Here is a 56,925-nt window from a genome sequence, read left to right as displayed (position 1 = left end):
GCTTCGGCGATCTCGCGGGCCGAACCCGCGGTGTCGGCGCCGATGACCGGCGTCAGGCCGAGCTCCCGGAGCTTGCCCCGGCACTGGCCGAGCGCCTGCACATGGCTCTGGACCGCCGTCAGCCCGTCCAGCGTGGCGCCCTTCACCGCCATGAGCTGGTGATGGATCGGCATGAAATACTCGCCGATGATGTGAAGGCCCGCCGAGGGCATCAGGTGGTGGATGTCCGCCACCCGGCCGTTGGCCGAATTCTCGATCGGGATCATGCCGAGATCGCAGGCGCCGGAGGACACCGCCGCCAGCGCGTCCTCGAAGCTCGCGTAAGGGGCGGGCTCCATCTCCGGGAACACCCGGTCGCAGGCGAGATGGGAGTTCGCCCCCGGCTCGCCCTGATACGCGATCCTGCCGCTCTGGCCCATCGCGCTCACAGCCCTTCCGCCGCGTGGATCAGCATGACGCGGGCGCGCTCGAGGTCGGAGGCGGTGTCGACGCCGAGCGGCACCACGTCCACCTTCACCGCGTCGATGCGCATGCCGGCCTCGATCGCCCGGAGCTGCTCCAGCTTCTCCCGCAGCTCCAGCGGCGACGGGGGCAGCCGCACGAAGCGCTCCAGCGCGGAGCGGCGATAGGCGTAAAGCCCGATGTGATGGTAGAGCGGCCCCGGCCCCGCGGGCGCGGTGGCGCGGGTGAAGTAGAGGCAGCGGAACCGGCCGGGCGACACCTCCGCGCCGACCATCTTCACCACGCTCGGCTCGGTCTTCTCCTCCTCGCGGACGATCTCCGCCACCAGCGTGGTGATGTCCACCTCCGGATCGTCCAGCGGCGCGAGGCTCGCCCGGATCGCCGCCGGATCGAGCGTGGGCAGGTCGCCCTGCACGTTCACGATCACGTTGAAATCGCAGTCGGGATCGAGCGCCTCCACCGCCTCGTGGATGCGGTCCGAGCCGGACGCGTGGTCGGGACGCGTGAGCACGGCCTGACCGCCCGCGTTCACGATCGCCTCCGCCACGTCGGGCGAATCCGTCGCCACCACCACCGGCCCGACGCCCGCCTCCTTCGCCCGCCGCCAGACGTGGACGATCATCGGATCGCCGTGGATGTCGGCCAAGGGCTTGTTGGGGAGCCGCGTCGCGGCGAGGCGGGCGGGCACCAGCACCAGCGGGCGCAGCGGATTTCGGAGACTGGGCATGACGGCGGATCCGCTTGGGTCTTGAAGCGATTGAGGTCTGGCGCGGGCGCGGTGGTCCGGCGCGCCGGTGATAGCCGGTTTGCGCGCGTGTCGCAAAAGCGCGAAAGCCGCGGCCGAAGATCGCCGAAAGTATGAGCGCAAAGGCTGTGGAGACATGGATTTTTAGAATTGGGACAATTATTGTCCGCGCGCCGCTGCGGCGGGGCCTACCAGATGGAGACGATATGGACGCCTTCCAGTTGAACAAGATCGCCGGCGCGGTGCTCGGCTCTCTGACCGTCGTCCTGGGCGTCAACGCCATCGCGAGCGCCGTGTTCAAGGACAAGGAGCCCGAGAAGCCGGGCTACGAAGTCGCCGCGAAGGCTCCGGAAGGCGCGGCCCCGAAGGCCGCCGGCGGCGCGGAGGGCGCGGGCGTGCTCGCCCTGCTCGCCAAGGCCGACGTCGCCAAGGGCGAAAGCGCCGCCAAGAAGTGCGGCGCATGCCACTCCTTCGACAAGGGCGGCGCCGCCAAGGCCGGCCCGAACCTCTATGGCGTCATCGGCCTGAAGCACGCCCATCAGGACGGCTTCGGCTATTCGGCCGCCATGAAGGCCACCGCCGACAAGACCTGGGACTTCGCGGCCATGGACAAGTGGCTCGAAAGCCCGAAGGGCTACATCTCCGGCACCTCCATGGCCTTCGCCGGCATCAAGAACCCGGAGGAGCGCGCCAACCTGATCGCGTACCTCAACAAGAACTCCGACAAGCCGGTCGAGATTCCTGCGGCGGGCGCGGCCGCTCCGGCCGCCGCCGCCGGCGCGGCTCCCGCGGCCCCCGCGGGCGGCGGCGACGACATCAAGGCGCTGGTGGCCTCCGCCGACCTCAAGAAGGGCGAGTCCGCGTCCAAGAAGTGCGGCGCCTGCCACTCCTTCGACAAGGGCGGCGCCGCCAAGGCCGGTCCGAACCTCTACGGCATCCTGGGCCTGAAGCACGCCCACCAGGACGGCTTCGGCTACTCCGCCGCCATGAAGGCGACCGCGGACAAGACCTGGGACGTGGAGACCATGAACAAGTGGCTGGAGAGCCCGAAGGGCTACGTGCCGGGCACCTCCATGGCCTTCGCCGGCATCAAGAACCCGCAGGAGCGGGCGGCCCTCATCGCCTGGCTGAACCAGAACTCCGACAAGCCGCTCGATCTCGGCGGCGGCGCGGCCCCGGCCGCCGCCCCGGCTGAAGAGAAGAAGACCGAAGCCGCTCCTGCGCCGGCCGCCCCGGCTCCGGCCGCGCCGGCTGAAGAAAAGAAGACCGAGGCCGCTCCGGCCGCGCCTGCTCCCGCCGCTCCCGCCGAGGAGAAGAAGGCCGAGGCTCCGGCCGAACAGCCGGCGGCGCCCGCCGCGGCCTCCGGCGCCCCGATCGCCGAGCGCCTCGCCTCCGCCGACCTCGCCGCCGGCGAGAAGGCCGTGGGCGAGAAGTGCGCGGTCTGCCACACGCTGAAGAAGGGCGAGGCGGCGAGCGCCGGCCCGAATCTCTACGGCGTGGTCGGGCTCAAGCACGGCCATCAGGAAGGCTTCGAATACTCCGACGCCCTCAAGGCCAAGCCGGGCGACTGGACCTTCGACCAGCTCGACCTGTGGCTGACCAACGCCGACGCCTACGCTCCCGGCACCATGATGTTCATGGAGATCGAGGACGCGCAGGAGCGGGCCAACATCATCGCCTTCCTGAACAAGAACTCGGACACTCCGCTGCCCCTGCCGGGCAAGTGATCCCGAGACGAACGACGATGCTTCGAAGGCCGGGCCCCAGCGCCCGGCCTTTCTTTTTGGGCCGGGCGGGAGGGCCGCGAGGGACTCACGTTCGCGTCAGGCCGGGCCCGCGTCTGGAACCCGCCGCGTTTCGGGGCATAATGCGCGCCGACCGCTTCGCCGACGCATGGGAATCCGCTCGCAGATGACGCTTCGCCTCGCCGCCGCCTTCGCCGCCGCGCTCGCCTTCGCTCCGCAGGCCTTCGCCCAGGAGCCCCAGCCCGCGCCGCAGGAGGCCGCGGCTCTGGCGGCGCCCGCCGCGGACGCGTGGAAGCACGGCCTGTCGCTGTTCGGCGACGTGAAGTACCCGGCCGACTTCAAGCGCTTCGACTATGTGAACCCGGACGCGCCCAAGGGCGGCGCGGCGCGCCTGGCGACGCTCGGCACCTTCGACAGCCTCAACGGCTTCATCCGCAAGGGCAACCCGGCCGCGGGCACGGGCCTGCTCTACGACACGCTGATGACGAGCTCCTACGACGAGCCCGCCACCGAATACGGCCTGATCGCCGAGGCGGTGAAGCACCCGGCCGACTGGTCCTCGGTGACGTTCCGGCTGCGTCCGGAGGCGAGGTTCAACGACGGCTCGCCGATCACGGTCGAGGACGTGATCTGGTCCTTCGACACGCTGAAGCGCGTCAACCCGATGATGGGCTTCTACTACAAGGACGTGGTCAAGGCCGAGAAGACCGGCGAGCGCGAGGTCACCTTCACCTTCGCCGGTCCGGGCAACCGCGAGCTGCCGCAGATCATGGGCCAGCTTCAGGTGCTGCCGAAGGCGTGGTGGGAGGGAACCGACGCCACCGGCAAAAAGCGCAACATCGAGGAAGGCGCGCTCGAGAAGCCGCTCGGCTCCGGGCCCTACCGGGTGAAGGACTTCGCCCCCGGCCGCTGGATCGCCTACGAGCGCGTGGCGGACTACTGGGGCAAGGATCTGCCGGTGCGGGTGGGGACGCACAACTTCGGCGAGATCCGCTTCGACTACTTCCGCGACACCACCGTGATCGTCGAGGCGTTCAAGGGCGACCAGTACGACTGGCGCGAGGAGAACAGCGCCAAGAACTGGGCGACGGCCTACGACTTCCCGCCGGCGAAGGACGGCCGGGTCGTGCTGGAGACCTTCAAGGACTCGGAATCCGGCCGGATGCAGGGCTACGCCTTCAACACCCGCCGCGACAAATTCACGGATCCGCGCGTGCGCCGCGCGTTCAACCTCGCCTTCGACTTCGAGGAAATCAACAAGACCATCATGTTCGGACAGTATGTCCGCATCGACAGCTACTTCTACGGCACGGAGCTGGCGTCGAAGGGGCTGCCCGAGGGCCGCGAGCTCGAAATCCTTGAGAGCGTGCGCGACAAGGTTCCGGCCGAGGTCTTCACCGCGCCTTACGCCAACCCCACCGGCGGCTCGCCCGAGAAGACCCGCGAGAACCTGCGCGAGGCGGTGCGGCTGCTGAAGGAGGCCGGCTGGACCGTGCGGCAGGAGGCGCGCGAGGACGGCGAGGTCTCGTTCATCGACAAGGCGCTCCGGGCGGTCGGCCTGTCCTCGGCGCCGACCCGGCCGGTGCTGCGCAACGGCAAGGGCGAGCCCTTCACGCTGGAGTTCATCTACAACGACCCAAGCGCCGAGCGGTCGCTGAGCTTCTACCGTCCGGCGCTGGAGCGTCTCGGCGTGCAGGTGAGCCAGCGGCTGCTGGACGACAGCCAGTACATCAACCGCATCCGCTCGTCGGACTTCGACGTCATCACCATGGGCTGGGGGCAGTCGCTCTCGCCCGGCAACGAACAGCGCGACATGTGGGGCTCGGAGGCCGCGGACCGGCAGGGCTCCCAGAACGTGGTCGGCATCAAGGACGCCGGGATCGACGCTCTGATCGAGAAGGTGATCTACGCCCGGGATCGCGACGAGCTGGTGGCCGCCACCCGCGCGCTCGACCGGGTGCTGCTGGCCCACAACTACGTGGTGCCGCAGTTCACCAGCGTCGAGGACCGCACAGCGCGCTGGAACCGCTTCGCCCGGCCCGACAACCTGCCGCCCCGGGGCGCCATGTTCCCGACGCTGTGGTGGTTCGACGCGGAGAAGGCCAAGGCCACCGGAGGCCGCTCGTGAGCCGGGCGCCGTCCCGCCGCGACGTCCTCGCCTATGCGGGCGTGGCGGCCGCGCTGCCCTGGGCCGCGCCCCGGCTCGCCCATGCGGAGAGCGAAGGCGCGCCGGCCGCAGCCTCCGCCGTGGAGGGCGATCCCAGGGCCTTCGGGCCGGAGCGGCACGGCCTCTCGGCCTTCGGCGACCTGAAATACGCGCCCGACTTCAAGGCCCTCGCCTATGTGCGCGCCGACGCGCCCAAGGGCGGGACCTTCAGCCACACCGCGCACAACACCTCGCTGAACCAGAGCCTGACCACCTTCAACACCTTCAACGCTTACATCCTGAAGGGCGAAGGCGCGCAGGGCATGGCGCTGAACTTCGACAGCCTGATGGCGCGCGCCGCCGACGAGCCGGACGCGCTCTACGGTCTGGTCGCGGCCTCGGTCGCGGTCTCCGGCGACGGCCTCGCCTATCGGTTCCGGCTTCGGCCCGAAGCCCGGTTCCATGACGGTTCGCCTCTGACCTCGGCGGACGTGAAATGGTCGCTGGAGACGCTGAAGGCCAAGGGCCACCCGCTCGTCGCCCAGTCGATCCGCGACCTCGACACGGTCGAGGCCCCCTCGGACGACGTGGTGATCCTGCGGCTGAAGCCGAACCGCACCCGCGACCTGCCGCTGACGCTGGCCGCGCTGCCGATCTTCTCCAGGGCCTGGTACGCGACCCGCGCCTTCGAGGAGGCGACCATGGAGCCGCCGCTCGGCTCCGGCCCGTACAAGGTCAGCCGGTTCGAGCAGGGCCGCTACGTGGCCTATGAGCGGGTCAAGGACTGGTGGGCGAAGGATCTGCCCGTGGCCGTCGGCCAGTGGAACTTCGACCAGATCCGCTACGAGTTCTTCCGGGACCGGGACGTGGCGTTCGAGGCCTTCAAGGGCCGGGCCTATCTGTTCCGGGAGGAGTTCACCTCCCGCGTCTGGGCCACCGGCTATGAGTTCCCGGCGGTGCGCGAGGGCAAGGTGAAGCGCGAGACGCTGCCGGACCTCACCCCCTCCGGGGGACAGGGCTGGTTCTTCAACCTGCGGCGGGGGAAGTTCCAGGACCCCAGGGTCCGGCAGGCGCTGAACCTCGTGTTCGACTTCGAGTGGATGAACCGCAACCTGATGTTCGGGGCCTACAAGCGCACGGTCTCCGTGTTTCAGGGCGCGCCCGAGATGATGGCGACCGGGCCGGCCGAAGGCGCGGAGCTCAAGCTGCTGGAGCCGTTCCGCGGCAAGATTTCCGACGACGTCTTCGGCGCGCCGTGGACGCCGCCGGTCAGCGACGGCTCGGGCCAAGACCGCCGGCTGATGCGCGAGGCGGTGCGGCTGATGCGCGAGGCCGGCTGGACCATCACGAACGGCCGGGCCACGAACGCCGCGGGCGAGCCGTTCGCGATCGAGTTCCTCGAATACGAGCCGGGGCTCCAGCCCCATGTGAGCGCCTACATCAAGAACCTCAAGCAGTTCCTCGGCATCGACGCCGCCATCCGCCAGGTGGACGCGGCGCAGTACCAGAACCGGCTGAAGAGCTTCGACTTCGACGTCATCAGCCTGCGCATGAGCATGTCGCCCACCCCGGGCGAGGGCCTGCGGCAGGTCTACTCCTCGGAATCCGCCAAGCTCGAAGGCTCGCAGAACCTGTCCGGCGTGGCCGATCCGGCGGTGGACGCGCTGGTGGAGGCCATCGCCGCGGCGAAGACGCGGGACGAGCTCAACGTGGCCTGCCGCGCGCTCGACCGGGTGCTGCGCTCGCTGCGCAACTGGGTTCCGGCCTGGTACAAGGACACCCACACGCTGGCCTATTGGGACGCCTTCGGCCACCCGGCGGAGAAACCCCGCTACGAGCGCGGCGCGCCCGACGTCTGGTGGTGGGACGAGGACAAGGCCGCCAGGGCGGGAGTGCGGCCGTGATCCGGCTCATGGCGCCCCGCGCCGCGTCCTCCGCGCGCACGGGTTTCGCGGGCTCTCCGCCCGCCTCGATGAAGGTCTGATCCCGCATGCTCGCTTACGTCGCGCGGCGCCTGCTGCTGATCGCGCCCACCATCCTCGGCATCATGCTGATCTCCTTCGTCATCATCCAGTTCGCGCCCGGCGGGCCGGTGGAGCGGGTGATCGCGCAGGTGAGCGGACAGGACACCTCCGCCACCGCCCGTTTCTCCGGCGGCTCGGGCTCGGACCTGTCCGCCGCGCAGACCCAGCGCGGCGCCTCCAACGACCCGATCACCTCCAAATACCGCGGCGCTCAGGGGCTCGACCCCGAGTTCATCAAGCAGCTGGAGAAGCAGTTCGGCTTCGACCGCCCGGCCCATGAACGCTTCGTCAAGATGGTGTGGGACTACGCCCGGTTCGATTTCGGCCGCAGCTACTTCCGCGACATCGACGTGGTGGACCTGATCCTGGAGAAGATGCCGGTCTCGATCTCGCTCGGGCTGTGGATGACGCTGATCTCCTACGCGATCTCGGTCCCGCTCGGCATCGCCAAGGCGGTGCGCGACGGCTCCCGCTTCGACGTCTGGACCTCCACCGTCATCGTGGTGGGCTACGCCATCCCGAGCTTCCTGTTCGCGATCCTGCTGATCATCCTGTTCGCCGGCGGCAGCTTCCTCGACTGGTTCCCCTTGCGCGGCCTCACCTCCGACAACTGGAACGAGCTCTCGCTGTGGGGCAAGATCGTCGACTACTTCTGGCACCTGACGCTGCCGCTGATCGCGCTCGGCATCTCGGCCTTCGCCACCACCACGCTGCTCACCAAGAACTCGTTCCTGGACGAGATCCGCAAGCAGTACGTCCAGACCGCACGCATGAAGGGCCTGACCGAGAATCAGGTGCTCTACGGCCATGTGTTCCGCAACGCCATGCTGCTGCTGATCGCGGGCTTCCCCGGCGCCTTCATCGGCGCCTTCTTCACCGGCTCGCTGCTGATCGAGACCATCTTCTCGCTGGACGGACTCGGGTTGCTGGGCTTCGAGTCCGTCGTCAACCGCGACTACGCCGTGGTGTTCGCCAGCCTCTTCATCTTCTCTCTGCTCGGCCTCGTCGTCTCGCTGATCTCGGACCTGAGCTACATGTGGGTCGACCCCCGCATCGACTTCGAGGCGCGGGAGGTGTGACATGACCGACGCCGCCCTCGCCGTTCCGCCGCCCTCGCCCGGCGCCCCGCCCATGCCGGCCGCGCCCAAGCGCGGCCCGTCTCCGATCAACCGCCGCCGGCTCGCCAACTTCAAGGCCAACCGGCGCGGGTTCTGGTCGCTGATCCTGTTCCTGATCCTGTTCGTGCTGAGCCTCGGCGCGGAGCTGATCGCCAACGACAAGCCGTTCCTCGTGAAGCACGACGGCGCGTTCTATGTCCCGGCGCTGAAGTTCTACCCCGAGACCGCCTTCGGCGGCGACTTCGAGACCGAGGCCGGCTACCGCGACCCCTATCTCCAGGACCTGATCAAGCAGTCCGGCGGCTACATGATCTGGCCGCCGGTGCGCTACTCCTACGACACCATCAACCTCAACCTGCCGACGCCGGCCCCCTCGCCGCCCACCTGGCTGCTGACCGACGCCCAATGCGCAAAGGCCATGGCCGACCGCACGCCCGACGGCGATCCGGTGGCGCAGCAGGGCGGGGCCGCGCCCCGCGCCAAGGGCTGCGGCGACCTTGAATGGAACTGGCTCGGCACCGACGACCAGGGCCGCGACGTGCTGGCCCGGCTGATTTACGGCTTCCGGCTCTCGGTGCTGTTCGGTCTGGCGCTGACGCTGCTGTCCTCGGTCATCGGCGTCACGGCCGGCGCGGTGCAGGGCTATTTCGGCGGCTGGATCGACCTGCTGTTCCAGCGGGTGATCGAGATCTGGACCTCAGTGCCCACCCTCTACCTGCTGATCATCATCTCGGCGGTGCTGACGCCGAGCGTGTGGGTGCTGCTCGGCATCCTGCTGCTGTTCTCCTGGACGGCGCTGGTGGGCGTGGTGCGGGCGGAGTTCCTGCGCGGCCGCAACTTCGAATATGTGCGCGCCGCCCGCGCGCTCGGCGTGTCCGATCGGGCGATCATGTTCCGGCATCTGCTGCCCAACGCCATGGTGGCCACGCTGACCTTCATGCCCTTCATCCTGTCGGGCTCGATCTCGACGCTGACCGCGCTCGACTTCCTCGGCTTCGGCCTGCCGCCGGGCTCGCCGTCGCTCGGGGAGCTGCTGGCCCAGGGCAAGGCCAACCAGCAGGCGCCCTGGCTCGGCATCTGCGGCTTCGTGGTGATCGGCCTGATGCTGTCGCTGCTGATCTTCGTAGGCGAAGCCGTGCGCGACGCCTTCGACCCGAGGAAGACGTTCCGGTGAGGCGGGTGTAGGATGGCGGCCATGGAGCGCGAGAAGATCATCCGCGACAATTACCCCGTCGAACGCCTGCCCGAGGACCTTCGGGCGGGCCTCGACGCCGGCGCGCGGGTGAAGGTGACGGTGGAGGGGCCGGCCAGCGGGCTCGACTCCTTTCGCGCGCGGGTCAGAGAGCTGCAAAACGCCGGCCTTCTGAAGGTCGAGACGCTTGAGGAAACCACCCGGCGGACGCGCGCGCTCCGCGACGAGTGGGACCGCTGACCCGAGCATGAGGATCTATCTGGACGCGAACGCCGTCATCCGGATGGTCGAAGGGCGCGACGACAGCGCGGAGAGGCTTGCGGACCTCGCGCGCCGGCTTCCCCGGGAAAGTCTGAGGACAAGCGAACTCTCCTTGTCCGAGGTTCTTGTGGGCGTCCTGCGCGCCGGCGCTTCAGAAGGCGAAGCGGCGCGCGAAGAACTGGCGGCGGGTTATGTGGCGCTGATCGCGCCCGGCGCGACGGTCGCGCCCTATCCGGTCGACCGCACGCTCCTGATCGCCGCCGCACGGCTGCGGGCGAGCGATCTTGCGCTGAAGCTGCCGGACGCGATCCACGTGTCGAGCGCCGTCGCCGATGGTTGCGCCACGATCGTTTCGCACGATCGGAAAGTGCGGAGCGTCGCCCGAAGCCTCGGCTTGCTCGCCGTCTCCCTCGACCTCGCCGACCTTGACGCCCTTTTCGCGGAGATTGACGCCGCCTCATGACCACGTCCGCGCCCATGACCGACGCTCCCCTGCTCTCCGTCCGCGACCTTTCCGTGGACTTCGCCCGCGAGGGCGGCCGCTCGCTTGCGGTGGACCGCGTGTCGTTCGATCTCGCGAAAGGCGAGACGCTGGCGCTGGTGGGCGAAAGCGGCTCGGGCAAGTCCGTCACCGCGCTCTCCGTGGTGCGGCTGCTGCCCTACCCGTCCGCCGGGCACCCCTCCGGCGAGATCCTGTTCAACGGCCGCGATCTGCTGAAGGCCCCGGAGAAGGAGCTGCGCAAGGTGCGCGGCGCCGACATCTCCATGGTGTTTCAGGAGCCCATGACCTCGCTCAATCCGCTGCACACCATCGAGCGGCAGGTGGGCGAGATCCTCACCGTGCATCGCGGCTGGTCGGGCGCGAAGGCCCGCGCGCGGGTGCTGGAGCTTCTGGAGCAGGTGGGCATTCCGAACGCGGAGGAGCGGCTCGACGCCTTTCCGCACCAGCTTTCCGGCGGCCAGCGCCAGCGGGTGATGATCGCCATGGCGCTCGCCAACGAGCCGGACATCCTGATCGCCGACGAGCCCACCACCGCGCTCGACGTAACGGTGCAGGCGCAGATCCTCGCGCTGCTGAAGCAGCTTCAGGGCCGGCTCGGCATGGCCATGCTGTTCATTACCCACGACCTCGGCATCGTGCGCAGGATCGCCGACCGGGTCTGCGTCATGACCGGCGGGCGCATCGTGGAGCAGGGCCCGACGGCGGAGGTGTTCGCGAACCCGGCCCACGCCTACACCCGCAAGCTGCTGGCGGCCGAGCCCAGGGGCGCGCCGCCGCCCCGGGACGAAGCGGCGGAGACGGTGGTCGCCGCCGACGACCTGAAGGTGTGGTTTCCGATCCGCCGCGGCCTGCTCCGCAGCACGGTCGGCCATGTGAAGGCGGTGGACGGCGTCTCCGTAACCGTCCGGCGCGGCCAGACGGTGGGGGTGGTGGGCGAAAGCGGCTCGGGCAAGACCACGCTCGGCCTCGCCATCCTGCGGCTGATCTCGAGCCAGGGGCCGGTGAGCTATCTCGGCCGCCGCATCGACGGGCTCGGCTTCCGCGCCATGCGCCCGCTGCGCAAGGACATGCAGATCGTGTTCCAGGACCCCTACGGCTCGCTCAGCCCGCGCATGACGGTGGTGGACATCGTGGCGGAAGGGCTCGACGTGCAGGGCAAGCGGCTGAAGCCGGCGGAGAAGCGGGCCATCGTGGCGCGGGCTCTCGCCGACGTGGGCCTGCCCGAGGACGCCATGGACCGCTACCCGCACGAGTTCTCCGGCGGCCAGCGCCAGCGCATCGCCATCGCCCGGGCGCTGGCGCTGGAGCCGGCCTTCATCGTGCTGGACGAACCCACCAGCGCGCTCGACATGTCGGTGCAGGCGCAGATCGTGGAGCTGCTGCGGGAGGCGCAGGCGCGGCGCAACCTGTCCTACCTGTTCATCAGCCACGACCTGAAGGTGGTGAAGGCGCTCGCCAACGATCTGATCGTGATGCGCGGCGGCAAGGTGGTGGAGCAGGGACCGGCGGCGGAAATCTTCGCCGCGCCGAAGACCGACTACGCCCGCGCCCTGCTCGCCGCGGCGTTCGACGCCACGGCCGCCGACCTCCACGCGGTGGCGCAGTGACCGGCCCGGACCCCATGGCCGATCGCGTCGCCGAGGTGGCGCTGGAGGGGCCGGAGACGCTGTTCGACGGCTACCGCCGGCTTGAGGGCTGGCGGGTGACGCTGCCCGCAGCCGCCGGCCGCGGCCCGATCGACCAGCATCGCGAGGTGCTGCGGGCGGGTCCCTGCGTCGGCGTCATCGCGGTCGACCTCGCCCGGGACGCGCTGGTGCTGATCCGCCAGTTCCGCCTGCCCGCCCATCTCGCCACCGGCCATGGCGATCTGGTGGAGATCGTCGCCGGCCGCATGGAGCCCGGCGAGGACGCGGCGGAGGCGGCCGCCCGCGAGCTGACCGAGGAGACCGGCCTGACCGCGACCGCGCTCGCGCCCGTCTTCCGCTTCCTGCCGACGCCCGGCATCGTGGACGAGAACGCCACGGTCTTCCTCGCCGCCGTGGATTCCGCCGCTCTGCCCGACGAGGCCGGCGCGGAGGAGGAGCAGGAGCTGACCCGGCCCTTCGCGATCCCGATCGACGACGCGCTCGCTTCCCTCGCCGACCCTGCGCCCCGCAACGCCTATCTGCTGCTGGCGCTGCAATGGCTGGCGCTGAACCGGCCGCGGCTGGCCGCGCTTCTGTCGGACGCAGCGAACGCCTGACGCGCTTTTTCGCTTGGCGGCGTTCCCGTTTCGTGCCAAATTCGAACGTATGGAGAACATCGTTTCCCGTGAGGCGGAAGGCGGCGGTCTGGATGAGATGGATCTCGTCCGGGAGGCGCGCCGGCCGTCGCTCACCGGCGTCGCGGCCATTCTCGCGCGGGGCGTGTGCCGTCACTTCCGCGATCTCGGGGCGGGGTGCCTGCTGGAGACGCCGCTGCGTTCGGGACGGCGCGCGGATGTGATGGCGCTCACGCGGAACGGGGAGATCGTGATCGTGGAGATCAAGTCCGGCCCGCAGGACTTTCGCGCCGATCGCAAGTGGCCGGAATACCGGGCGTTCTGCGATCGGCTCTACTTCGCGGTGGGAAATGGCTTTCCCAAAGACCTCATTCCGGAGGACGCGGGACTGATCGTGGCCGACGGCTACGGAGCCGCCGTGCTGCGGGAGGCGCCGGCCCATCCTCTGGCAGGCGCGCGCCGGAAGGCGGTCACCTTGCGTTTCGCCCGTCTCGCCGCGGCGCGACTGCAGGCGCTGGGTGATCCGCCAGACGTCGCAGCTCTGTGATCTTGTGTTGAACTGCGGCGCATCTTCGCCGCAATCGGGTCTCAATTCGGCGCGAACTGCGGCCCACCTTCGAAAGATGACTGATTCGTCGACCCTTTCCGGAACGGAAGCGGCGGCGAACGCACCGCAGCCTTGCGCAGCTTACGTTTCCGGGTTCAAGCATACGAAAGCGCCAGCCATGTCGAACGACGACGTGAACGCAGTCATCCTCCGCTTCGCCCGCACGCTTCAGCGGTGCGGCGAAGATCCGCGCGCGATCTTCTCCGCGCTGATCGGCGCGGCCGCCACGCTGTCTTCGGACCTTGGCCACGAGGTCAACAGTCCCGCCGATCTGCGCCGGGCGATCGACGAGGTGGTGGAGACCGGCCATCTCGCCGGCTTTCGCGGCGAGCCCCAGACCTCCTCAGCCCTCGCCCCGAAGGTGATCCCGTTCCGCCCCGCCGCGAAGGTGGCGTGAACCCGACCGCGTCGGGGAACCGGATGGCGCCCGCTGCTCCGGGGCGCGAGATTGAACTCACTCTTTGACGGATGGCGCAGGCCCGTGCGGCCCCGGACGCGCCTCGCGCTCAAGCCTTTCGCAGGCCCAGGCGTCTTCCGCAGGCGACCGCCGTCGACGCCGGCCTGAAGGCGCGACGCCGGAGTCCGGCGTTTCCCCTTGCGCGACACGCACGTCGAACGCCGCCCGCGCGCTGGTCAGGCGCAGCGCTATATGCGTACATGCATCACGTTAGAGGGTTCCGGTCGCGTCTTCGCGATCGCATGTGGAGGTCTGTCCGTGGATCGCCGGCTGATCGCGCTCCAGAACGGGGCGAGCGAGGTGGTGGGCCTGACGCTCGCGCGGTTCGCGGCCCTGCGCCAGAACGAAGGCCTGCGGGTCGCGGGCTGCGTGGAGGAGACGGCGGGCGTCCCGGGTTCGGGCTGCGCCGGACGCACCGTGCGCGACCTCGCCACCGGCCGGCGGCATGTGATCGGGCAGGATCTCGGGCCCGGCTCCCTCGCCTGCCATCTGGACCCGGCCGGCGTGGCCGCCGCCTGCGCCGACGCGCTGGAGGCGATCGAGGCCGGCTGCGATCTGGTGGTGCTGTCGAAGTTCGGCAAGCTGGAGGCCGACCGCTCGGGACTGGTGGACGCCTTCGCGGCGGCCATCCTGCGCGACCTGCCGGTGGTCACCTCGGTCGCTCCGTCGTTTTCGCGAAGCTGGAGCCTCTATGCCGGCGATCTGGCGGCTTACGCCGAACCGACCGACGCCGCGCTGGAGCGCTGGTGGCGCGCGGTGCGACCGGACTCCCCGCTGCGGGCCGCCGGCTGACATGGCTCCTGTCGCGCGCGCGCTGGCGCTCGTCACCGCCCTGCTGGCCGCGGCCTGTCCCGCAGCCGCCAAGGTGTTCACGGACGCCGCCGGCCGGCGCGTGGAGATCCCGGACGCGCCGAAGCGGGTTCTGCCGGCCGGTCCGCCGGCCGCCGTGCTGGTCTATGTGGTGGCGCCCGACCTGCTGGCCGGCTGGACCCGCGCCCCGAGCGCGGACGAGAAGCCGTTCCTGCGCCCGGAGGTCCGCGATCTGCCGGCCTATGGCCGCCTCGCCGGGCGCGGCGGAACCGCGAACCTCGAAGCGGTGCTGGCGGCGAAGCCCGATCTGATCGTGGACGTGGGCTCGGTGGACAAGACGTACGCCGCGCTCGCCGACCGGGTGCAGGCCCAGACCGGCGTGCCCTACATCCTCATCGACGGGGCGCTGGCGAAGTCGCCCGAGACCCTGCGCCGGCTCGGCCTCGCCTTGAACCGCGAGACCCGCGCCGGGGAGCTCGCGACCTATGCGGACGACGCCCTGACCTCGGTCGCGGCCGGCGTCGCGCGCATTCCGACCGAGGCGCGGCCGCGCGTCTACTACGCCCGCGGGCCGGACGGGCTTGAGACCGCGCCCAAGGGCTCGATCACGGTGGAGTCGCTCGACGCGGTCGGCGCGGTCAATGTGGCTGAGGGCGGGACCGGCCTCGCCCGGGTGTCGCCCGAGCAGATCCTCGGTTGGAATCCGGACGCGGTCGTCACCATTGATCAACGTTTCGCAACGCGGGCGAAATCCGACCCGGTCTGGTCCGGAATCAAGGCCGTGCGCGAGGGCCGGGTCTACGCCGCCCCCGCCGCGCCCTTCGGCTGGCTCGATGCGCCGCCGGCCGTGAACCGGCTGATCGGGCTGCGCTGGCTCGCGCGAGCGCTCTACGGCGGCGCCTTTCCCGGCGACCTCCGCGCCGAGACGAAGCGCTTCTACGCCCTGTTCTACGGCGTCGCGCTGGACGACGCCCGGCTGGACGACCTGCTGCCGGCCGCCGGCCCTCCGCGATGACCCTCCAAGCCGCCGCCTGCCGCCGCGTCGCGCCCGGACTGGCGCTCGCCGCCGTCGTCATGCTCGCCCTGCTCTCGGGCAAGTTCGCAGCGACGCCCGGGGAGGTGCTGACCGTGCTCGCGACGAAGCCTTTCGGCCTGCCCTCCGGCCTCGACGCGGCGACGGAGACCGCGATCTGGCAGGTGCGGCTGCCGCGGGTGCTGGCGGGGCTCGCCGTCGGGGCGGCGCTGGCCGCGGCGGGCGCCACCTATCAGGGCCTGTTCCGCAACCCGCTGGTCTCGCCCGACATCCTCGGCGTCTCGGCCGGCGCCAACCTCGGCGCCGCGCTCGGCGTGTTCCTGTCGCTGGATGTGCTCGTGATCCAGACGCTGGCGTTTCTCGGCGGCCTCGGCGCGGTGTCGGCGGTCTATGCGGTCGGCGCGGCGATCCGCACGCGCGATCCCGTGCTGGTGCTGGTGCTGGCGGGCGTCGCGGTGGGCGCCCTGCTCGGCGCCGCGCTGTCGCTGATCAAGATCCTCGCCGATCCCTACAACCAGCTGCCCGCCATCACCTACTGGCTGCTGGGCAGCCTCGCCTCGGTGACGCGCGGCGACCTCGCCGCCGTGCTGCCGGCCATCCTGATCGGGCTCGCGCCGCTGGTCCTGCTGCGCTGGCGCATGAACCTCATGACGCTCGGCGAGGAGGAGGCGCGCGCGCTCGGGGTCGAGACCCGCATCCTGCGGCCGCTGCTGATCGCGTCCGCCACGCTGATGACGGCGGCGGCGGTCTCCATCACCGGCGTCATCGGCTGGGTCGGGCTGATCGTGCCTCATGTGGCGCGCATGCTGGTGGGGCCGGACTTCTCCAGACTGCTGCCCGCCTCGCTGATGCTGGGCGGAGGCTTTCTCGTGGGCGTCGATCTGGTGGCGCGGCAGGCGGCGGCGATCGAGGTTCCGCTCGGCGTGCTGACGGCGGCGATCGGCGCGCCGTTCTTCCTGTGGCTGCTCGCCACCGCGCGGCGGGGCTGGTCGTGACGCTCGCCGCCGAGGCCCTCGCCACCGGCTATGGCGACGTCATCGTGGGCCGGGACATCGCGTTCGCGGTCCGCCCCGGCGAGGCGCTGTGCCTGCTGGGGCCGAACGGCTGCGGCAAGACCACCCTGTTCAAGACGCTGCTCGGCCTCATCCCGCCCAAGGCCGGGCGGGTGACGCTCGACGGCGAGGACATCGCCCGCTGGCCGCGCCGCCGGCTCGCCCAGGCCGTCGCCTATGTGCCGCAGGCGCAGGCGGCGCTGTTTCCGTTCACGGTCGCGGAGATGGCGCTGATGGGCCGCGCCGCGCGGATCGGCCTGTTCGAGAGCCCCGGCGCCGCGGATCACGCCGCCGTCGCGGCCGCGCTGGCGAGCCTCGGACTCGCGGGGCTTGCGGAGCGCGTCGCCACCGAGCTGTCGGGCGGCGAGCGCCAGCTGGCGCTGATCGCCCGCGCGCTGGCGCAGGAGCCGAAAGCGCTCGTGATGGACGAGCCGACCGCGAGCCTCGACCTCGGCAACGAGACCCGCGTGCTGGAGCGGGTGCGCGAGCTGAAGGCGCGCGGCCTCGCGGTGGTGCTGTCGACCCACGATCCCGACCATGCCTTCCTCGTCGCCGACCGGGTGGCGCTGATGGCGAAGGGCGGAATCGTGGCGATCGGCCCGCCCGAGGAGACGATCACCCCGGACCGGCTGCGGGCGCTGTACGGCGTTCCCGTCGCGGTCCCCTATGTTCCCGAACTCGGCCGGCGCATCGTCGCGCCGTCCCTTCGCACGGCAGGAGAAACGCCATGAAGCTCAGCGCGCGCAACGTCCTCAAGGGCAAGGTGGTCGAAGTGACCAAAGGCGCCACCACCGCCCATGTGAAGCTCGACGTGGGCGGAACCATCGTCACCTCCTCCGTCACCAACGCCGCGGTGGACGAGCTGAAGCTCGAGGTCGGCCAGCAGGCCTATGCGGTGATCAAGGCCTCCGACGTCATGGTCGGCGTGGACTGACCATGGTCCGGCTCAACGAGATCCGCGACGGCGAGATCGCCGTCGCGCCGCCGCCCGCGACCGACGCGGGACTGGTCTTCATCGGCCGCATCCGCACGCCCTGGACCTCGAGGCTCGAATGCCCGCGGCAGGGACGGGCCGACGGCCCGGTCTGCCGCATCGAGATCTTCGAGCCCTGGGTCCCGGCGCTCGCCGGCCTCGAGGCGTTCGAGCGGGTGGAGGTTCTGTACTGGCTGCACGAATCCCGCCGCGACCTCGTGCTCCAGAGCCCGGGCCGGGACGGCGTGACGCGGGGAACCTTCGCCCTGCGCTCGCCGGTGCGGCCGAACCCGATCGGAACCTCGCTCGCGACACTGGTCGGCGTCGAAGGGGCGACCGTTCTCGTCCGCGGTCTCGACTGCCTCGACGGCACGCCGCTGATCGACCTGAAGCCGGACCGCTGCCTGTTCACGCCGCTCGCCGCCCCGCAGAAGGGCGATTTCGACACGGGAAACTGAGCCGGCTTTCCACCTCGTGAACGTGTTGTTTCGGCAACGCTCTTCGCCCGATCGCTATGTTCGTATAAATATGGCGGTGGTGTGACTGGCGGCGGCGTTCGAGGCATGCCAGCGATGACGTCCTAATCGGGGGCTGCCGGCCACGACTCGGCCGGACTGAGGAGGACGTCGATCTTGCGTTATGTTCGTTCACGTATTGCGATCTCGGTCGGGGCGCTGGTCGCGGCGTGCGGCCCGGCCCTGTCCCAGGCGCTTCCCGCAAGCGCGGCCCAGGACGCGGCCGAGTCCGGCGTGTTCCAGCTCGGCGAGATTTCGGTGATCGGCACGGACCGGACCAAGGGGGGCACGTCCGGCCAGGCGCTGTCGCAGGACCGCGCCACGGCGCAGGACATGTACGTCTTCAACCGCGCCTCTCTGGACGACGCGCTGACGCTGGTTCCCGGCGTGCATGTGGACGGCTTCGGCGGCAGCCGGAACGAGAAGGTCGCCTACATCCGCGGCTTCGACCTGTTCCAGGCCCCGCTGTCCATCGACGGCGTGCGGGTCTACCTGCCCTACGACAACCGGCTCGATCTCGGCCGCTTCATCACGCCGGACCTCGCCGCGGTTGAGGTGCAGAAGGGCTACGTCTCGGTGCTGAACGGCCCCGGCGGCATGGGCGGCGCCATCAACCTGGTGACCCGCAAGCCGACCAAGGCGCTCGACTTCACCGCGCAGGAGACCATCGACCTCGGCAATACGGGCAAGCTCGCCGCCCATGTGGGCGCGGCCTCCCTCGGCACGCTGCAGGAGAAGTTCTATCTGCAGGCCAACGCCGGCTACCGCAGCAGCGACGGCTTCTTCCTGTCCAGGAAGTTTGATCCGGTCAGCTTCGGCGGCGTGGAGACCGAGAACGGCGGCCGGCGCGACCATGCGGAGACCCGCGACTGGCGCGTGAACCTGAAGGCGGGCTTCACGCCCAACGACACGGACGAGTATTCGATCAGCTACACCAAGCAGGAGGGCCGCAAGGAGGCGCCGTTCTCGACCCGCGAGCCGATCCGCGGCGTCACCGGCCCCGCGCCCACGGGCACACCGGGTTTCCAGCGCTCCTGGGAATGGCCGAAATGGGACTATGAGAGCGTCTACTTCCTCTCCCACACCGCGCTGGGCGACAAATCCTATGTGGACGGCAAGCTGTTCTACAACAAGCTGAACAACCTGCTCTCGGCCTATGACGACGGGACCTTCGCCACGCGGACGACCGGCCGCTCCTTCGACAGCTATTACGACGAGACCGGCTACGGCGGCAGCGTGGAGCTGGGAACCGAGCTGATCCCCATGAACACGCTGAAGGGCGCGTTCCACTGGCGCCGCGACGTGCATGAGCCGCGCAACCTCGCGAGCCCCGGCGTCAACACGGTGTTCGACGCCGAAGCCGAACAGTCGGAGAACACCATGTCCTTCGCGGTCGAGAACACCTTCCACGCCACCGAGCGTCTCAACCTCGTGGCGGGGCTGTCCTACGACCGCCGCGATCTCGACAAGGCGGAGTATGTGGTCGGCTCCGGCGCGACCTCAAGCCTTCGCGAATACGACAAGAAGGACGACGACGCCTGGAACTGGCAGGCGGCCGCGATCTACAAGCTGAGCGATGCGGGCCGCGTGCACGCCAGCGTCTCGGACCGCACGCGCTTCCCCACGCTGTGGGAGCGGTTTTCGACCCGCTTCGGCGACGCCCTGCCCAATCCCGGCCTCAAGGCCGAGCGGGCGCAGAATTGGGAGCTCGGCTGGACCGACATGGTTCGCCCCGGCCTGACCCTCGGCGCGACCGTCTTCTACAGCGACGTGAAGGACGTCATCCAAGGCGTCGGACGGGACCTCGACGGCGATGGGATCAACGAATTCGTTCAGAACCGCAATGTCGGCGACGGCGACTATTACGGCGTCGAACTCAAGGCCGAATGGGCGGCGAACGAGACGCTGACCTTCGGCGGCCACTACGCCTTCCTGCATCGCAAGATCGACGGCCCGGACGGCGCGAACATCAAGCCGGTCGGAACGCCGAAGCATTCCGCTTTCGTGTACGCCAAGTGGGAGGCCTATGCGGGGCTGGTGCTGACGCCGAGCCTGGAGCTGTCCTCGTCGCGCTATTCGAGCGACCGGTTCGAGAGCGCCTACACGAAGAACGGCGGCTTCGCGCTTGTGAACATGTCCGCCGATTACAAATTCACCGAGAACTTCTCGGCCGGCGTCGGCGTGCGCAACCTGTTCGACAGGAACTACGCGGTCCAGTACGGCTACCCGGAAGCCGGCCGCACCCTGTTCATGCGGGCGAAGGCGACGTTCTGACCGGGCGCGGCCCATTGACGGCGGGCCTGCGCCCGCCGACTCTGGAGCCGTTTCAAACTCACGGCGGCGGCGTCTTCTCGTCCGCCGCCGTTTCGGCTCGGGCGGACGGATGGCCTCTCTGCGACTGTGGATCGTCATGGACCCCGACGGCCGCGTCGGCCCCGGCAAGGTCGAGCTGCTCGAGGCGATCGCGCGCGAAGGGTCCATCTCCGCGGCGGGGCGGGCCATGGGCATGTCCTACCGCCGCGCCTGGGATCTGGTGGACGAGACCACGAAGATTTTCGGGCAGCCCGTGGTGGCTTCGCAGGCCGGCGGCAAGCACGGCGGCGGCGCGCGGCTGACGCCCTTCGGCGAAGAGGTGATCGCGCGCTACCGAGCGGTGGAGAAGGCGGCCGCCAAGGCCGTCAAGGCCGAACTCGCCGCGCTGCAGGCGGGCGTGCGCGCCGCGGACGACGACGCGGCCTGAGTTGGAAGCCGGCTTGAGAACACCCTCAACCGTCATGCCCGAGCTCGTCTCGGGCATCCACGACTTGGACGTCGACGATTGCGCCCGATGGAAAGTCGTGGATACCCGCGCGAAGGCGCGGGCATGACGTGGAGGGCGCGTTCGGCCTCGCACGAGACACGCCCCGGTGAAGCCCTCAGGCCCGGACCGGATAGACCGACCCGCTCAGCGCCCGATGGTATAGCGCGCCCGCCAGCACGATGACGACGGCGCCGGCCAGAACCGGCGAGAACAGGAACGGCCACGACGCGCCGGCGAGGATGACGACGATCGGATCGGCGCCGGCGGGCGGATGGGTCGTCTTCGTGACCAGCATGGCGGCGATGGCGGCTCCGACCCCCACGCCGAAGGCGAGCGGTCCCGCGCCCAAAACAGTCAGCGCCGCGAGCCCGATCGCGGTCGAGACCAGATGGCCGCCGATGACGTTGCGCGGCTGCGCCAGCGGGCTCGCCGGCACGCCGAACACCAGCACGCAGCTGGCGCCGAACGGGGCGATCAGCAGCAGGGCGCCGGACATCTGCGACAGTTCGGCCAGGGCGTAGATGACGAGGAAGCCGCCGAAACCGGCGATCGCCGCGGCGCGCGCGGCCCTGACGGACGCCATGGCGCCCTCCGACTTGGATTTCGAACTGCAGGGGAACGGAGCCGGCGCGAAACGCCGGCCCCGAACGGCGTGGCGTCAGCCCGCCTTCTTGTACTTCGCGGCCTCTTCCGAGCCGCCGGTCGCGTCGCCCGAGGCGTAGGAGCGTGCGCCGACGCCGGCGAGCTTGCCGCCCTGCACGATCAGGTATTCGTCGCGGATCGGCCGGCCGTCGAAGTGGCACTCGAGGATCTCGCGGGTGCCCGCGGCGTAGCGGGCCTGAGCCGAGAGCGAGGTGCCGGAGATGTGCGGCGTCATGCCGTGATGCGGCATGGTCCGCCACGGATGGTCGTTCGGCGCCGGCTGCGGGAACCACACGTCGCCGGCGTAACCCGCGAGCTGGCCGCTCTCGCAGGCGCGCACGATGGCGTCGCGGTCGACGATCTTGCCGCGGGCCGTGTTGATGATGTAGGCGCCGCGCTTCATCTTCGAGATCATGGTCTCGTCGAACAGGTTCAGCGTCTCGGAGTGCAGCGGGCAGTTGATCGTCACGACGTCGCAGACCTTGACCATGTCCTCGACGGTGTCGTGCCAGGTGAGGTTCAGCTCCTTCTCGACCGCTTCCGGCAGACGGTGGCGATCGAAATAGTGCAGATGCACGTCCTACGGCTTCAGGCGACGCAGCACCGCGAGGCCGATGCGGCCGGCGGCGACCGTGCCGATGTGCATGCCCTCCACGTCGTAGGAGCGGGAGACGCAGTCGGCGATGTTCCAGCCGCCCTTCTTCACCCACTCGTAGGACGGCAGGTAGTTGCGCACCTGGGACACGATCATCATCACCACATGCTCGGCGACGCTGATCGAGTTGCAGAAGGTGACCTCGGCGACGGTGATGCCGTTCTTCACCGCGGCGTCCAGGTCCACATGGTCGGAGCCGATGCCGGCGGTGAGCGCGAGCTTCAGCTTCGGCGCCTTGGCGATGCGCTCGGCGGTCAGATAAGCCGGCCAGAACGGCTGCGAGATCACCACCTCGGCGTCGGCGAGGTGCTTCTCGAGTTCGCTGTCCGGACCGTCCTTGGACGAGGTCACGACCAGCTCATGGCCGTTGGCCTCGAGGTACTTCCGCAGGCCGAGCTCGCCCGAGACCGAGCCCAGAAGCTCGCCCGGCTGGAAGTCGATGCCCTTCGGTGTCGGCAGCGTCTGCCCGTCCGCGTATTTTTCGATCTTCGGCAGATCGTCGCGGGCGTAGGTCTTCGGCATGCCGTCGACCGGATCATCGTAAAGAACACACACGACCTTGGCCATGTCTTAAGTCTCCTCGTTCCACGTTTCCGGGAAGAGGGGCGCGCGCCGTCCCGCATTCCCGTCGCGCATGGGGCGACGGGATCAAGACGTGTCATAGACTTATAACAAGACCAATCTGAAAGATCGGCCGCAGGCGCTTCCTCTTTATCGCGCTTGTGAGGCTGTTTTCTGCCTTCTTGAGCGTCGAATGACGGGAGGCTGAACCTCGCGGCGATAGATGTCTAATGAAACCATTTGAAGCGCTGATAGGCGTCGTCAATCAGCGACCCGGCTGATCGCCGCCGCCAGTTCGGCTTCGAGATCAACGTCGAGCGCGCAGGCGAGCAGCGCGTCCGCCATGGGCGAGCGCGGCTCCCGGTCCGAGAACACCAGACCGATGGACTGGCTGTGCGCCGGCTCCACCAGATCGATCGCCACCAGATCCGGCGCGGCCGGAAACACGCAGAAGAAGGTGTGCGGCACGATGCCGGCCCACGCCCCGTGACGCAGATGCGAGCAGACGCTGAGGAACGAGTTCGACGTCACCTCCGGCCGCACCGCCACGCCGATCGAGGACGCGAGGTTGTTGATGATGCGGCGGTTCTGCATGTCCTCGCTCAGCAGGCAGAGCCGCTCCCGCGCCGCTTCGCCCCATGTGATCGAGCGGCGCCCCGCCAGCCGGTGGGCGCGATGGGCGACGAAGACGTAGCGCTCCTGATAGAGCGGCGCGCGACGGACCCGCTGCAGCGGCTCGTTTTCCAGGTAGGTCATGCCGCCGTCGAGCTCGAAGGCGTCCAGCCCCTCCTGGATCGCCCGCGAGGTCAGCGACCGCGCCTCCACCGTGGCGGCGGGATGCGCCCGGGCGAAGCGGGCGGTGATGAAGGCCACCGCCGGCATGGCGGCCGGGATGACGCCCAGCCTGAGCGCCCCGGTCAGGCCCTCGCGGGCGCCGCTGAGATCGTCCTTCAGGCTGTTGTAGTCGGTGAGGATCTGGCGGCCCCAGATCAGCACCCGCTCCCCTTCGGGGGTCAGCCCCTCGAAGCGCTGTCCGCGCACCACGAGGCGGGCGTCCAGATCCTCCTCCAGCTTGCGGATCGCCGCCGACAGCGTCGGCTGGGTGACGTTGCACGCCTCCGCAGCGCGGGCGAAATGCTTTTCGCGGGCGAGCGTGACGAAAAAGGAGAGATGCCGGACAAGCATGGAGAACGGCCACCGTCATTCGTTATGTGAAATAGAATATAACGATCGCTCGCCTGAACGCCAGAACCCTCTGGGCGGAGACGAACGCGCGGCGCATGGGAGCCATTCCGGTCGCGTCGCAGGCCGCCCATGCTATGAAGTAAGGATCGGATCGTTCCCGTCCCCCGCCGCGGAGCCGTTCATGCGACCCCTTTCGGTTGTTCTCGCCGCCGCGCTGGCGCTTGCGGTCCTCCCCGCCCGGGCGGAATCACGGATTCAGGCCCTGATCGAGCGGCTGCGCGGCGACACGATGCCGGAGGGCGTGGTCAAGACCAACGGCCGCATCGAGGCGACGCAGATCGACGTCTCCTCCAAATATCCGGGCCGGCTGGCGGAGGTGACGGTCGCGGAGGGCGACGAGGTCACCGCCGGGCAGGAGATCGCCCGCATCGCCTCCCCGGAATATGAGGCGCAGCTGCGCGCCGCCCAGGCGCAGGTGCTGCGCGCCCGTCAGGCGCTGGCCGAGGCGGAGGCTCTGATCGCCCAGCGCCGGAGCGACCAGATGTTCGCCCGCAACGACGTGGAGCGCGGCCGGGAGCTGGTGGAGAAGGGCTATCTCAGCAAACAGGTGTTCGACCAGCGCTCCACCAAGGCGGACGCCGCCGACGCCGCGCTGAAAGCGGCGGAAGCGCAGCGCGAGCAGGCGCAGTTCGCCATCCGCGCCTCCGAGGCCGACGCCGAGCAGATCAGGGCGATCCTGGTGGATCTGGTGCTCGTCGCCCCGCGCAGCGGGCGGGTGCAGTACCAGCTCGCCCGCGCGGGCGAGGTGGTCGCGGCCGGCGCGCGGGTGCTCACGATCCTCGACCTGTCCGACGTCTACATGACGATCTATCTGCCGGCCGCGCAGGCGGGCAGGCTGGCGCTCGGGGACGAGGCGCGCATCATCCTCGATCCGGTTCCGCAATATGTGATCCCGGCGACCATCAGCTTCGTCGCCGCCGACGCCCAGTTCACGCCCAAGACGGTGGAGACCGCCGACGAGCGCGAGAAGCTCATGTTCCGGGTCAAGCTCCAGCTCGACCGGGACCTGCTCGCCAGATACCACCGGCAGGTGAAGACCGGCGTCCGGGGTCTCGGCGTGGTGCGCACCTCGCCCGACGCCAGGTGGCCCGAAGCGCTCGCCGTGAAGCTGCCGTGACCGAGCCGGCGGCCCGCCTTGCGGGCGTCACCCATCGCTACGGCCGGGTGACGGCGCTCGACGCGCTGACGCTGGACATTCCCGCCGGTCGCATGATCGGCGTCATCGGCCCGGACGGCGTGGGCAAATCCACCCTGCTCGCGCTCGTGGCCGGAGTGCGGAGGATCCAGCAGGGCGAGGTCCATGCGCTGGGCGGCGATCTCTCGGTCAAGGCCGAGCGCGAGGCCCGGCGCGGGCGCATCGCCTACATGCCCCAGGGCCTCGGCCGCAACCTCTACCCCACGCTCTCGGTGTTCGAGAACATCGACTTCCACGCCCGGCTGTTCGGGCAGGACGCCGCGGAGCGCCGCCGCCGCATCGACGAGCTGCTGCAGGCGACCGGGCTCGATCCGTTCGAGGCCCGCCCCGCCGCCAAGCTCTCCGGCGGCATGAAGCAGAAGCTGTCGCTCTGCTGCGCGCTGATCCACGATCCCGACCTGCTGGTGCTGGACGAGCCCACCACCGGCGTGGACCCGCTGTCGCGCGGGCAGTTCTGGGACCTGATCGACTCGATCCGCGCCCGCCGGCCGGGCATGAGCGTGATCGTCGCCACGGCTTACATGGAGGAGGCGGAGCGCTTCGACTGGCTGGTGGCCATGGACGACGGCCGCGCGATCGCCACCGGCGCGCCGGCGGAGCTGCGCGCCAGGACCGGCGAGGCCACGCTGGAGGCGGCCTTCGTGGCGCTGCTGCCCGAGGCCAAACGCGCCCAGCATCGCGCGGTCGAGCCGCGGCCGCGGGTCGCCGCCGACGACGCCACGCCCGCGATCGAAGCCGAAGGGCTGACGCGGCGGTTCGGCGACTTCGTCGCGGTGGACCATGTGAGCTTCCGCATCGGACGCGGCGAGATCTTCGGCTTCCTTGGCTCCAACGGCTGCGGCAAGTCCACCACGATGAAGATGCTGACCGGGCTGCTGCCGGCGAGCGAGGGCGTCGCCAAACTATTCGGCCGGCCGCTCGCCGCCGACGACATGGAGACCCGCCGCAACGTCGGCTACATGTCGCAGTCGTTCTCGCTCTACAGCGAACTCACCGTGCGCCAGAACCTCCGGCTGCACGCCGAGCTCTACCACCTGCCCGACGCCGAAATCCCCGTCCGCATCGGGGAGCTGCTGAACCGCTTCGACCTCGCGGAGGCGGCGGAGGCGCGGCCGGACGCGCTGCCGCTCGGCATCCGCCAGCGCCTGCAGCTTGCGGTCGCCGTGCTGCACCGTCCGGCCATGCTGATCCTCGACGAGCCGACCTCGGGCGTGGACCCGATCGCCCGCGACAGCTTCTGGCGCACGCTGATCGACCTCTCGCGGGACGACGGCGTCACCATCTTCCTTTCCACCCATTTCATGAACGAGGCGCAGCGCTGCGACCGCATCTCCTTCATGCACGCCGGCAAGGTGCTCGCCGTCGGAACCCCGGATGAACTGGTCGCGGCGCGCGGCGCGGCGACGCTGGAGGAGGCCTTCATCGCCGATCTGAAGGAGGCGGCCGGGATCGCGGACGGCGCCGTCCCCGCGCCGGCGCAGGCCGCGATCCGCGAACCGGAGACGGCGCCGCGCGCGGAGAAGCGGTTCGACCCGCGCCGGCTCTGGGCCTGCGCCCGGCGCGAGACCATGGAGCTGCTCCGCGACCCGATCCGGCTGAGCTTCGCCTTTCTCGGCCCCCTGATCCTGATGCTCGCCTTCGGCTTCGGCATCTCCTTCGACGTGGAGAACCTGAAATTCGCGGCCTACGACCAGGACAACTCCATGGAGAGCCGCCAGCTGGCGGAGGCCTTCTCCAGCTCGCGTTATTTCTCCGAGCAGCCGCCGCTTCGCTCCGCCTCCGAGCTGGACGAGCGCCTGAAGAGCGGCGAGCTCACGCTCGCGATTGAAATCCCGCCCTCCTTCGGTCGCGACCTCATGAGCGCCCGCCGGCCGGAGGTGTCGGTCTGGCTCGACGGCGCCATGCCGTTCCGGGCGGAGACCACCCGCGGCTACGTCACCGCGCTCGCGACCCAATACGCGCAGACGCTCTCCGCCGACCGCGCCGCCTCCAGCCACGCTGAGACGCCGGTCTCGATCGAGACCCGGTTCCGCTACAATCAGGACTTCCGCAGCGCCAACGCCATGGTGCCGAGCGTGATCATGCTGATGCTGATCGTGATCCCGGCCATCATGTCGGCCATCGGCGTGGTGCGCGAGAAGGAGACCGGCTCGATCGCCAATTTCCGCTCGACGCCCATCAGCCGCTTCGAGTTCCTGTTCGGCAAGCAGCTGCCCTACATCGCCGTCGCAATGGCGAGCTTCGTTCTGCTGGTCGTCATCGCGCTCACCGTGTTCGACGTGCCGATCAAGGGCTCGGTCTGGGTGCTGGCGCTCGCGACGCTGCTCTACGTGGCGGCGACCACGGGCTTCGGCCAGCTGATCTCCAGCTTCACCCGCACGCAGGTCTCCGCCGTCTTCGCCACCGCGATCCTGTCGATCATCCCGGCGGTGAACTTCTCGGGCCTGATGGCGCCGGTGGCCTCGCTCTCCGGCGGAGGGCGGCTGATCGGCATGAGCCTGCCGCCGGCCTGGTACCAGCCGGTCAGCGTCGGCGTGTTCACCAAGGGGCTCGGCATCGCGGAGCTGTGGACCAACCTTGCGATGCTCGCCCTTTTCTTCCTGCTGTTCCTCGCGGTGGCCCAGCTCGGGCTGCGCAAGCAGGAGGCCTGAGATGCGCCGCCTCCTCATCCATCTCGGAAACATCGGCCACCTCATCGTCAAGGAGCTGCGCAGCATCCGGGCCGACCCGGTGATGCTGCTGCTGGTGGTCTACGCCTTCTCGGTCGCGGTCTACACGGTCGCGACCGGCGTGAAGCTGGAGGCGCGCGATCTCACCATCGGCGTGGTGGACGAGGACCGCTCGGAACTGTCCCGCACGCTGCTCGGGGCCTTCGGCCCGCCGCTGTTCAAGGTCGCGCGCGTGATACCGGCCTCCGCGATCGACGCCGAGATGGACGCCGGGCGGCTGGTGTTCGTGCTGGAGATTCCGCCGAACTTCCAGGCCGACCTGATGGCGGGGCGCCGCACCGGACTTCAGCTCAACATCGACGCCACCGCCATGACCCAGGCCGGCAACGGCTCGGTCTACATCCAGCAGATCATCGCCCAGGAGATCGCGCGCGCGACCGCCGGGCGGGAGGCCACGTCGACGACCCCCGTCGACGTGGTGGTGCGGGCGCGCTTCAACCCCAATCTCGACTCGGGCTGGTTCAGCTCGGTGATGCAGATCCTGAACAACGTCACGCTGCTCACCATCGTGCTCACCGGCGCCGCCCTCATCCGCGAGCGCGAGCAGGGCACGGTGGAGCACCTGCTGGTGATGCCGGTCACGGCGGTGGAGATCATGCTGGCCAAGATGGCGGCGAACGGGCTCGTCATCCTGGTCGCGGCCCTCGCCTCGCTCACGCTGGTGGTGGAGTGGTGGCTCGGCGTGCCGGTGGCGGGCTCGCTCGCGCTGTTCGCGTTCGGCGCGGCGATCTACGCCTTCACGGTCGCGGCGCTGGGCATCCTGCTCGGGACGCTCGCCACCACCATGGGCCAGTTCGGGCTGCTCGCCATTCCGGTGTTCGTGGTCACCCAGCTGCTGTCGGGCGCGACCACGCCCATGGAGAGCATGCCGGTCTGGCTGCAATGGACCATGCGGCTCATCAGCCCGACCCCCCATTTCGTCGCCTTGGCGCAAGGGGTGCTCTACCGGGGCGCAGGCCTCGACGTCGTCTGGCCGGAGATCGCGAAGATCGTCGCCATCGGCGGCGCCTACTTCGCCTTCGCCCTCGTTCGGTTCCGGAAGGTGATCTTCGCCTGACGGCGCCGCGCCCGTCATCCTCATGTCGCGCCGAGCGGCTCAAACACCTCCGACGACCACGCCCGCCCCGGACAGCCCCATGACCGAACCCCACGCGCCCGCCTCCGCCGCCGAACGCTGCCCGCCCTGGCTGTGGCCGGTGGAGGCCGCGCTGCGTCTGACCGCGCGCAATCTGGACTTTCTGGAGGAGGCGGCGAAGATATCCCGTCCGCCCGCGCCCGGCTGGGCGACGGCCAACACCGTGCGGCTCGATCTTCCCACCATGCGGCTGCGCGAGTTCGGCGACCCGACCACCGGCGCGACGCCCGTGGTGATCGACGCGCCCTATGCGGGCCACAGCGCCACCATCGCCGATTACGCCGACGGCCAGAGCCTCGTGGCGACCCTGCTCGCGAACGGCGTCCCCCATGTGCTGGTGACCGACTGGAAGCCCGCGACGCCGGAGATGCGCTACTTTTCCATCGACACCTATCTCGCCGAGTTCAACGCCGCGGTCGACGACCTCGGCGGCGTTGTCCGCTTGGTCGGCCTGTGCCAGGGCGGCTGGCTGAGCGCGATGCTCGCAGCCCGGTTCCCGCACAAGGTCGCATCGTTGGTGCTGGCTGGCTCGCCCATCGACACCAACGCCGGCGACGGGCCCATCAAGCGGCTGGCGCATGAGATGCCGCTCAAGAGCTATCGCGCCATGGTGGAGATGGGCGACGGGCTCATGCCCGGACGCTTCATGCTGGCGGGCTGGAAGAACATGCATCCCGCCGAGCAGTATGTGGACAAGTTCGTGAAGCTCTACGAGAATCTCGCCGACCGGGACTATCTCGACCGCACGGAGACCTTCGCCTCCTGGTATGAGAACCCGCTCGACCTGCCGGGCGTCTATTACCTTCAGGCGATCGAGGAGCTGTTCAAGCACAACCTGTTCGCCAAAGGCGAGTTCGTGGGCCTCGGACGGCGCCTCGACCTCGGCCGCGTCGCCTGTCCGCTGTATCTGCTGGCCGGCGCGGAGGACGACATCACAACGAAGGAGCAGGTTTTCGCCGCCCGCGACCTGGTCGGGACGCCGAAGCGCGCGATCGTGGAAAAGCTCGTGCCGGGCGGCCATATCGGCCTGTTCATGGGACGCAGGACTCTGTCCGACACATGGCCCGACATCGCGCGCTGGATGAGAGAGGCCGCCTGATGACGCTGGACGCCACCTCCGACGCTTATTTCCGAAGCGCTCTCGCCCGCTGCGAAAACCTCCCCGCGGTGCGGACCGGCGTGGTCCACCCCGTCTCGGCGAACGTGCTCGCGGCGGTGGCGGAAGCGGCGGCCGAAAAGCTGATCGACCCTGTGCTGATCGGCCCCCGCGCCCGCATCGCCGCCGCGGCCGAGGAGGCCGGAGTCGACATCGCCCCCTGGGAGCTGGTGGACGCCGAGCACAGCCACGACGCCGCGGAGAAGGCGGCGACGGCCGCCGCGGCCGGCCGGCTCGACGCGCTGATGAAGGGCTCGCTCCACACCGACGAACTGCTGGGCGCGGTGGTGCGGCCCGCGGCCGGGCTCCGGACCGAGCGCCGCATCTCCCACGCCTTCGTCATGCACATCGGCAGCTACCCGAAGCCGTTCATCATCACCGACGCGGCCATCAACATCGCGCCGGATCTCGCCGCCAAGGCCGACATCGTGCAGAACGCCGCCAACCTCTGGCGCGTCGCCGTGGGCGGAGAGGACGACCTGCCGAAGGTGGCGGCGCTCGCCGCGGTCGAGACGGTCAACCCGAAGATGCCGGCGACGCTCGACGCCGCAGCCCTGTCCAAGATGGCGGAGCGCGGCCAGATCGCCGGCGCGCTGGTGGATGGCCCCCTCGCCTTCGACAACGCCATCAGCCTCGCCGCCGCGCGCGAGAAGGGCATCGTCTCGCCGGTGGCGGGCGAGGCCGACATCCTGCTGGTCCCCGACCTCGAAGCCGGCAACATGCTGGCCAAGCAGCTCTCGTTCCTCGGCGGCGCGGATTCCGCCGGCATCGTTCTGGGCGCCCGGGTTCCGATCATCCTGACGAGCCGGGCCGACAACCTGCGCGCCCGCCTGCTGTCCTGCGCGCTGGCGGTGGCGCTGGCGGAGGCGCGCCGCGCGGGACGCCTGAAATGATCGACACGCTGCTGGTGCTCAACTCCGGCTCGTCGAGCCTGAAGTTTCAGGTCTTCTCCGTCGACGGCCTCGAGATGCTGGCCAGGGGCAAGGCGGTGCGGCTCGGCGAGGCGGCGCCCGTGATGGACGCCGAAGTGGTCGGCGGCGCCAGCGAGCATGTGGAGCTCGCGCCCGGCGCCGATCACGAGGTCGCGCTGTCGGCGGCGCTCGCCTTCGTGGACCGGCGCGACGCCGCATGGCGGATGCGGGCGGTAGCGCACCGCGTCGTCCATGGCGGAGACCGTTTCGTCGATCCGGTCATCGTGACGCCGGACGTGTTCGACGCGCTCGAAAAGCTGTCGCCGCTCGCGCCGCTGCACCAGCCGCACAATCTGGCGGCGGTGTCCGCCGCGCAGCGTCTGCTGGGCGACGTGGTCAGCGTGGCCTGTTTCGACACCGCGTTTCACGCCCGGCGCGAGCCGCTGTTCCACGATTTCGCGCTGCCGCGGGACCTGCGGGAGCGCGGCGTGCGCCGCTACGGCTTCCACGGCCTGTCCTACCACTGGGTGGAGCGGACGCTCGCCGCCGATCATCCTGCGCTCCACGCCGGCCGGGTGGTGGCGGCCCATCTCGGCAACGGCGCGAGCCTCTGCGCCATGGCGGCCGGCCGCAGCGTCGACACCACCATGGGCATGACGGCGCTGGACGGCCTGCCCATGGGCACGCGCTGCGGCGCGCTGGACGCCGGCGCGGTGCTCTATCTGCTGCAGGCGCTGGGGATGAGCGCCGAGGAGGTCTCCTCCGCGCTGTACGAGCGCTCCGGCCTGCTCGGCCTGTCGGAGCTCAGCAACGACGTGGAGACGCTGCTGGCGAGCACCGATCCCCGCGCGCGGTTCGCGCTGGCCTTCTTCGAGATGCGCGTGGCGCAGTTCGCGGCCGCCATGGCGGCCGCGATGGGCGGGATCGACGCGCTCGTCTTCACCGGCGGCATAGGCGAACACGCGGCGCCGGTGCGGCGGGCAATCGTGGAGCGGCTGCGGTTTCTCGGGCCGTTCGAGGCGCTCGTGGTGAAGGCGAACGAGGAGCGGGTGATGGCGGTGGAGGCGACCGAGCTCCTGGCCCGGACCGGCGTCCTGGGCTGAGCGTCCGTCCCCGAGCCCGTGCGGCTTGCGCGCGGCGCCCGCGGAGCCCGACAGGCAACCGGGCGCAATCACGCCCAAGCGGAACGGCCGGCCGTCAGCGCGCGGTCGGCAGCACGCCCTTGGCGACGGCGATCATCAGCGCCACCACCACCACCGTGCCGATCGCCCCGCCGGCGATGAAGGCGAGCACGGTCGCCACGAACCGGGCGAGACGGCTCCGCTGCGGCTGCGGCTCGGCGGCCGGGCCCGCCGGCGGGACCGAGGCTCCCGAGCCCACGGGCTGCGGCGCCGGAGCGGCGGCCGCGGCGGGTTCGGGGTCGCTCGCCAGCAGGCGCTCGCGCTCCACCATGCGGCGGGCGACGTAATCGGTCACCGCCTGCACGATCGGCTCCACCTCCGCGCTCTCGGCGGCGACCACGCGGCCGTTCCGCCCGTCGCGCAGGAAGCGGTAGAGCCGGCGGTCCCGGCCCATCTCCACGAAGGACACCATGTCCACGAACAGGCGCGGCCGGTCGCCCGGCACGAGGCCGATGTCGAACAGGTCCACCTCCGGCGGGATCGCCGCGAACACCGGGTCGAGCGCCTCCTTCAGGATTTCGAGCCGGGAAAGGTCGGCCTGCCGCAGCCCCGTCACCGCGTCGCCATGCTCGGCGGATTCGGCGCGCGCGCGCCGCAGCGCCTCGCGCAACGCTCCCGTGCCCGCGGGGCGGGACGGGGACAGCGGCGAGCGCGGCGGCTCGGCGTCGTGCGACGGATCAGACATGGCCCGACGATAGCCCGCGTCAGGCCTCGATCACAACGAGCAGATCCTTGGCGTCCACCGGCGATCCCGGCGACACCAGAACCTCCTTCACCACGCCGCCCTTCTCGGCGTGGATCGAGGTGTCCATCTTCATGGCCTCGATGGACAGCACCACGTCGCCGGGCTCGAGCGTCTGGCCCACCTTGGCGGACACGGTGGAGACGATGCCCGGCATGGGCGCGGCCACATGGCCGGGATTGCCCTCCTCCGCCTTGCGCCGCGCCTCGCGGGCGGCGGCGGAGCGGTTCGGCACCTTGATGATGCGCGGCTGGCCGTTCAGCTCGAAGAAGACCTTCACCTGGCCCTCCTCGTCGGTCTCGCCCACGCCGAGGTTGCGGATCACCAGCGTCTTGCCGCGCTCGATCTCCACCGGGATTTCGCCGCCGGCGCCAAGGCCGTAGAAGTAGATCGGCGTCGGCAGCGCCGACACCGGACCGTATTTCTTCTCCGCCTGGGCGTAGTCCACGAACACCTTGGGGTACATGAGGTAGGAGGCGAGGTCGAAATCGTTCGGCTCGCGCTCGATCTTCTTGGCGAGCTCCGCCCGGGTCGCGTCGAAATCCACCGGCGGCATCAGCGCGCCGGCGCGCCCCTCGATCGGCGCCTCTCCCTTCAGCACCTTGGACTGGATGCCTTTGGGGAACCCGCCCGGCGGCTGGCTGAGCTCGCCCTTCATGAGCTGCACCACGCTTTCGGGGAACGACACCTCCACGGCCGGATCCTCCACCTCCGCGCGGGTGAGGCCGGCCGAGACCATGGAGAGCGCCATGTCGCCCACCACCTTGGAGGTGGGCGTCACCTTTACGATGTCGCCGAACATGTCGTTCACGTCGCGATAGGTGCGCGCCACCTCGTTCCAGCGGGTCTCCAGCCCCATGGCGCGGGCCTGCTCCTTGAGGTTGGTGAACTGCCCGCCCGGCATTTCGTGCAGATACACCTCGGACGCCGGCGCCAGCAGGTCGTTCTCGAAGGCGGCGTATTGGGCGCGGGCCTGCTCCCAGTAGAGCGAGATCGCCCGGATGGCGTCGAGGTCGAGGCCGGCGTCGCGCTCGGAGCCCTTCAGCGCCGCCACGATGGAGCCGAGGCAGGGCTGGGACGTCATGCCGGAGAACGCGTCCATGGCCGCGTCCACCGCGTCCACGCCGGCGTCGATGGCGGCCAGAACCGTGGCCCCGGCGATGCCGGAAGTGTCGTGGGTGTGGAGGTGGAGCGGCAGGCCGGTCTCCTCCCGCAGCGTCTTCACCAGCAGCCGGGCGGCCGCCGGCTTCAGCAGGCCCGCCATGTCCTTCAGGCACAGCACATGGGCGCCGGCCTTCTCCAGCCGCTTCGCCAGATCGACGTAGTATTTCAGGTCGTATTTGGCCCGCGCCGGGTCGAGCACGTCGCCGGTGTAGCAGATCGCCGCCTCGCAGATTTTCCCGGCGTCGATGATCGCGTCCATGCTGACGCGCATGTTGTCGATCCAGTTCAGGCAGTCGAACACCCGGAACAGGTCCACGCCGCCCCTGGCCGCCTGGGCGATGAAGAAGGCCACCGCGTTGTCCGGATAGTTGGCGTAGCCGACGCCGTTCGAGCCGCGCACCAGACACTGCAGCAGCAGGTTGGGCGCGCTCTCCCGGATCTTGGCGAGGCGCTCCCACGGGTCTTCGGTGAGGAAGCGCATGGCCACGTCAAAGGTGGCGCCGCCCCAGCATTCGAGGCTGAGAAGCTGCGGCAGGCCCGACGCGTAGGACGGCGCGGAGGCCGCGATGTCGAAGCTCCGCACACGGGTCGCCAGCAGCGACTGGTGCGCGTCGCGCATGGTGGTGTCGGTGACGAGCACACGGGATTGCTCCCGCATCCAGGCGCCGAACGCCTTGGGCCCCAGCTCTTCAAGCAACTGGCGGGAGCCGTCCGCGACCGCGCCGAACAGCGGAGCCACGGGCTCGGGGGCGCCGTCCTTGGGCTTCGCCCGGCCCTTGGCCTCCGGGTGCCCGTTGACGGTGACGTCGGCGATGTAGGTCAGCAGGCGCGTGGCGCGGTCCTGCCGCTTCTCGAACGCGAACAGCTCCGGCGTTTCGTCGATGAAGCGGGTGATGGTCTCGCCCGCGACGAACGTCGGGTGCCGCACCACGTTCTCGAGGAAGGCGAGGTTGGTCGCCACGCCGCGGATGCGGTACTCGCTGATGGCGCGCTGCATGCGCAGGCACGCCTCCTCGGGCGTGGGCGCCCAGGCGGTCACCTTCTCCAGCATGGGATCGTAGAAGCGGGTGATGACCGCGCCCGAATAGGCGGTGCCGCCGTCCACCCGGATGCCGAAGCCCATGGCGCCGCGATAGGCGGTGATGCGGCCGTAGTCCGGGATGAAGTTGTCTTCCGGGTTCTCGGTGGTGATGCGGCACTGCAGGGCGTGGCCGTTCAGCCGGATGTCGCCCTGCGCCGGCACGCCCGATTCAGGCGTCCCGATCGCGGCGCCCTCGATCACCCGGATCTGCGCCTTCACGATGTCGACGCCGGTGACCACCTCGGTCACCGTGTGCTCCACCTGGATGCGCGGATTGACCTCGATGAAGTAGAATCGGCCGCTGTCGGCGTCCATCAGGAACTCGACCGTGCCGGCGCCGAGATAGTCGGTGGCGCGGGCGATCTTCAGGCCGCTCTCGCACAGCTCCGCGCGGGTCGCCTCGTCGAGATAAGGCGCGGGCGCGCGCTCCACCACCTTCTGGTTGCGGCGCTGGACCGAACAGTCGCGCTCGAACAGGTGGACCGTGTTCCCATGGCGGTCGCCGAGGACCTGCACCTCCACGTGCCGGGCGCGCTCGACGAGCTTTTCGAGATAGACCTCGTCCTTGCCGAAGGCGGCCTTGGCCTCGCGCCGGGCGTTGGTCACCTCCCCGATCAGCTTGCCCATGTCGCGGATGACGCGCATGCCGCGGCCGCCGCCGCCCCAGGAGGCCTTCAGCATCACCGGCAGGCCGATCTCCTCGGCCGCCTTCCGGATCGCCTCCGGATCGTCGGGCAGCGGCGGGGTGGCGGGCATCACCGGCACGCCCACGCTGATGGCGAGGTTGCGCGCCGCCACCTTGTTGCCGAGCTTGCGCATGGTCTCGGGCGACGGCCCGATGAACAGCACGCCCGCCTCGGCGCAGGCGTCGGCGAACTCCGGGCTTTCCGACAGGAAGCCGTAGCCCGGGTGGATGGCGTCGACGCCGGCGTCCTTCGCGACCCGGATCACCTCGGGGATGGAGAGATAGGCCTCCAGCGGCCCCATGACCCGGCCGACCTGATAGGCCTCGTCCGCCTTGAAGCGGTGGAGCGAAAGCTTGTCCTCCTCCGCATAGATCGCGACCGTGCGGATGCCCAGTTCGGACGCGGCCCGGAACACCCGGATCGCGATCTCGGAGCGGTTGGCGACAAGCAGCTTTTCGATCTTGCGGGGGCCGGTCGGGAGCGGTGCTGCGGTCATGGGAACGGCGTCTCCGGAAACGGCGCGACGGGGAGAAGCGGACGCGCGGGCGGGCGCGGGAAGAAGCTGGCGGGCGCACCGCGCGACGCTCCCTCGGCGCCGCGCGTCAGGCCCTACCAAAGTTCATGAGAAAGCCCGCGCCGCCGCGCGTCAAGGCGCGGCGGTCAGTTGCGGGCGGGCGATGTGGGCGTCGCGGGCGCGGCGGCTGGCCGCGCCTCCTCCGCATGGGCCACGACGGGTTTCGCCGGCGCCGCGGCGGGCTTCGGCGCGGCGCGCTTGGTGGTGCGCAGCGCCTCTCCGCCATAGGCCAGCGCCACCAGCACCAGCGCGCCCGCGAGCGAAAACGCCACCTGCACCGGCCAGCCGTGGCCGAACCAGTCGAACACGCCGTGGCTCATGGCGGCGAACACGGTGGAGATCACGAACAGCGGCAGGCTCTTGCGGCCGATCAGCACCATGGCCCGGCCGAGCGCGCTGCGCCCAAGCCGGCTCTCCCGCCGCACGAACAGCGACGCGAGATGGGCCATGGCCATGAAGTGCAGCAGCCGCACCGGCGAGGCGTTGGCCTTGTCGGCGATGTCGGTGAGGAACCGCAGCGGCCGCCACTCGTAGAGCCCGAGCGTCGCCCAGGGCGCGGCGGCGATGAAGCCCACGATCACCACCGTGGCCGACAGGGCGATGGTCGCGGGCGCCGCCAGAACGTCCCGGAGCCAGCGCTCGTCGCGGGCGAGGAAGGTGGCGAACCCCGCCAGGAACACCGCCTGCCAGGCGAAGGGGTTGAAGGTCCAGAGCCGCGTGTCGGGATAGGACGACAGCGTCGCGCCCGAGAACCGCGCCCAGATCCAGACGCCGGCCGCGAAGGCAACGTAGAACGGCCAGCGGTCGCGGAAGCCCGCGAACAGCACGCCGATCAGCAGCGTCAGGATGATGTAGAGCGGCAGGATGTCGAGCAGCGGCGGCAGGTAGCCGAGCGTCGCGAGCTTCGGCAGCACCGTCTCGGTCGCCACCAGGAACGGCCGGATGAACAGGTCGCGCTCCATCACGCTGGAGCCGGCGTATTCGCGGTACAGCACCGCGAGCGTGGCGATCACCACGAAGGCGGCGATGTGGTGCAGGTAGAGCGTGAAGGCGCGCCCGAAGGCGTAGGGGATCGCCATCACGGGCCGGTCGAGGAACTTGCCCACGAACATGCTCGCCATGGCGAAGCCGGACAGGAACACGAACAGCTCGGCGGAATCCGACAGGCCGACATATTTCGTCGTGAACCAGCTCATGACGTTGTCGACCGAGTGGTTCCAGAAGATGAACACGATCGCGAGACCGCGCCAGAAATCGATGCGCCAGTCCCGCGACGACACGGGCGCCGCGCCGGACGGATGCTTCACGTTCGCGACGCCTCGACCGCCGTTCACCTTGATCGCGCCTCCCCCTGGCCATGATCGCGCCCACAGCGCGAATCGACCCGCCGCCCGACGCCATGCAACGCTTGGAATGGGGCGAAGGTTTCGCCGAACGGCGGCGCGCGTCAAGCCGCCCGGGGCAGGACGGCGCGCGATCTAAAGGATCGGCCGCGGCGCGATCGGCGTCTCGAAATAGCGGGCGAAGCGGCCCACGCCGCGCGGATTGGCGACCGTGAGCCGGCCGTCCGCCACCGTGAACAGGCCCGCCACGCGCAGCTTCGCCAGCGTCTTGTTGGTGTGCACCAGCGAGAGGCCGAGGGCGTCGGCGATGTGCTGCTGGGTGAGCGGAAAATCCATCGCCCCCTCGCGCAGCCCGCCCAGAAGGTCCATGCGCTTGTAGAGGCTCGCCACCAGCGCGACGATCCGCTCGGCGGCGTTGCGGCGGCCGACGGTGAGCAGGTTCTCGTCCACCATCGCCTCGCTCTGGGCGCCGAGCCAGGTCACGTCATAGGCGACCTCGGGCATGCGCTCGAACAGGCGCCACAGCTTGCGGCGCGGAATGACGCACAGCTCCACATCCGTGAGCGCCGTCACGCCGTAAAAGGATTTCTCGAACAGCGCCGCCTGCAGCCCGATCAGGTCGCCCGGCAACGCGAAGTTCAGTATCTGCCGGCGGCCGTCGTTGAGCTCCTTGTAGCGGAACAGCCAGCCGGAAAAGACCGTGTAGAGCTCGGCGTCGGACTGTTCGGGCAGAATGAGATCGGCGCCGGCGGCAAGCCGCACGTGGTCGCTTTTCAGCTCCTCGAGCAGCGCGACCTCCTTGTCGCTTTTCGGGTGAAACGCCGGCTTTACGCGGAGGGGGCAATGGGAGCAGCGGACATACATCGGCGGGGCGCGGCGCTGGATTTTCTGAAGCGGTCGAGTCGGAGGATAAAGATCATCCCAAACCCCATGCACGCTACGTCAAAATACATAGATATCGCTAGTCATAGGCGTTAAATCCCCAAGTCATGACGCACTTCCCCGCCCCTGATCCTGCGACGCCGCAACCCGCTTCCCTGTTCGCCGCGGCGACGGCGTCGCTGGCGCTGACGCCGGAGGATTTCGGCCCCATCGCCCGTTGCGATATCCCGATGTGCGTGGCGGACGCCGGCGGCGACATGCCGATCGTCTTCGCGAACCCGGCCTTCCTGGCGCTCAGCGGCTACGACGAGCGCGACGTGATCGGGCGCAACTGCCGCTTCCTTCAGGGCCCCTCGACGGAGCCGGAGGCGGCGGAGCGGTTCCGGCGCGGTTTCGCGGACGGAAGGCCGTTTCAGGTGGCGCTTCTCAACCACCGCAAGGATGGCGCGCCGTTCCGCAACGAAGTGTTCATCGCTCCGATCCGCGACGCCGGGGGCGCGATCGTCCGGTTCATCGGCATGCAGGTGTCCTCCCGCACGCTGGAGACGGAGGCCGCCAGCCTCGCCGCGCTGCGCCACCATTTCCGCAATCAGTTGCAGACCATGACGAGCTTCGTAAGCCTGCTCGGCCAGCGCATGGAGCCGGGCGACGGCCGCGACGCCTTTGAAGACGTGCGGGTGCGGTTCGAATCCATGGCCGCCGCCCAGTCGGAGGCGCCGGCGGACGCGAGCGAGACGGTGCGGGCGGACGCGATCCTCGCGCGGGTGGTCGAGGGGGCGCTGCGGATCTACGACCCCAACCGCCGGCATCCGGTCGCGATCGACGCGGCCCCGCTGCCCGCCTCGGGACGTCGCGCCACGCTGCTGGCGCAGGCGCTGACCGAGATCATGATCGACCTCGCCCGCAACGCCATGTCGACCGGCCCCGGCGCGCACGTCTCCGTGACGGTCGCGGCCCTGCCGGACGGCGGCTGCCGGCTTGCGGCCGCCTGCGCGGCGCCGGGGCGCGAGCCCGTGAGCGGCTCGACCGAACTCGGACTCGCCATCGCCCAGAGCCTCGCCCGCAGCGCGGGCGGCGAGTTCCGGAGGCGCATCGGGGAGAGATACGAGATCGAAATCCTGCTGCCGGCGGAAACCGATCTGCGTTGACAACGGCGGGCAGACCTTGCCCAGTTCCCCCGCCGCTCCATTTCCGATCCGCCGACGGAAATTCCCGGCCCCGCTGACCTCGCGTTTCGGAATCCCAGCCTCATGGCTCTCGCCGACACCATCGCTCCCCACCTGCCCTTCCTCCGCCGCTACGCGCGCGCCCTGACGGGCCGTCAGGACAGCGGCGACGCCTATGTGGCGGCCGTGCTCAAGGCGCTGATCGCCGATCCCAGCATCTTCCCGCCGGACGTCCCGCCGCGGGTGGGGCTCTACGCCATCTTCTCGCGCATCTGGTCTTCGGTCGCCCTCAATGTGGAGACCGGGCTGGAGGCGGCCCATTCCGAGCGCACCATCGAGGCGCTGACGCCCCGGTCGCGGCAGGTGTTCCTGCTGGTCTCGGTCGAGGGCTTCACCCCCGGCGAGGTGTCCCAGATCCTCAACCTGTCGCCGGACGAGGTGTCGCGCGCCATCGACGACGCCGGCCGCGAGATCGCCGAGCAGGTCGCCACCGACGTGCTCGTGATCGAGGACGAGCCCATCATCGCCATGGACCTGTCCAAGCTGGTGGAAGGCCTCGGCCATCGGGTCGTGGGCGTGGCGCGCACCCACACCGAAGCGGTCGCCATGGCGGCCAAGACCAAGCCCGGCCTCGTGCTGGCCGACATCCAGCTCGCGGACGGCAGCTCAGGCCTTGAGGCCGTGCAGGAGATGCTGCCCCAGCTCGAAGTGCCGGTGATCTTCATCACCGCCTATCCGGAGCGCCTGCTCAGCGGCATGCGGCCGGAGCCGGTGTTCCTGGTCACCAAGCCGTTCCAGGCCTCGACCGTGAAGGCCATCGTCAGCCAGGCGCTGTTCTTCGGCGCCCGCGCCCGGGCCGCCACGCACTGACCGTTCCGAGCCTTACGCCAAAAAGCCCCCGACGCCCTCCGGCCCGGGGGCTTTTTCATGCGTCGAAGGGCGTGGACGGCGCCGGTGAAACTTTCCGCGCCAAGCCGCGTTGAGGGTTCAAAGCCAACAGGCGAAGTCGCCGGCGGACAACGCCGGGATCGAGGACAGGCGACGGCGTGCGGCGACAGGCGCGCTCCGGCATGGGTCGCACGTTGCGATGGCCGCTCACTACTGGGGCGGCGCGTGGACCAGCGGATGACGGCGTGACAGACGTTCAGGCCGTCCAACCGCCCTGACCTCCCAAGATGCGAGGCGGAATCATGGCCTATGTCACTCACGGCTCCTACCGACCCTATCGGATTTCACGCGGGCGCGCCGCGCCGCTTTCGGCGGCCGCCGTCGTGGCGGCCCTCGCGACGGCGGCCGCCGCCGTCCTGATCATGGCGCTGGCGTTCGACGTGGGCGCTACGGCCTCCGGCGGCGGCAAGGGCGACCGTCTTGCGCCGCCCGCGCGCGTCGCCACGGCTTCGGCCCCGGGCGCCGGAGCCTATGCGCACGATCCGGTTCAGCGCACCACCACGGTCGCCCGCGACGCGACCATTCCGCTCAGTCCCCAGTCTCCGCTTGCGAACACGGCGGAATGAGCGTCGTTAAACTGTTAAAGAATGATCCGGCCACATTACCTGAGGCGTGGACGTTTCGCGCCGTGATCCGGGCTGGCCATGCCGGACCGGCGCGCTATCTGGCGATGCGCCGACCGCGAATGGGCGTCGCGCGAAAGGTGGGACATGACTGAGCGTAAACTCGACGCCTCCAGCATCGACGTGGACATCCAGACTCACATCGGCCGCCAGCTCCGCGCCGGGTACATGGACATCCTCAATCAACCGGTGCCGGATCGCTTTCTGGATCTGCTGGCGGAGCTCGACCGCAAGCAGCAGCCTGCGGAGGCGACCGCGGACGCCGACAAGGACGATCTTTTGACCAACGGTGCTCAATGACCGACGCCCCGCCCGCACGGGCGCCGCGCGACGAGCTCCTCGTCCATATTCCGAGCCTGCGCGCCTTCGCCGTCTCCCTGTCCGGACAGATCGACCGCGCCGACGACCTGGTGCAGGAAACCCTCGTGAAGGCGTGGCGCAATCTCGGCAGCTACACCGAGGGCACCAACATGCGCGCCTGGCTGTTCACCATCCTGCGCAACGTCTACATCTCGGACATCAGGCGGCGTAAGCGCGAGGTGCAGGACACCGACGGCATGTTCGCCGAACGGGTGTCGGTGCCGCCGCAGCAGAACGGCCACATGGACCTCGCCGATTTCCAGAAGGCGCTGGCGAGCCTGCCGGACGAGCAGCGCGAGGCGCTGATCCTGATCGGCGCCGCCGAGTTCTCCTACGAGGAGGCGGCCGAGATCGCCAACTGCGCCGTCGGCACCGTGAAGAGCCGGGTGAACCGCGCCCGGAACGCCCTCACCCGCAAGCTCAATCTCGACGTGAACGAGATCGGCCTCGAGCCCGCGCTCCGCGCGGCGCTGGGCGCGGGGCCGACGTGATGCGCGGCGCGCTCGCGCAGCCGGGGCGGCCGCTTCGGCGAGGGTGACCTGTGCTGAAGACCCTGCGCGCCAATGTGGCGCTCCTGCTGATCGCCGCCAATCTGCCGGTCATCGCGCTCGCGGTCTGGCTGGGCGTGCGCGACTTTCAGGGTGCCGACCTCACCGATCGCGACCGGCTGGTGCAGGCCGCGGAGCTCGTGGCCGCCCGCGCCGCGACCTATGGCGCCAAGCCCGGCCCGCTCTCGGACGAGGCGCGGGCGGCGATTTTCCAGGACCGGGGCTCGCGGGCGCGGATCGGGGTCGCGCTGGTCGGCCCGTCCGGCGAGGTGCGCGCCGAGGAGCTCAAGGCTCCGTTCGGCAGCGGCTTCCTGCCGAAGCAGGGGCTGCCTGACAAGGCTCTCGCGGGCGACGATCGCATTCTGAAGGGCCGCGGCGCGGACGGGAAAGCCTACCGCTACGCCATCTCGAACGTGGCGAACGGCGACGCCAAGGTGGTGGCCGCCACGCCGTTCGACTTCATGGGACGCAGCCAGACCCAGTGGCTGCTGCTGACGCTCGGGCTGCCGGCGCTGATGACGCTGCTCTGCGTCGGGCTCGTGCTGTTCGGCATCGAGCGCTACGTGCTGCGCTGGATCCGGCTGCTGCGCGAGACGGCGGAGGCCTATCACGGCGGCCGGCTCGACGTGAGCGCCGCGAGGCTCGATCAGGCCCCCGCGGAGCTGGCCCGGCTCGGCGCGGCGCTCGACGGCATGTCCCGGCGGGTGCACGAGCGCTCGGCCGAGCTTGAGTCCGCGGTCGAGGCGCGGGACACGCTGCTGCGCGAGCTGCACCACCGGGTGAAGAACAACTTCCAGATGATCGCCAGCCTGCTCGCCCTGCAGCGCCAGGAGGCGCCGCAGTCGCTGTCCGCGGTGCTCCGCGCGCCCGAAGACCGCGTGCGGGCCATGGCCGCCGCCTACAAGGCCTCCTACGCCAGCGGCGAGATCGGCCATGTGGAGGTGGGTGCGCTGATCCGCGACGTGGCGGTGCAGGCCCGCGACGTGGGCGCGGGGCGCAGCTTCGACGTGGCGGTGGAGGCGGACGAGAAGGTCGGCGAGTTGGATCTGGACCGGGGCGTCTCGCTCGCCCTGCTGCTGACCGAGCTTCTGAACGCGGCGGGGGCCGCGGCGGCCTCCGCCTCCGTCTCGGCGAAGCCGGACGACGAAGGCCGCGTCGTGATCTGCGTTTCGACGCCGGTCCCCTCGTGGCGGCCCGAAAGCGGCCTGCCCATGCGCCTGATCCGCGCCTATGGCGACCAGCTCGGCAGTCCGATCGAGGACGACGGCGCCGGCCTCATCTGCTTCCGGGTCGCGCTCACCTTCGACAAGCCGGCGATCGGGATGAAGCCCCCCGCGCGCTGAGACGCGATGCGCCTTGCGGTGGCCGTGGCCGGCGGCTTATGACCCTCGGCCATGGCTCCTCCTCCCCTGCTTCTCCTCAAGGACATCCGCCTCACCTTCGGCGGCCATCCCCTGCTCGACGGCGCCGAGATCGCGGTCTCGGCCGGCGAACGGCTGGGCCTCGTGGGCCGCAACGGCTCGGGCAAGTCCACTTTGCTCAAGATCGCCGCGGGGCTGGTGGAGGCGGACGACGGCTCCCGCTTCGTGCAGCCGGGGGCCACCATCCGCTACCTGCCGCAGGAGCCGGACCTCACCGGCTTCGCCACCACCCGGGCCTATGTGGAGGCGGGGCTCGCCCCCGGCGACGACGGCCATCGCGCCATCTACCTGCTGGAATCGCTCGGCCTCACCGGCGACGAGGACCCCAAGACCCTGTCCGGCGGCGAAGGCCGCCGCGCCGCGCTCGCCCGCACGCTGGCGCCCGAGCCGGACATCCTGCTGCTGGACGAGCCCACCAACCATCTCGACCTGCCGGCGATCGAATGGCTGGAAGCGGAACTCCGCTCGTCGCGCTCGGCGCTGGTGCTGATCAGCCACGACCGGCGGTTCCTGGAGAACCTCACCCGCGCCACCCTGTGGCTCGACCGCGGCCGCACCCGCAAGCTCGACCGGGGGTTCGGCGCGTTCGAGGCCTGGCGCGACGAGGCGCTGGCGCAGGAGGAGCTGGACCGGCACAAGCTCGACCGCCAGATCGAGCGCGAGAAGGACTGGCTGCGCTACGGCGTCACCGCCCGGCGCAAGCGCAACATGGGCCGCATGCGGGCGCTCGACGACCTGCGGACCAAGCGCAAGGCCCAGCGCGGGCCGCAGGGCGCGGTGCGGCTCACCGTGACCGAGGGCGAGACCTCCGGCGCGCTGGTGATCGAGGCGAGGACCGTCTCCAAGGCCTTTGACGGCCGCGCCATCGTGGCGGATTTCTCCACCCGCATCGCCCGCGGCGACCGCATCGGGCTGGTGGGCGCCAACGGCGCCGGCAAGACGACGCTGCTCAACCTGCTGACGGGCGCGCTGGAGCCGGATTCCGGCGTGGTGCGGGTGGGCTCCAACGTGGAGATCGCGACCCTCGACCAGAAGCGCGCCAGCCTCGACCCCTCCACCACCCTGCGCGACGCGCTGACCCACGGCCGCGGCGACACGGTGGAGGTGGGCGGCCAGACCAAGCACGTGGTGTCCTACATGAAGGACTTCCTGTTCGGTCCCGAGCAGGCGGGCTCGCCCTTGTCCGCGCTGTCGGGCGGCGAACGCGGCCGGCTGCTGCTGGCCCGCGCGCTGGCGCAGCCCTCCAACCTGCTGGTGCTGGACGAGCCCACCAACGATCTCGATCTGGAGACGCTGGACCTGCTGCAGGAGATGATCGCCGACTATCCGGGCACGGTGATCCTCGTCAGCCACGACCGCGACTTCCTCGACCGCACGGTGAACGCCGTCATCGCCTCGGAAGGCCAGGGCCGCTGGCAGGACTACGCCGGCGGCTACGCCGACATGATCGCCCAGCGCGGCCGGGGCGTGGACGCCCGCGCCGCGGTGAAGGCCGACGCGAAGGCGAAGTCCTCAGCCGGCGGAGCCGCCTCCCCCGGCCCGGCGCCGAAGCGCAAGCTCTCGTTCAAGGACCAGCACGCGCTCGACACCCTGCCCGCCCGCATCGCGGCGCTGGAGACGGAGATCGCGACGCTCGCGGCGAAGCTCGCCGACCCGCAGCTCTATGCCAAAGACCCGAAGGCCTTCGCGAAGACCTCGGACGACCTCGCCAAAGCTGAGGCCGAGAAGGCCGCCGCGGAGGAGCGCTGGCTGGAGCTGGAAATGCTGCGGGAGGAGCTGGCGGCGGGATGACGCGCGCCCCATGCCCCTGATCCCCGTCTCCGATCCCGACGATCCGCGCCTCGCGCCCTACCGCGCCGTGCGGGAGCGGGACGTGGTGGGCCATGGCGAGCGCTTCGTGGCCGAGGGCGAGGTGGTGCTGCGGCTGCTGGTCGAGGGCGGGCGCGGGGCTGGCCCGCGTTTCGCCACCGAAAGCGCTCTGATCGCCGAGCACCGCGCCGACGCGCTCGCCGCACTCCTCGGAAAACTACCGGAGGAGGTCCCGGTCTATGTGGCCGGGCGGACGGTGATGGACGCGGTGGTGGGCTTCCCGATCCATCGCGGGGTGCTCGCCATCGGCCGGCGCCCCGCGCCGGAGACGCCCGCCGCCCTGCTCGCCCGCCTGCCGGAGCGGGCGCTGGTGGTGGCGCTCTCGGGCGTCTCCAACCATGACAATGTGGGCGGCGTCTTCCGCAACGCCGCCGCCTTCGGCGCCGACGCGGTGTTGCTGGACGGCGCCTGCTGCGATCCGCTCTACCGCAAGGCGATCCGGGTCTCGGTCGGGGCGAGCCTCGTTCTGCCCTTCGCCCGCGGAGGCTCGGGGGCGGCGCTGATCGACGCGCTCGACGCCGCGGGCTTCGCCACCTTCGCCCTCAGCCCCGCCGGAGCGCAGGAATTGGGCGAGGTCGTCCCCGCGCGGAGGACCGCGCTGCTGCTCGGCGCGGAGGGACCGGGGCTCGCGCCCGAACTAATGGCGAGGTCGCGCACGGTGCGGGTCGCCATGGCCGGCGGCTTCGACAGCCTGAACGTGGCGACCACCAGCGGGATCGCGCTCTACGCGCTGACGCGGGGCCGCCTCGCCTGAGGCGTCACTTCTTCGGCCGCGCCTTGCTGTCCTTCTCCGCGTCCCGGTCCTCGCTCAGCGCCGCCTTCAGGCTGCGGCGCACCGCGTTCTGCCGCGCGGTGGAGGCGAGCTTCGCGCCGGTGAGGTCGGTGACGTAGAACACGTCCACCGCCCGCTCGCCGAAGGTCGCCACATGGGCGGAGACGATGTTGAGGTTGAGCTTGGAGATGGCGGTGGTGAGCTCGTAGAGCAGGCCGGGACGGTCGAGCCCGACGAGCTCCAGCACCGTGTGCCGGTCGGACCAGGCGTTGGTCACGGTCACCTCCGGCTCCACGTGGAAGGCGCGGCTGCGGCCCTTCTGGCCGCTCGCCACCTTGCTCTCCACGATGTCGTGCAGCCAGATGTCGCCGATCAGCGCCTTCTCGATGCTCTCGGCGATGCGGCGGCCCCGGCGCAGCTCGTCGTCGTCCTGGGGGAAGGCGCGGCTGATGACGATGGAGTCCAGCGCGAAGCCGTCGGTGGTGGTGTGGATGTGGGCGTCCACGATGTTGGCGCCGCCCGCCGCGCAGGCGCCGGCGATGATGGCGAGCAGGCGCGGATGGTCGGGCGCGAGCACGGTCAGCTCGGTCACGCCCCGGAAGGCGTCGGTCGCGACGTCTGTGGCGAGCTTGCGGTCCTGCTTGTCGGCGGCGGCGATGAAGCGGGCGTGCGCCACCGCCCGGTCCGCGTCCTCGCGCAGCCAGTAGGCCGGATACTGCCGCTTGGCGTAGGCCTTGAAGGCCCGGTCGCTCCAGTCCGACAGCCGCTCGCGCACGTCGCTCTGGGCGCGCTCCACCTGCCGGTTGCGGTCGCCGTCGGAGCGGCCGCCGGTGAGCACGTTCTCGGTCTCGAAATAGAGCGTGCGCAGCAGCTGGCCCTTCCAGCCGTTCCACACCCCCGGCCCCACCGCCTTGATGTCGCAGATGGTGAGGATGAGCAGCAGCTTCAGCCGCTCCGGCGACTGCACGACCTTGGCGAAATCCGCGATGGTGCGGCGGTCGGAGAGGTCGCGCGACTGGGCGACGATCGACATGGTGAGATGCTGTTCGATCAGCCAGGCCACCGTCTCGGTCTGGGAGGCGCTCAGGCCGAAGCGCGGGCACAGCCGGCGCGCGATGCGCCCGCCCGCCACCGAGTGGTCTTCAGGACGCCCCTTGGCGATGTCGTGCAGGAACAGCGCCACGTAGAGCGCGACCCGGTCACGCACGGTGGGCATCGTCTCGCTGGCGAGCGGATGGCTGTCCTTGGCCTCGCCGCCCTCGATCTCCGCCAGCACCCCGATCGAGCGCAGCAGATGCTCGTCCACCGTGTAGTGGTGGTACATGTTGAACTGCATCATCGCGACGATCTTGCCGAAGTCCGGGATGAAGCGGCCCAGAACGCCGGTCTCGTTCATCCGCCGGAGCGTGGTCTCGGGCGTGCGGCGCGACGTCAGGATCTCGATGAAGAGCGCGTTCGCCTCCGGGCTCTCGCGCAGGCGGGCGTCGATCAGCTTGAGCGATTTCGTCACCAGCCGCACCGCGTCCGGATGCAGCGCCAGATCGTTGCGGTCGGCGATGTGGAAGAAGCGGATCAGGTTGACCGGGTCCTTGGCGAACACGGTCTCGTCGACCACGTCGAGCCGGTCGGACTCCACCATGAAGTCGCCGAGCTCCTTCGGCTTGCGCTTGGGCTTCAGCTTGGTGAGGAAGCGGTCGAGCCGGGGCTTGGGCTTCTGCTGCCGCTCCTCCAGCGCGTGACAGAGGATGGCGGTCAGGTCCCCCACGTCCTTCGCCACCAGGAAGTAGTGCTTCATGAAGCGCTCGACGTCCTTCAGGCCCGGATGCTCGGTGTAGCCGAGCGCCAGCGCGATCTCGCGCTGCAGGTCGAAGGACAGCCGGTCCTCGGCGCGGCCGGTGATGTAGTGCAGGTGGCAGCGCACCGCCCAGAGGAAGTCCTCGCACTTGCGGAACAGCTTCAGCTCCGCCGCCGAGAACAGCCCGACCCTCACCAGTTCCTCGATGTCGCGGACGCGGTAGACGTATTTGGCGATCCAGAACAGCGTGTTCAGGTCGCGCAGGCCGCCCTTGCCCTCCTTGACGTTGGGCTCGACCAGATAGCGCGAGGCGCCGGAGCGCCCCAGCCGCTCGTCCCGCTCGGCGAGCTTGGCGGCGGCGAATTCGGCGGCCGCGCCCTCCACCACCTCGGCGTCGAAGCGGCGCATCTTGTCGGCGAAGATCGCCTCGTCGCCCACCACGAAGCGCGCCTCCAGCACGGCGGTGCGGATGGTCATGTCCGCCTTGGACAGGCGGATGCACTCGTCCACCGAGCGGGTGGCGTGGCCGACCTTGAGGCCCGCGTCCCACAGCACGTAGAGCATGGCCTCGACCACGCTCTCGCCCCAGGCGGTCTGCTTGTAGGGCAGCAGGAACAGCAGGTCGACGTCGGAGCCCGGCGCCATGGCGCCCCGGCCGTAGCCCCCCACCGCCGCCACCGACAGCCGCTCGCCGGAGGACGGGTTCTGGCGCGGATAGAGATCGGTGGTGGCGTGGTGGAACAGCGCGCGGATGACGGCGTCCATCAGTCCCGACAGGCGCTCCGCGCACAGCGCGCCCCCTTTGTCCTCCAGCAGCCAGGTCCGGGCGAGCGCCCGCCCCTCCGCCAGCGCCCGCTTCACCCGCGCCACAACCTCGGCGTGGCGCGTGGCGCCGTCGCCCCGCCGTGCGGCGGAGATGGCGGCGAAATCGGCCGCGAGCGCCGTTTCGTCGCAGAGTTCACGGGCTTCGCGCGCGGCGCGCGCGGGCGGACGGAGTGCGGACATGGGCCGGAGACGGTTCCGATGAGGCGGCCCGAAGGACCGGAGATGCGCCGTCGGCGCGACGACGGCCGTATGTAGGCAAGGAACGCGCCCGCGTCACGTGGCGACGACGTCAGGCGACGGACCGGGCGACGCGGAGCCCGGTCCTAAATCACCTCACCCAGTCACATCACCTTGACCTTGGTCCCGACGCCGACGCGGTCGTAGAGGTCCGTCACGTCCTCATTGGTCATGCGGATGCAGCCGGACGAGACCGCCCGTCCGATCGACCAGGGCTCGTTCGAGCCGTGGATGCGGTAGAGCGTCGAGCCGAGATAGAGCGCGCGGGCGCCGAGCGGGTTGTTGGGGCCGCCCGGCATGAACACCGGCAGCTCCGGCCGGCGCTGGCGCATCTCCGCCGGCGGGCGCCAGTCCGGCCACTCCCGCTTGTTGGAGATGGTCTCGACGCCCTTCCACGAGAAGCCCTCCTTGCCGACGCCCACGCCGTAGCGGATCGCGGTGCCGTCGGCCTGCACCAGATACAGGAAGCGCTCGGAGGTGTTGATGACGATGGTGCCCGGCTCCTCCGGCCCGCGATACGGCACGGTGGCGCGGGCGAATTTCGGATCGAGCCCGCGCCGGGTCTGGGGCGCGGCGGTCGCGCCGGCGCCCGACGGCGGCCCGGCGTAGCGCGGCTGCATCGGACGCACCTGCGGCGCGCGGGATTCATACGGGTCGCCATAGGCGTCCTCGTAGTCCTCGTAATAATGCCGGCGGTACTGCCGGCCGCGCCAGTCCTCGCTCGCATAGCCGCGCTCGATCGCGGCGCGCTCGCGCGCCGACGGAATCCGGCGCGGCTGGCGGTAGACCGGCTCGTCCTCGTACATGTCCTCGATGAAGCGGTCGCCGCGGGACGACCGGCGGATCACGCGCGGCCCGTCGTCGTAGACGTAGCGCTCCACCACCCGGGCCTGCGAGCGGTCACGCCGCACGTAATCGGGCGCTTCGATGACGCGGGTCTGGGCGATGGCGGCGCCCGAGGGAGCGACCAGCGCGAGGGCGAGGGCCGCGAGCGGCGCGACGCGGAAGACAGACACGGCTTTCACACTCCTCGAACGGCCGGAACCGGCCACGATTAAACGGCGCCAGAGCCTTACGTTGCATGAACGACTGCGTGACCCATCCCTGACGACCATGGCGAAAACGGGTTCGCGCGGCGCGCCGCGCACGATCACAGCCTCCCTGTCGCACGCGGGCGACGGCCGCCCCCTGCGCTTGTCACCCTTATGTCTCCATGACAGAACGGCCGCGCGGCCGAGCCGGCCCACGCGCGGGAGACGCCCATGACCGAGGTCCTGATCCGGGAGGCCATCGACGAGGACGGTCCTGAACTGATCCGTCTGGCCGACGCCACGCTCGCCGAGCACGCTGAGCCCGACGCCTCCGAAAGCTTCGGCGCGGCCTTCGCGGCCCCCGCCAGCGGCTTCGCCGGCCGTGGCGGGCGGCTGTGGGTGATGACCGACGCCGGCGGCGCGCTGGTGGGGGCGCTTGGCGTCACCCCCCACGTGCGGCCGCAGGAGTTCGAAATCACCGCGCTGTTCCTGGCGCCGTCCGTGCGGGGGCAGGGCTTCGCGCTGGCTCTGCTGGCGGGGGCCGACGCGTTCGCCGCCGCTTCGGGCGCGGCGCGGCTGAGCGCCTGGATCGACACGCGGTTCGGGGGCGCGATCCGGTTCCTGCTGCGCCATGGCTTCGTCCGCCTGCCGGGCACACGCGCCCGGCACGACGGCACGCCGGCGCTGATGCGCCACTACGCCCGCGACGTCCCCGCCGCCTGAAGACCGGAAAGGCCGACTCTCAGCCGACCGCCTTGCGCAGTTCGCCGAGCCGGCGGCGCGTGACCTGCCACGAGCCGTAGCCGAGCCGGCGCTCGATCTCACTCTGGGCCGTGCGCCACAGCGGCAGCGCGGCGTCGAGCGCCTCCCGGCCCTTCTCGGTCAGCGTCGGCTTGCGGCGGCCGTTCACGCCCTTTTCGGGCAGGACCAGCCCGTCTTTGCGCAAAAGCTGGAGATTGCGCACCAGCGTCGTGCGCTCGATCTCGATCCGGTCGGCGAGATCGGTGATCGAGCCGGCCTCGTCCGCCTCGATGGCGGCGAGCAGCACGAACTGCGTGCCCTTCAGCCCCGCCGGGCGCAGGGCGTCGTCGTAGAACCGCGTCACCGCGCGGGCCGCCATGCGGGTGTGCGAGCACGCGCACATGGTGTGGATGTCGAGAATTTCGTCTCTCGTCGCCATGGCGTCAGGATCGCGCCGAATCCCGACCGAAATCAAGGTTTTTGAGGCCCCCGCTCCCTCTCCGGCCGCATTGCGTCGACGGATCGTAGGTGGTAGCCGATAAAAATCGCTCTTTCGGAAGACGTGACCGGATGACCTCAGACCAGCGCGCCGCCTCCACGGCCCAGCCGACGGATCCGGATGCGGCGGCCACCAGACGAAAAACGCGGATCGCTCGCGCCCAGCGCCGCAAGGAGCAGATGCTGGCTGCGGGCGGCGCGCCCTCGGAGACGCCCCCGACGCGCAGCGTTCCGGCGACCGACGGGGACGCGCGCGCGCAACGGCGCAAGCGGCGCGCGGCGGCGCTGGCCGCAGCGGAGGCGGCGGCCGAGGGCGACTACCTCAGCACCAGCGTCCAGGTGGCCCGGGCGATCCGGCCCAACGCGTCGCTGAGCTATTTCGGCTTCACCCTGTTCCTGCGGCCGGGCGCCGACAGCTCCCGCCTGCTGGTCATCCTCTCCACCAAGCCAGGCTTCGCGCTGTTCCGCGCCTCGTTCGGCCACGACGTGCTGTTCGTCTCGGACGCCCGCGTGCCCTATTACGTCCAGCGCTCCAGCCGGCTCGCGACCGCGATCTCCCGCATCGCGGACCGCTTCGGCTACGAGAAGATCTCGATCATGGGCGGCAGCAAGGCGGGCTTTGGCGCGCTGCTGATCGGCGGGCTGCTCGCGCAGCTCAAGCCCGAGCGGATCATCCGCATCCTGGCGTTCCAGCCGCGGGTCTACATCTGGCCTTATGAGCCGGAGCGCTCGGTCCCCGGCTACCATCGCGCCCACGCCTACGCCGCCGCCAACCCGGAGCGGAAGGAGAGCATGCGCCGCAACGGCAACGCCATGTTCGTGGCGGAGCTGCCGAACACGATCGTGAAGATGATCTATTCGGAGCACAACGTGGGCGACCGGGCGCAATCGCAACTGCTGACCGGGCCGAACGTGTCCCATCTGCCGGTGCCGACCGCGATCCACAACGCCATCGCCATCCTGAACTATGTGGGCAAATCCGACGACGACGTCCGCCGCGGCATCGAGCGCATGCTGGCGAGCGTGACCGAGGACGAGCAGGAGATGGCCGGAGGCATCGACGCCGAAACCCTGCGCCAGGACATCCGCAACGCAAGCCACCTGCCCTCGCTGATGCAGCTGATCGCGGAGTCCTTCAGCTGGGAGCTGAAGCCCGCGCCGGTCTGGTGGCCGCTTGCGGTCAATATGCGCCGCGCCTGGCGCGAGGCCCAGCACTGGTATTACGCGACCCGTCCCGAGCCCACGATCCGCGGCGCGCGCAAGCCCCGCGAGGACGTCGCGAAATCCTGATCGCGGGGCCGACGCGTCGGCGGCTCACCGCCGCGCCCTAGCGTCATGATCCCGACAACCGCGCATGCCAGCCTGACGCTTCCCGGCAGGACGTCGCACGCCTCCCTTTCGCGAACGCGTCCGCAAAAAATCACGGAACCTTTTCCGTCCCGTCCTTGACTCCGCGCGGGAGCGTTCGTATCTCGCGGCCTGTTAGCACTCTCACCAATAGAGCGCTAACGATCCGGCGCCGAGACGCCGGAGGCACATTTGGATCGCGAAGCGTCACCGCAAGCGCTCGAGAGGAATTCACCCATGGCATTTCGTCCGCTGCACGACCGCGTGGTCGTCCGCCGCCTGACCGCCGAAGAGAAGTCCAAGGGCGGCATCATCATCCCGGATACCGCCAAGGAAAAGCCGCAGGAAGGCGAAGTCGTCGCCGTCGGCGCCGGCGCCCGTGACGAGAACGGCAAGATCGTCGCTCTCGACGTCAAGTCCGGCGACAAGATCCTGTTCGGCAAGTGGTCGGGCACCGAGGTCAAGATCGACGGCGAAGACCTGCTCATCATGAAGGAGTCGGACATCCTCGGCGTCATCGCCTGAGGTTTTCCGGCTTTTTTACGCCCGGCGGGGCCCGCGCTGTCCTAAAGCGACGCGGCGAGCCGGCTGAAACCTGACACACCTGCTCAAAGGAGCATTCACATGGCTGCGAAAGACGTACGTTTTTCCGCCGACGCGCGCGACAAGATGCTGCGCGGCGTCGACATCCTCGCCAACGCGGTGAAGGTCACGCTCGGCCCGAAGGGTCGTAACGTCGTGATCGAGAAGTCCTTCGGCGCTCCGCGCATCACCAAGGACGGCGTCACCGTCGCCAAGGAGATCGAGCTCGAGGACAAGTTCGAGAACATGGGCGCCCAGATGGTGCGCGAAGTGGCCTCGAAGACCAACGACCTCGCCGGCGACGGCACCACCACCGCCACCGTGCTCGCCCAGGCGATCGTCCGCGAGGGCGCCAAGTCGGTGGCCGCCGGCATGAACCCGATGGACCTGAAGCGCGGCGTCGATCTCGCCGTCGCCAAGGTGATCGAGCACCTCAAGGCCTCGTCCAAGAAGATCGCCACCTCGGCGGAAGTCGCGCAGGTCGGCACGATCTCCGCGAACGGCGACAAGGAAGTGGGCGAGATGATCGCCTCGGCCATGCAGAAGGTCGGCAACGAGGGCGTCATCACGGTCGAGGAAGCCAAGAGCTTCGAGACCGAGCTCGAGGTCGTCGAGGGCATGCAGTTCGACCGCGGCTACCTGTCGCCGTACTTCGTGACCAACGCCGAGAAGATGGTCGCCGAGCTCGAGGATCCGTACATCCTCATCCACGAGAAGAAGCTCTCCGGCCTGCAGGCGATCCTGCCGGTGCTCGAGGCCGTGGTGCAGTCCGGCAAGCCGCTCGTCATCATCGCCGAGGACATCGAGGGCGAGGCGCTCGCCACCCTCGTGGTCAACAAGCTCCGCGGCGGCCTGAAGGTCGCGGCCGTGAAGGCGCCGGGCTTCGGCGACCGCCGCAAGGCCATGCTCGAGGACATCGCGATCCTGACCAACGGCCAGGTCATCTCCGAGGATCTCGGCATCAAGCTCGAGAACGTCACCCTCGACATGCTCGGCCGCGCCAAGAAGGTCGTGCTCGAGAAGGAGAAGACCACCATCGTGGACGGCTCCGGCGAGAAGGACGCGATCGAGGGCCGCGTCGCCCAGATCAAGGCCCAGATCGAAGAGACCACCTCGGACTACGACCGTGAGAAGCTCCAGGAGCGTCTCGCCAAGCTGGCTGGCGGCGTGGCCGTCATCCGCGTCGGCGGCGCCACCGAGATCGAGGTCAAGGAGAAGAAGGACCGCATCGACGACGCTCTCAACGCCACCCGCGCGGCGGTCGAGGAAGGCATCGTTCCGGGCGGCGGCACCGCGCTGCTGCGCTCCAAGACGGTGATCACCGGCCTGAAGTCCGACAACGCGGACATCCAGGCGGGCGTGAACATCGTGCTGAAGGCGCTTGAGGCCCCGATCCGTCAGATCTCGGCCAACGCCGGCGTCGAGGGCTCGATCGTGGTCGGCAAGCTGCTGGAGAACCCCTCCGTCACCGCCGGCTTCAACGCCCAGACCGAAGAGTACGTCGACATGATCGAGGCCGGCATCGTCGACCCGACCAAGGTCGTGCGCACCGCGCTTCAGGACGCCGCCTCGGTCGCGGCCCTGCTGATCACCACCGAAGCCATGGTCGCGGAGCTGCCGAAGAAGGACAGCGGCGCGCCGGCGATGCCGGGCGGCGGCATGGGCGGCATGGACTTCTGAGGACGGCCATAGAGCCGCCCATCATCAAGAGAAGCGAAGCCGGTTCTCCCGGCTTCGCGGGCGGCATGGACGTCTGATCCAGCCCTCCAAGGCTCGAACAGGAAAAGGCCCCGGATCGCTCCGGGGCCTTTTTCGTGTTCGCATCCGGCTTCGCGCCGGGAGCGGGCGTCCTATATGGCCGCCCTCGGAGACAGAACGGGGGCCTGGAATTTGTCGATGTCACGCTGGGGCTGGGCGCTGTCCCGGGTCTCGCGCCGGATCTGGTTCCGGGCGAGCCTGTTCTCGATCGCGGCGGTGGCGACCGCGCTGGTGGCGATCGTCGTCAGCCCCTGGATTCCAAGCGGCCTGCCCGCGAAGGTGGGCGCGGACGCGGTCGACAACATCCTCGGCATCATCGCGGCGAGCATGCTGGCGGTGACCACCTTCTCGCTCAACATCATGATCTCCGCCTTCTCCGCGGCGTCGAGCAACGTCACGCCCCGGGCGGCGACGCTGGTGGCCGAGGACCGCACCACCCAGAACGTGCTCGCCACCTTCCTGGGCTCGTTCCTGTTCGCGCTGGTCGGCATCGTGGCGCTCAGCGCCGGCGCCTATGGCGAGCAGGGCCGGCTGGTGCTGATGGCGGTCACCGTCGCGGTCATCGGCCTGATCGTGCTCACCCTGCTGCGCTGGATCGCCCATCTCGCCACGCTCGGCCGGGTCACGGACATCACCCGCCGGGTGGAGGAGGCCGCGGCCGAGGCGCTGCGCGACCGCAAGCGCGCGCCCCATCTGGGCGGCGCGCGCCGGGACGGCCCGCCGCCGGACGGCGCGACCGCCGTGGCGGCGCCCGAGATCGGCTATGTGCAGCATGTGGACATGGGCGCGCTGGCCGCCGTCGCCGAGCGTCTCGGAGGGCGGATCGTGCTGGAGGCGCTTCCGGGCCTGTTCGTCGGCCCCTCCCGCCCGCTTGGCTGGATCGACGCCCCCGTCCCCGACGACGACGCGGTCAAGGCCGTGCAGGCGGCCTTCGTCATCGGCGACACGCGGTCCTTCGACCAGGACCCGCGGTTCGGGATCTGCGTGCTGTCGGAGATCGGCTCGCGGGCCCTGTCCTCCGCGATCAACGACCCCGGGACCATCATCGACGTGATCGGCCGCGGGGTGCGGGTTCTGGCGCTGTGGGCCGAGCCGGTCGAGGAGACCGAGCCGCGCTTCCCCGCCGTGCTCGTGCCCGCGATCGAGCCGGACGACGTGTTCGAGGACCTGTTCGAGGCGCTGGAGCGCGACGGGGCCGGCGACGTGATCGTGGGGCTGCGCCTGCAGAAGGCCTATCGCTCGCTCGCCGCCCTCGACGATCCGCGCTTCGCGGCCGCCGCCCGGCGCCGCTCGGCGATCGCGCTGGCCCGGGCCGAGCAGGCGCTCGCCTTTGCGGCGGATCTGGAGCGCGTTCGTTCAGCGGCGGGTTCGGTCTGACGCGCCGGCGGCCTGCGCGCATCGTTCGATACGTCCTCTCCTGAACGCGGAAGCCTTTCGCCGGGGACCTACGAGGTCTGCGGGGCGAAAAGGAAGGCGCGGGCGGAAGCGCGCGTTGCTTCCATGTCGTGCCGGAGCCTTCGGGTTTGACGGCGTCCGCGAGGACGCGCCCGACGATCACCGGCGCTGCGGGTGGGCGGCGAAGCCATCCTCTTGAAGGCGCCAGCAGAAGTCAGAGGAGCGCATGTCGTGGCGGATAATCGGCCGTGTTGATCCCAGCGACGAAGCAGGGAGCATCGTCCTCTACGAGGCGAACGATGGCCGCAACCTCATACGGGTCGATCCGATGCGTTGTTCCGCCCTGGCTCGTTTCAGGAGGGGCTCCCGCGATCCGTTGCGGGTCCGGGACGCTTGAAGCCGTGCGGTCCACTTCCGGATTGACG

Annotated in this window: 50 protein-coding genes and 1 pseudogene (1 of these 51 only partly in view); 38 read left to right on the top strand and 13 right to left on the bottom strand. The window is 70.0% G+C overall.

Annotation, left to right across the window (positions count from 1 at the left end):
• Both PKE85_RS00285 and PKE85_RS00280 read right to left on the bottom strand, forming a co-directional pair.
• On the bottom strand, nt 1–419 hold the start of the coding sequence (locus PKE85_RS00285; RefSeq protein ID WP_271202787.1) for a prephenate dehydratase. The gene continues 478 nt to the left of window position 1, outside the view; 419 of the gene's 897 nt are visible here — the first part of the coding sequence; its start codon is at nt 417–419; the stop codon falls past the left edge of the window.
• A 5-nt stretch (nt 420–424) separates the two neighbouring features.
• Nucleotides 425–1,189 (bottom strand): 3-deoxy-manno-octulosonate cytidylyltransferase, encoded by a 765-nt coding sequence (locus PKE85_RS00280; RefSeq protein WP_271202786.1) that lies wholly within the window; start codon nt 1,187–1,189, stop codon nt 425–427.
• A gap of 224 nt (nt 1,190–1,413) precedes the next feature.
• Here PKE85_RS00280 and PKE85_RS00275 point away from each other — a divergent pair, with 224 nt between their 5' ends.
• The 19 genes from PKE85_RS00275 (at nt 1,414) to PKE85_RS00185 (ending at nt 20,642) form a co-directional block, all read left to right on the top strand.
• Nucleotides 1,414–2,934 carry a c-type cytochrome gene (locus PKE85_RS00275; RefSeq protein ID WP_271202785.1) on the top strand — a complete coding sequence of 507 codons (1,521 nt, stop codon included), beginning with the start codon at nt 1,414–1,416 and terminating at the stop codon, nt 2,932–2,934.
• Between the two features lie 184 nt (nt 2,935–3,118).
• A complete protein-coding gene (locus tag PKE85_RS00270; protein WP_271202784.1) occupies nt 3,119–5,080 on the top strand; it encodes an extracellular solute-binding protein in 1,962 nt (653 codons plus the stop codon).
• Nucleotides 5,077–7,002: an extracellular solute-binding protein gene (locus PKE85_RS00265; protein ID WP_271202783.1), complete on the top strand. Its 1,926-nt coding sequence runs from the start codon at nt 5,077–5,079 to the stop codon at nt 7,000–7,002. The genes PKE85_RS00270 and PKE85_RS00265 overlap by 4 nt, the downstream gene beginning before the upstream one ends.
• A gap of 86 nt (nt 7,003–7,088) precedes the next feature.
• Nucleotides 7,089–8,201 (top strand): microcin C ABC transporter permease YejB, encoded by a 1,113-nt coding sequence (locus PKE85_RS00260; protein ID WP_271202782.1) that lies wholly within the window; start codon nt 7,089–7,091, stop codon nt 8,199–8,201.
• 52 nt (nt 8,202–8,253) lie between these two features.
• Nucleotides 8,254–9,414 carry an ABC transporter permease gene (locus PKE85_RS00255; RefSeq protein WP_271202853.1) on the top strand — a complete coding sequence of 387 codons (1,161 nt, stop codon included), beginning with the start codon at nt 8,254–8,256 and terminating at the stop codon, nt 9,412–9,414.
• Between the two features lie 21 nt (nt 9,415–9,435).
• Complete coding sequence (locus PKE85_RS00250; RefSeq protein ID WP_271202781.1) at nt 9,436–9,672, top strand: hypothetical protein; 237 nt, start codon at nt 9,436–9,438, stop codon at nt 9,670–9,672.
• A 7-nt stretch (nt 9,673–9,679) separates the two neighbouring features.
• The gene (locus tag PKE85_RS00245; RefSeq protein WP_271202780.1) at nt 9,680–10,156 is read left to right on the top strand and encodes a type II toxin-antitoxin system VapC family toxin; all 477 of its coding nucleotides are present in this window, start codon (nt 9,680–9,682) and stop codon (nt 10,154–10,156) included.
• A 14-nt stretch (nt 10,157–10,170) separates the two neighbouring features.
• Entirely contained in the window at nt 10,171–11,802 is a 1,632-nt protein-coding gene (locus PKE85_RS00240) for an ABC transporter ATP-binding protein (protein ID WP_271202852.1), read from the top strand.
• Nucleotides 11,803–11,816: 14 nt separating this feature from the next.
• On the top strand, nt 11,817–12,437 hold the full coding sequence (locus PKE85_RS00235; protein WP_271202779.1) for an NUDIX domain-containing protein: 621 nt from the start codon (nt 11,817–11,819) through the stop codon (nt 12,435–12,437).
• Between the two features lie 97 nt (nt 12,438–12,534).
• Nucleotides 12,535–13,002 (top strand): MmcB family DNA repair protein, encoded by a 468-nt coding sequence (locus tag PKE85_RS00230; RefSeq protein ID WP_271202851.1) that lies wholly within the window; start codon nt 12,535–12,537, stop codon nt 13,000–13,002.
• A gap of 178 nt (nt 13,003–13,180) precedes the next feature.
• A complete protein-coding gene (locus tag PKE85_RS00225; protein ID WP_271202778.1) occupies nt 13,181–13,459 on the top strand; it encodes a hypothetical protein in 279 nt (92 codons plus the stop codon).
• A gap of 318 nt (nt 13,460–13,777) precedes the next feature.
• On the top strand, nt 13,778–14,311 hold the full coding sequence (locus tag PKE85_RS00220; RefSeq protein ID WP_271202777.1) for a DUF2478 domain-containing protein: 534 nt from the start codon (nt 13,778–13,780) through the stop codon (nt 14,309–14,311).
• 1 nt (nt 14,312) lies between these two features.
• Nucleotides 14,313–15,344 (top strand): iron ABC transporter substrate-binding protein, encoded by a 1,032-nt coding sequence (locus tag PKE85_RS00215; protein WP_271202776.1) that lies wholly within the window; start codon nt 14,313–14,315, stop codon nt 15,342–15,344.
• The gene (locus tag PKE85_RS00210) at nt 15,341–16,357 is read left to right on the top strand and encodes a FecCD family ABC transporter permease (protein WP_271202775.1); all 1,017 of its coding nucleotides are present in this window, start codon (nt 15,341–15,343) and stop codon (nt 16,355–16,357) included. The genes PKE85_RS00215 and PKE85_RS00210 overlap by 4 nt, the downstream gene beginning before the upstream one ends.
• A complete protein-coding gene (locus PKE85_RS00205; RefSeq protein ID WP_271202774.1) occupies nt 16,354–17,145 on the top strand; it encodes an ABC transporter ATP-binding protein in 792 nt (263 codons plus the stop codon). The genes PKE85_RS00210 and PKE85_RS00205 overlap by 4 nt, the downstream gene beginning before the upstream one ends.
• Entirely contained in the window at nt 17,142–17,348 is a 207-nt protein-coding gene (locus tag PKE85_RS00200; RefSeq protein ID WP_271202773.1) for a TOBE domain-containing protein, read from the top strand. Before PKE85_RS00205 ends, PKE85_RS00200 begins: the two co-directional genes overlap by 4 nt.
• Before the next feature lie 2 nt (nt 17,349–17,350).
• The gene (gene tsaA / locus PKE85_RS00195; RefSeq protein ID WP_271202772.1) at nt 17,351–17,845 is read left to right on the top strand and encodes a tRNA (N6-threonylcarbamoyladenosine(37)-N6)-methyltransferase TrmO; all 495 of its coding nucleotides are present in this window, start codon (nt 17,351–17,353) and stop codon (nt 17,843–17,845) included.
• Nucleotides 17,846–18,019: 174 nt separating this feature from the next.
• The gene (locus PKE85_RS00190; RefSeq protein ID WP_271202771.1) at nt 18,020–20,176 is read left to right on the top strand and encodes a TonB-dependent receptor plug domain-containing protein; all 2,157 of its coding nucleotides are present in this window, start codon (nt 18,020–18,022) and stop codon (nt 20,174–20,176) included.
• 109 nt (nt 20,177–20,285) lie between these two features.
• The gene (locus PKE85_RS00185; RefSeq protein ID WP_271202770.1) at nt 20,286–20,642 is read left to right on the top strand and encodes a winged helix-turn-helix domain-containing protein; all 357 of its coding nucleotides are present in this window, start codon (nt 20,286–20,288) and stop codon (nt 20,640–20,642) included.
• Nucleotides 20,643–20,817: 175 nt separating this feature from the next.
• On the opposite strand, the gene PKE85_RS00180 is transcribed toward PKE85_RS00185, so the two are convergent.
• The 3 genes and pseudogenes from PKE85_RS00180 to PKE85_RS00170 form a co-directional block, all read right to left on the bottom strand.
• The gene (locus tag PKE85_RS00180; RefSeq protein ID WP_271202769.1) at nt 20,818–21,285 is read right to left on the bottom strand and encodes an HPP family protein; all 468 of its coding nucleotides are present in this window, start codon (nt 21,283–21,285) and stop codon (nt 20,818–20,820) included.
• 75 nt (nt 21,286–21,360) lie between these two features.
• Nucleotides 21,361–22,566, bottom strand: a pseudogene (locus tag PKE85_RS00175) (NAD-dependent formate dehydrogenase).
• Nucleotides 22,567–22,821: 255 nt separating this feature from the next.
• Nucleotides 22,822–23,745: a LysR family transcriptional regulator gene (locus PKE85_RS00170; protein ID WP_271202768.1), complete on the bottom strand. Its 924-nt coding sequence runs from the start codon at nt 23,743–23,745 to the stop codon at nt 22,822–22,824.
• A 181-nt stretch (nt 23,746–23,926) separates the two neighbouring features.
• On the opposite strand from PKE85_RS00170, the gene PKE85_RS00165 reads away from it, so the two are divergent.
• From PKE85_RS00165 to PKE85_RS00140, 6 genes are all read left to right on the top strand, one after another.
• Nucleotides 23,927–24,922, top strand: coding sequence for an HlyD family secretion protein (locus tag PKE85_RS00165; RefSeq protein ID WP_271202767.1), 996 nt, complete (start codon nt 23,927–23,929; stop codon nt 24,920–24,922).
• The gene (gene rbbA, locus PKE85_RS00160) at nt 24,919–27,651 is read left to right on the top strand and encodes a ribosome-associated ATPase/putative transporter RbbA (RefSeq protein ID WP_271202766.1); all 2,733 of its coding nucleotides are present in this window, start codon (nt 24,919–24,921) and stop codon (nt 27,649–27,651) included. Before PKE85_RS00165 ends, rbbA begins: the two co-directional genes overlap by 4 nt.
• A gap of 1 nt (nt 27,652) precedes the next feature.
• Nucleotides 27,653–28,786, top strand: a complete 1,134-nt coding sequence (locus PKE85_RS00155; RefSeq protein ID WP_271202765.1) for an ABC transporter permease — start codon at nt 27,653–27,655, stop codon at nt 28,784–28,786.
• 79 nt (nt 28,787–28,865) lie between these two features.
• On the top strand, nt 28,866–29,963 hold the full coding sequence (locus tag PKE85_RS00150; protein WP_271202764.1) for an alpha/beta fold hydrolase: 1,098 nt from the start codon (nt 28,866–28,868) through the stop codon (nt 29,961–29,963).
• A complete protein-coding gene (locus PKE85_RS00145; protein WP_271202763.1) occupies nt 29,963–30,913 on the top strand; it encodes a bifunctional enoyl-CoA hydratase/phosphate acetyltransferase in 951 nt (316 codons plus the stop codon). Before PKE85_RS00150 ends, PKE85_RS00145 begins: the two co-directional genes overlap by 1 nt.
• On the top strand, nt 30,910–32,034 hold the full coding sequence (locus tag PKE85_RS00140) for an acetate/propionate family kinase (RefSeq protein WP_271202762.1): 1,125 nt from the start codon (nt 30,910–30,912) through the stop codon (nt 32,032–32,034). Before PKE85_RS00145 ends, PKE85_RS00140 begins: the two co-directional genes overlap by 4 nt.
• Before the next feature lie 94 nt (nt 32,035–32,128).
• Here PKE85_RS00140 and PKE85_RS00135 read toward each other — a convergent pair whose 3' ends face one another.
• From PKE85_RS00135 to PKE85_RS00120, 4 genes are all read right to left on the bottom strand, one after another.
• Nucleotides 32,129–32,797: a hypothetical protein gene (locus PKE85_RS00135; protein WP_271202761.1), complete on the bottom strand. Its 669-nt coding sequence runs from the start codon at nt 32,795–32,797 to the stop codon at nt 32,129–32,131.
• Nucleotides 32,798–32,816: 19 nt separating this feature from the next.
• Complete coding sequence (gene pyc, locus PKE85_RS00130; protein ID WP_271202760.1) at nt 32,817–36,281, bottom strand: pyruvate carboxylase; 3,465 nt, start codon at nt 36,279–36,281, stop codon at nt 32,817–32,819.
• Nucleotides 36,282–36,445: 164 nt separating this feature from the next.
• Nucleotides 36,446–37,693: an OpgC family protein gene (locus PKE85_RS00125; RefSeq protein ID WP_271202759.1), complete on the bottom strand. Its 1,248-nt coding sequence runs from the start codon at nt 37,691–37,693 to the stop codon at nt 36,446–36,448.
• 144 nt (nt 37,694–37,837) lie between these two features.
• The gene (locus tag PKE85_RS00120; RefSeq protein WP_271202758.1) at nt 37,838–38,464 is read right to left on the bottom strand and encodes a Crp/Fnr family transcriptional regulator; all 627 of its coding nucleotides are present in this window, start codon (nt 38,462–38,464) and stop codon (nt 37,838–37,840) included.
• Between the two features lie 227 nt (nt 38,465–38,691).
• On the opposite strand from PKE85_RS00120, the gene PKE85_RS00115 reads away from it, so the two are divergent.
• The 8 genes from PKE85_RS00115 (at nt 38,692) to PKE85_RS00080 (ending at nt 46,273) form a co-directional block, all read left to right on the top strand.
• Nucleotides 38,692–39,732 (top strand): PAS domain-containing protein, encoded by a 1,041-nt coding sequence (locus tag PKE85_RS00115; protein WP_271202757.1) that lies wholly within the window; start codon nt 38,692–38,694, stop codon nt 39,730–39,732.
• 102 nt (nt 39,733–39,834) lie between these two features.
• Complete coding sequence (locus PKE85_RS00110) at nt 39,835–40,620, top strand: response regulator (protein ID WP_271202756.1); 786 nt, start codon at nt 39,835–39,837, stop codon at nt 40,618–40,620.
• A gap of 320 nt (nt 40,621–40,940) precedes the next feature.
• On the top strand, nt 40,941–41,264 hold the full coding sequence (locus tag PKE85_RS00105) for a hypothetical protein (protein ID WP_271202755.1): 324 nt from the start codon (nt 40,941–40,943) through the stop codon (nt 41,262–41,264).
• 78 nt (nt 41,265–41,342) lie between these two features.
• Nucleotides 41,343–41,621, top strand: coding sequence for a NepR family anti-sigma factor (locus PKE85_RS00100; protein ID WP_271202754.1), 279 nt, complete (start codon nt 41,343–41,345; stop codon nt 41,619–41,621).
• The gene (locus tag PKE85_RS00095) at nt 41,618–42,172 is read left to right on the top strand and encodes a sigma-70 family RNA polymerase sigma factor (RefSeq protein WP_271202753.1); all 555 of its coding nucleotides are present in this window, start codon (nt 41,618–41,620) and stop codon (nt 42,170–42,172) included. The genes PKE85_RS00100 and PKE85_RS00095 overlap by 4 nt, the downstream gene beginning before the upstream one ends.
• A gap of 50 nt (nt 42,173–42,222) precedes the next feature.
• Complete coding sequence (locus PKE85_RS00090) at nt 42,223–43,572, top strand: histidine kinase dimerization/phosphoacceptor domain -containing protein (RefSeq protein ID WP_271202752.1); 1,350 nt, start codon at nt 42,223–42,225, stop codon at nt 43,570–43,572.
• A 51-nt stretch (nt 43,573–43,623) separates the two neighbouring features.
• Nucleotides 43,624–45,441 (top strand): ABC-F family ATP-binding cassette domain-containing protein, encoded by a 1,818-nt coding sequence (locus PKE85_RS00085; protein WP_271202751.1) that lies wholly within the window; start codon nt 43,624–43,626, stop codon nt 45,439–45,441.
• Nucleotides 45,442–45,451: 10 nt separating this feature from the next.
• Entirely contained in the window at nt 45,452–46,273 is an 822-nt protein-coding gene (locus PKE85_RS00080) for a TrmH family RNA methyltransferase (protein ID WP_271202750.1), read from the top strand.
• A gap of 4 nt (nt 46,274–46,277) precedes the next feature.
• Here the strand turns inward: PKE85_RS00080 and PKE85_RS00075 are convergent, their stop codons facing one another.
• Both PKE85_RS00075 and PKE85_RS00070 read right to left on the bottom strand, forming a co-directional pair.
• Nucleotides 46,278–49,091, bottom strand: coding sequence for a [protein-PII] uridylyltransferase (locus PKE85_RS00075; RefSeq protein WP_271202749.1), 2,814 nt, complete (start codon nt 49,089–49,091; stop codon nt 46,278–46,280).
• A 161-nt stretch (nt 49,092–49,252) separates the two neighbouring features.
• Nucleotides 49,253–50,164, bottom strand: coding sequence for a L,D-transpeptidase (locus PKE85_RS00070; protein WP_271202748.1), 912 nt, complete (start codon nt 50,162–50,164; stop codon nt 49,253–49,255).
• A gap of 246 nt (nt 50,165–50,410) precedes the next feature.
• Here PKE85_RS00070 and PKE85_RS00065 point away from each other — a divergent pair, with 246 nt between their 5' ends.
• Nucleotides 50,411–50,902: a GNAT family N-acetyltransferase gene (locus PKE85_RS00065; RefSeq protein ID WP_271202747.1), complete on the top strand. Its 492-nt coding sequence runs from the start codon at nt 50,411–50,413 to the stop codon at nt 50,900–50,902.
• Nucleotides 50,903–50,921: 19 nt separating this feature from the next.
• Here the strand turns inward: PKE85_RS00065 and PKE85_RS00060 are convergent, their stop codons facing one another.
• A complete protein-coding gene (locus PKE85_RS00060; RefSeq protein ID WP_271202746.1) occupies nt 50,922–51,359 on the bottom strand; it encodes a MarR family winged helix-turn-helix transcriptional regulator in 438 nt (145 codons plus the stop codon).
• A 131-nt stretch (nt 51,360–51,490) separates the two neighbouring features.
• Between PKE85_RS00060 and PKE85_RS00055 the strand changes: the two genes are divergently transcribed.
• The 4 genes from PKE85_RS00055 (at nt 51,491) to PKE85_RS00040 (ending at nt 56,482) form a co-directional block, all read left to right on the top strand.
• Nucleotides 51,491–52,708 carry a hypothetical protein gene (locus tag PKE85_RS00055; RefSeq protein WP_271202745.1) on the top strand — a complete coding sequence of 406 codons (1,218 nt, stop codon included), beginning with the start codon at nt 51,491–51,493 and terminating at the stop codon, nt 52,706–52,708.
• A gap of 294 nt (nt 52,709–53,002) precedes the next feature.
• On the top strand, nt 53,003–53,290 hold the full coding sequence (groES, locus tag PKE85_RS00050) for a co-chaperone GroES (RefSeq protein WP_271202850.1): 288 nt from the start codon (nt 53,003–53,005) through the stop codon (nt 53,288–53,290).
• A 99-nt stretch (nt 53,291–53,389) separates the two neighbouring features.
• Nucleotides 53,390–55,027, top strand: coding sequence for a chaperonin GroEL (gene groL / locus PKE85_RS00045; RefSeq protein WP_271202744.1), 1,638 nt, complete (start codon nt 53,390–53,392; stop codon nt 55,025–55,027).
• Nucleotides 55,028–55,243: 216 nt separating this feature from the next.
• Nucleotides 55,244–56,482, top strand: coding sequence for a DUF2254 domain-containing protein (locus PKE85_RS00040; RefSeq protein WP_271202743.1), 1,239 nt, complete (start codon nt 55,244–55,246; stop codon nt 56,480–56,482).
• Between the two features lie 232 nt (nt 56,483–56,714).
• Here PKE85_RS00040 and PKE85_RS00035 read toward each other — a convergent pair.
• Nucleotides 56,715–56,925, bottom strand: a 211-nt coding sequence (locus tag PKE85_RS00035; RefSeq protein ID WP_271202742.1) for a hypothetical protein, incomplete at its 5' end; no start/stop codon positions are given.

Source organism: Methylopila jiangsuensis, from assembly GCF_027922305.1.
Classification (GTDB): domain Bacteria; phylum Pseudomonadota; class Alphaproteobacteria; order Rhizobiales; family Methylopilaceae; genus Methylopila; species Methylopila jiangsuensis.
This window is presented reverse-complemented; position numbering and strand designations above follow the sequence as displayed.

Coding starts and splice junctions, on each gene's coding strand:
- PKE85_RS00150 (WP_271202764.1), top strand. CDS start 28,866: ATGACCGAACCCCACGCGCCCGCCTCCGCCGCCGAACGCTGCCCGCCC.
- PKE85_RS00180 (WP_271202769.1), bottom strand. CDS start 21,285: ATGGCGTCCGTCAGGGCCGCGCGCGCCGCGGCGATCGCCGGTTTCGGC.
- PKE85_RS00225 (WP_271202778.1), top strand. CDS start 13,181: ATGTCGAACGACGACGTGAACGCAGTCATCCTCCGCTTCGCCCGCACG.
- PKE85_RS00100 (WP_271202754.1), top strand. CDS start 41,343: ATGCCGGACCGGCGCGCTATCTGGCGATGCGCCGACCGCGAATGGGCG.
- PKE85_RS00165 (WP_271202767.1), top strand. CDS start 23,927: ATGCGACCCCTTTCGGTTGTTCTCGCCGCCGCGCTGGCGCTTGCGGTC.
- PKE85_RS00275 (WP_271202785.1), top strand. CDS start 1,414: ATGGACGCCTTCCAGTTGAACAAGATCGCCGGCGCGGTGCTCGGCTCT.
- PKE85_RS00185 (WP_271202770.1), top strand. CDS start 20,286: ATGGCCTCTCTGCGACTGTGGATCGTCATGGACCCCGACGGCCGCGTC.
- pyc (WP_271202760.1), bottom strand. CDS start 36,281: ATGACCGCAGCACCGCTCCCGACCGGCCCCCGCAAGATCGAAAAGCTG.
- PKE85_RS00270 (WP_271202784.1), top strand. CDS start 3,119: ATGACGCTTCGCCTCGCCGCCGCCTTCGCCGCCGCGCTCGCCTTCGCT.
- PKE85_RS00235 (WP_271202779.1), top strand. CDS start 11,817: ATGGCCGATCGCGTCGCCGAGGTGGCGCTGGAGGGGCCGGAGACGCTG.
- PKE85_RS00040 (WP_271202743.1), top strand. CDS start 55,244: ATGTCACGCTGGGGCTGGGCGCTGTCCCGGGTCTCGCGCCGGATCTGG.
- PKE85_RS00250 (WP_271202781.1), top strand. CDS start 9,436: ATGGAGCGCGAGAAGATCATCCGCGACAATTACCCCGTCGAACGCCTG.
- tsaA (WP_271202772.1), top strand. CDS start 17,351: ATGGTCCGGCTCAACGAGATCCGCGACGGCGAGATCGCCGTCGCGCCG.
- PKE85_RS00075 (WP_271202749.1), bottom strand. CDS start 49,091: ATGTCCGCACTCCGTCCGCCCGCGCGCGCCGCGCGCGAAGCCCGTGAA.
- PKE85_RS00135 (WP_271202761.1), bottom strand. CDS start 32,797: ATGTCTGATCCGTCGCACGACGCCGAGCCGCCGCGCTCGCCGCTGTCC.
- PKE85_RS00110 (WP_271202756.1), top strand. CDS start 39,835: ATGGCTCTCGCCGACACCATCGCTCCCCACCTGCCCTTCCTCCGCCGC.
- PKE85_RS00215 (WP_271202776.1), top strand. CDS start 14,313: ATGGCTCCTGTCGCGCGCGCGCTGGCGCTCGTCACCGCCCTGCTGGCC.
- groL (WP_271202744.1), top strand. CDS start 53,390: ATGGCTGCGAAAGACGTACGTTTTTCCGCCGACGCGCGCGACAAGATG.
- PKE85_RS00240 (WP_271202852.1), top strand. CDS start 10,171: ATGACCGACGCTCCCCTGCTCTCCGTCCGCGACCTTTCCGTGGACTTC.
- PKE85_RS00065 (WP_271202747.1), top strand. CDS start 50,411: ATGACCGAGGTCCTGATCCGGGAGGCCATCGACGAGGACGGTCCTGAA.
- PKE85_RS00095 (WP_271202753.1), top strand. CDS start 41,618: ATGACCGACGCCCCGCCCGCACGGGCGCCGCGCGACGAGCTCCTCGTC.
- PKE85_RS00210 (WP_271202775.1), top strand. CDS start 15,341: ATGACCCTCCAAGCCGCCGCCTGCCGCCGCGTCGCGCCCGGACTGGCG.
- PKE85_RS00080 (WP_271202750.1), top strand. CDS start 45,452: ATGCCCCTGATCCCCGTCTCCGATCCCGACGATCCGCGCCTCGCGCCC.
- PKE85_RS00085 (WP_271202751.1), top strand. CDS start 43,624: ATGGCTCCTCCTCCCCTGCTTCTCCTCAAGGACATCCGCCTCACCTTC.
- PKE85_RS00170 (WP_271202768.1), bottom strand. CDS start 23,745: ATGCTTGTCCGGCATCTCTCCTTTTTCGTCACGCTCGCCCGCGAAAAG.
- PKE85_RS00055 (WP_271202745.1), top strand. CDS start 51,491: ATGACCTCAGACCAGCGCGCCGCCTCCACGGCCCAGCCGACGGATCCG.
- PKE85_RS00060 (WP_271202746.1), bottom strand. CDS start 51,359: ATGGCGACGAGAGACGAAATTCTCGACATCCACACCATGTGCGCGTGC.
- PKE85_RS00140 (WP_271202762.1), top strand. CDS start 30,910: ATGATCGACACGCTGCTGGTGCTCAACTCCGGCTCGTCGAGCCTGAAG.
- PKE85_RS00145 (WP_271202763.1), top strand. CDS start 29,963: ATGACGCTGGACGCCACCTCCGACGCTTATTTCCGAAGCGCTCTCGCC.
- PKE85_RS00245 (WP_271202780.1), top strand. CDS start 9,680: ATGAGGATCTATCTGGACGCGAACGCCGTCATCCGGATGGTCGAAGGG.
- PKE85_RS00105 (WP_271202755.1), top strand. CDS start 40,941: ATGGCCTATGTCACTCACGGCTCCTACCGACCCTATCGGATTTCACGC.
- PKE85_RS00260 (WP_271202782.1), top strand. CDS start 7,089: ATGCTCGCTTACGTCGCGCGGCGCCTGCTGCTGATCGCGCCCACCATC.
- PKE85_RS00155 (WP_271202765.1), top strand. CDS start 27,653: ATGCGCCGCCTCCTCATCCATCTCGGAAACATCGGCCACCTCATCGTC.
- groES (WP_271202850.1), top strand. CDS start 53,003: ATGGCATTTCGTCCGCTGCACGACCGCGTGGTCGTCCGCCGCCTGACC.
- PKE85_RS00115 (WP_271202757.1), top strand. CDS start 38,692: ATGACGCACTTCCCCGCCCCTGATCCTGCGACGCCGCAACCCGCTTCC.
- PKE85_RS00230 (WP_271202851.1), top strand. CDS start 12,535: ATGGATCTCGTCCGGGAGGCGCGCCGGCCGTCGCTCACCGGCGTCGCG.
- PKE85_RS00280 (WP_271202786.1), bottom strand. CDS start 1,189: ATGCCCAGTCTCCGAAATCCGCTGCGCCCGCTGGTGCTGGTGCCCGCC.
- PKE85_RS00200 (WP_271202773.1), top strand. CDS start 17,142: ATGAAGCTCAGCGCGCGCAACGTCCTCAAGGGCAAGGTGGTCGAAGTG.
- PKE85_RS00255 (WP_271202853.1), top strand. CDS start 8,254: ATGCCGGCCGCGCCCAAGCGCGGCCCGTCTCCGATCAACCGCCGCCGG.